This is a genomic window from Paenibacillus sp. J31P190, assembly GCF_059692075.1.
Genome location: NZ_JCAUAS010000018.1, coordinates 56,552 through 113,253 on the forward strand (window position 1 = coordinate 56,552; position 56,702 = coordinate 113,253).

60 protein-coding genes and 1 other annotated feature (2 of these 61 running past the window's edge) are annotated in these 56,702 nt (G+C 46.0%); of the genes, 32 read left to right on the forward strand and 28 right to left on the reverse strand.

What is annotated here, in order from left to right; translation table 11 throughout:
* Positions 1 to 841 carry the 5' portion of a M23 family metallopeptidase gene (locus tag AC58U0_RS26125; protein ID WP_497381821.1) on the reverse strand. Its footprint begins 209 nt before the window's first position, so 841 of the gene's 1,050 nt are visible here — the first part of the coding sequence; it begins with the start codon at positions 839 to 841; the stop codon falls past the left edge of the window.
* 116 nt (positions 842 to 957) lie between these two features.
* Between AC58U0_RS26125 and larC2 the strand changes: the two genes are divergently transcribed.
* Positions 958 to 1,446 carry a nickel pincer cofactor biosynthesis protein LarC2 gene (gene larC2 / locus AC58U0_RS26130; protein WP_497381822.1) on the forward strand — a complete coding sequence of 163 codons (489 nt, stop codon included), beginning with the start codon at positions 958 to 960 and terminating at the stop codon, positions 1,444 to 1,446.
* 49 nt (positions 1,447 to 1,495) lie between these two features.
* Here larC2 and larC read toward each other — a convergent pair whose 3' ends face one another.
* From larC to larE, 3 genes are read right to left on the reverse strand one after another with little or no spacing between them, the layout of a single operon-like run.
* Positions 1,496 to 2,350, reverse strand: a complete 855-nt coding sequence (gene larC, locus AC58U0_RS26135) for a nickel pincer cofactor biosynthesis protein LarC (protein ID WP_497381823.1) — start codon at positions 2,348 to 2,350, stop codon at positions 1,496 to 1,498.
* A gap of 9 nt (positions 2,351 to 2,359) precedes the next feature.
* Positions 2,360 to 3,136 carry a nickel pincer cofactor biosynthesis protein LarB gene (gene larB, locus AC58U0_RS26140; RefSeq protein ID WP_057307614.1) on the reverse strand — a complete coding sequence of 259 codons (777 nt, stop codon included), beginning with the start codon at positions 3,134 to 3,136 and terminating at the stop codon, positions 2,360 to 2,362.
* A complete protein-coding gene (gene larE / locus AC58U0_RS26145) occupies positions 3,133 to 3,981 on the reverse strand; it encodes an ATP-dependent sacrificial sulfur transferase LarE (RefSeq protein WP_036632720.1) in 849 nt (282 codons plus the stop codon). The genes larB and larE overlap by 4 nt, the downstream gene beginning before the upstream one ends.
* A 155-nt stretch (positions 3,982 to 4,136) precedes the next feature.
* On the opposite strand from larE, the gene lipA reads away from it, so the two are divergent.
* Entirely contained in the window at positions 4,137 to 5,012 is an 876-nt protein-coding gene (lipA, locus tag AC58U0_RS26150) for a lipoyl synthase (RefSeq protein ID WP_057307613.1), read from the forward strand.
* Between the two features lie 40 nt (positions 5,013 to 5,052).
* Positions 5,053 to 5,370: a YutD family protein gene (locus tag AC58U0_RS26155; protein WP_036632718.1), complete on the forward strand. Its 318-nt coding sequence runs from the start codon at positions 5,053 to 5,055 to the stop codon at positions 5,368 to 5,370.
* Positions 5,371 to 5,432: 62 nt separating this feature from the next.
* Here AC58U0_RS26155 and AC58U0_RS26160 read toward each other — a convergent pair whose 3' ends face one another.
* The 4 genes from AC58U0_RS26160 to ylbJ form a co-directional block, all read right to left on the reverse strand.
* A complete protein-coding gene (locus AC58U0_RS26160) occupies positions 5,433 to 6,245 on the reverse strand; it encodes an NAD kinase (RefSeq protein WP_497381824.1) in 813 nt (270 codons plus the stop codon).
* Between the two features lie 87 nt (positions 6,246 to 6,332).
* A complete protein-coding gene (locus AC58U0_RS26165) occupies positions 6,333 to 7,007 on the reverse strand; it encodes a flagellar brake protein (RefSeq protein WP_497381825.1) in 675 nt (224 codons plus the stop codon).
* Between the two features lie 127 nt (positions 7,008 to 7,134).
* Complete coding sequence (glgP, locus tag AC58U0_RS26170) at positions 7,135 to 9,735, reverse strand: alpha-glucan family phosphorylase (protein ID WP_497381826.1); 2,601 nt, start codon at positions 9,733 to 9,735, stop codon at positions 7,135 to 7,137.
* A 1-nt stretch (position 9,736) separates the two neighbouring features.
* A complete protein-coding gene (gene ylbJ / locus AC58U0_RS26175) occupies positions 9,737 to 10,975 on the reverse strand; it encodes a sporulation integral membrane protein YlbJ (RefSeq protein WP_497381827.1) in 1,239 nt (412 codons plus the stop codon).
* Between the two features lie 280 nt (positions 10,976 to 11,255).
* Between ylbJ and AC58U0_RS26180 the strand changes: the two genes are divergently transcribed.
* The gene (locus tag AC58U0_RS26180) at positions 11,256 to 11,648 is read left to right on the forward strand and encodes a globin domain-containing protein (RefSeq protein ID WP_057307608.1); all 393 of its coding nucleotides are present in this window, start codon (positions 11,256 to 11,258) and stop codon (positions 11,646 to 11,648) included.
* Positions 11,649 to 11,692: 44 nt separating this feature from the next.
* The gene (locus AC58U0_RS26185; protein ID WP_497381828.1) at positions 11,693 to 12,394 is read left to right on the forward strand and encodes a DUF2225 domain-containing protein; all 702 of its coding nucleotides are present in this window, start codon (positions 11,693 to 11,695) and stop codon (positions 12,392 to 12,394) included.
* A 66-nt stretch (positions 12,395 to 12,460) separates the two neighbouring features.
* On the opposite strand, the gene AC58U0_RS26190 is transcribed toward AC58U0_RS26185, so the two are convergent.
* The 3 genes from AC58U0_RS26190 to AC58U0_RS26200 are packed head-to-tail and all read right to left on the reverse strand — an operon-like array spanning position 12,461 to position 14,012.
* Complete coding sequence (locus AC58U0_RS26190) at positions 12,461 to 13,573, reverse strand: diguanylate cyclase domain-containing protein (protein ID WP_497381829.1); 1,113 nt, start codon at positions 13,571 to 13,573, stop codon at positions 12,461 to 12,463.
* 37 nt (positions 13,574 to 13,610) lie between these two features.
* Positions 13,611 to 13,844, reverse strand: coding sequence for a hypothetical protein (locus AC58U0_RS26195; protein ID WP_497381830.1), 234 nt, complete (start codon positions 13,842 to 13,844; stop codon positions 13,611 to 13,613).
* Between the two features lie 3 nt (positions 13,845 to 13,847).
* Positions 13,848 to 14,012: a YycC family protein gene (locus tag AC58U0_RS26200; protein ID WP_307552906.1), complete on the reverse strand. Its 165-nt coding sequence runs from the start codon at positions 14,010 to 14,012 to the stop codon at positions 13,848 to 13,850.
* 156 nt (positions 14,013 to 14,168) lie between these two features.
* Here AC58U0_RS26200 and AC58U0_RS26205 point away from each other — a divergent pair, with 156 nt between their 5' ends.
* Positions 14,169 to 15,977, forward strand: coding sequence for a M3 family oligoendopeptidase (locus AC58U0_RS26205; RefSeq protein ID WP_497381831.1), 1,809 nt, complete (start codon positions 14,169 to 14,171; stop codon positions 15,975 to 15,977).
* A gap of 54 nt (positions 15,978 to 16,031) precedes the next feature.
* Here the strand turns inward: AC58U0_RS26205 and AC58U0_RS26210 are convergent, their stop codons facing one another.
* Entirely contained in the window at positions 16,032 to 17,291 is a 1,260-nt protein-coding gene (locus tag AC58U0_RS26210) for a methyl-accepting chemotaxis protein (protein WP_171640946.1), read from the reverse strand.
* A 283-nt stretch (positions 17,292 to 17,574) separates the two neighbouring features.
* Here AC58U0_RS26210 and AC58U0_RS26215 point away from each other — a divergent pair, with 283 nt between their 5' ends.
* Positions 17,575 to 17,943, forward strand: coding sequence for an O-methyltransferase (locus AC58U0_RS26215; protein ID WP_497381832.1), 369 nt, complete (start codon positions 17,575 to 17,577; stop codon positions 17,941 to 17,943).
* 54 nt (positions 17,944 to 17,997) lie between these two features.
* Here the strand turns inward: AC58U0_RS26215 and AC58U0_RS26220 are convergent, their stop codons facing one another.
* Genes AC58U0_RS26220 through AC58U0_RS26230 form a run of 3 tightly spaced genes read right to left on the reverse strand, consistent with a single transcriptional unit; the run spans position 17,998 to position 20,927 of the window.
* The gene (locus tag AC58U0_RS26220) at positions 17,998 to 18,816 is read right to left on the reverse strand and encodes an ABC transporter ATP-binding protein (RefSeq protein ID WP_497381833.1); all 819 of its coding nucleotides are present in this window, start codon (positions 18,814 to 18,816) and stop codon (positions 17,998 to 18,000) included.
* A gap of 33 nt (positions 18,817 to 18,849) precedes the next feature.
* Positions 18,850 to 19,899, reverse strand: a complete 1,050-nt coding sequence (locus AC58U0_RS26225; protein ID WP_497381834.1) for a FecCD family ABC transporter permease — start codon at positions 19,897 to 19,899, stop codon at positions 18,850 to 18,852.
* Positions 19,896 to 20,927 carry a FecCD family ABC transporter permease gene (locus AC58U0_RS26230; RefSeq protein ID WP_497381835.1) on the reverse strand — a complete coding sequence of 344 codons (1,032 nt, stop codon included), beginning with the start codon at positions 20,925 to 20,927 and terminating at the stop codon, positions 19,896 to 19,898. The genes AC58U0_RS26225 and AC58U0_RS26230 overlap by 4 nt, the downstream gene beginning before the upstream one ends.
* A 179-nt stretch (positions 20,928 to 21,106) precedes the next feature.
* On the opposite strand from AC58U0_RS26230, the gene AC58U0_RS26235 reads away from it, so the two are divergent.
* The 6 genes from AC58U0_RS26235 to AC58U0_RS26260 all read left to right on the forward strand — a co-directional run bounded on the left by AC58U0_RS26235 (position 21,107) and on the right by AC58U0_RS26260 (position 27,420).
* Positions 21,107 to 22,105, forward strand: coding sequence for an ABC transporter substrate-binding protein (locus AC58U0_RS26235; RefSeq protein WP_497381836.1), 999 nt, complete (start codon positions 21,107 to 21,109; stop codon positions 22,103 to 22,105).
* Between the two features lie 184 nt (positions 22,106 to 22,289).
* Entirely contained in the window at positions 22,290 to 22,967 is a 678-nt protein-coding gene (locus tag AC58U0_RS26240; RefSeq protein WP_497381837.1) for a FadR/GntR family transcriptional regulator, read from the forward strand.
* Between the two features lie 119 nt (positions 22,968 to 23,086).
* Positions 23,087 to 24,442, forward strand: a complete 1,356-nt coding sequence (locus AC58U0_RS26245) for an ABC transporter substrate-binding protein (protein ID WP_497381838.1) — start codon at positions 23,087 to 23,089, stop codon at positions 24,440 to 24,442.
* A gap of 69 nt (positions 24,443 to 24,511) precedes the next feature.
* Positions 24,512 to 25,393, forward strand: a complete 882-nt coding sequence (locus AC58U0_RS26250; RefSeq protein WP_497381839.1) for a carbohydrate ABC transporter permease — start codon at positions 24,512 to 24,514, stop codon at positions 25,391 to 25,393.
* 2 nt (positions 25,394 to 25,395) lie between these two features.
* Complete coding sequence (locus tag AC58U0_RS26255; RefSeq protein WP_171640962.1) at positions 25,396 to 26,229, forward strand: carbohydrate ABC transporter permease; 834 nt, start codon at positions 25,396 to 25,398, stop codon at positions 26,227 to 26,229.
* 30 nt (positions 26,230 to 26,259) lie between these two features.
* Positions 26,260 to 27,420 carry a trans-sulfuration enzyme family protein gene (locus tag AC58U0_RS26260; RefSeq protein WP_497381840.1) on the forward strand — a complete coding sequence of 387 codons (1,161 nt, stop codon included), beginning with the start codon at positions 26,260 to 26,262 and terminating at the stop codon, positions 27,418 to 27,420.
* A 622-nt stretch (positions 27,421 to 28,042) separates the two neighbouring features.
* Here the strand turns inward: AC58U0_RS26260 and AC58U0_RS26265 are convergent.
* Entirely contained in the window at positions 28,043 to 28,282 is a 240-nt protein-coding gene (locus AC58U0_RS26265) for an alpha/beta-type small acid-soluble spore protein (RefSeq protein ID WP_029194830.1), read from the reverse strand.
* A gap of 159 nt (positions 28,283 to 28,441) precedes the next feature.
* Here AC58U0_RS26265 and AC58U0_RS26270 point away from each other — a divergent pair, with 159 nt between their 5' ends.
* The 6 genes from AC58U0_RS26270 to ilvD all read left to right on the forward strand — a co-directional run bounded on the left by AC58U0_RS26270 (position 28,442) and on the right by ilvD (position 35,209).
* On the forward strand, positions 28,442 to 28,939 hold the full coding sequence (locus tag AC58U0_RS26270) for a hypothetical protein (RefSeq protein WP_497381841.1): 498 nt from the start codon (positions 28,442 to 28,444) through the stop codon (positions 28,937 to 28,939).
* Position 28,940: 1 nt separating this feature from the next.
* A complete protein-coding gene (rnhA, locus tag AC58U0_RS26275) occupies positions 28,941 to 29,588 on the forward strand; it encodes a ribonuclease H (RefSeq protein WP_497381842.1) in 648 nt (215 codons plus the stop codon).
* Between the two features lie 154 nt (positions 29,589 to 29,742).
* Positions 29,743 to 30,837 carry a sugar ABC transporter substrate-binding protein gene (locus tag AC58U0_RS26280; protein WP_497381843.1) on the forward strand — a complete coding sequence of 365 codons (1,095 nt, stop codon included), beginning with the start codon at positions 29,743 to 29,745 and terminating at the stop codon, positions 30,835 to 30,837.
* Positions 30,838 to 30,906: 69 nt separating this feature from the next.
* A complete protein-coding gene (locus AC58U0_RS26285) occupies positions 30,907 to 32,415 on the forward strand; it encodes a sugar ABC transporter ATP-binding protein (RefSeq protein ID WP_497381903.1) in 1,509 nt (502 codons plus the stop codon).
* A 1-nt stretch (position 32,416) separates the two neighbouring features.
* Positions 32,417 to 33,403 (forward strand): ABC transporter permease, encoded by a 987-nt coding sequence (locus tag AC58U0_RS26290; RefSeq protein WP_497381844.1) that lies wholly within the window; start codon positions 32,417 to 32,419, stop codon positions 33,401 to 33,403.
* 120 nt (positions 33,404 to 33,523) lie between these two features.
* Positions 33,524 to 35,209 carry a dihydroxy-acid dehydratase gene (gene ilvD, locus AC58U0_RS26295; protein ID WP_307447496.1) on the forward strand — a complete coding sequence of 562 codons (1,686 nt, stop codon included), beginning with the start codon at positions 33,524 to 33,526 and terminating at the stop codon, positions 35,207 to 35,209.
* 223 nt (positions 35,210 to 35,432) lie between these two features.
* Here ilvD and AC58U0_RS26300 read toward each other — a convergent pair whose 3' ends face one another.
* On the reverse strand, positions 35,433 to 36,563 hold the full coding sequence (locus AC58U0_RS26300) for a permease (protein ID WP_497381845.1): 1,131 nt from the start codon (positions 36,561 to 36,563) through the stop codon (positions 35,433 to 35,435).
* 158 nt (positions 36,564 to 36,721) lie between these two features.
* Positions 36,722 to 36,987: a binding site (T-box leader), on the forward strand.
* A 66-nt stretch (positions 36,988 to 37,053) separates the two neighbouring features.
* Here AC58U0_RS26300 and trpS point away from each other — a divergent pair.
* Positions 37,054 to 38,037 carry a tryptophan--tRNA ligase gene (gene trpS, locus AC58U0_RS26305; RefSeq protein WP_057307594.1) on the forward strand — a complete coding sequence of 328 codons (984 nt, stop codon included), beginning with the start codon at positions 37,054 to 37,056 and terminating at the stop codon, positions 38,035 to 38,037.
* A 76-nt stretch (positions 38,038 to 38,113) separates the two neighbouring features.
* Here trpS and AC58U0_RS26310 read toward each other — a convergent pair whose 3' ends face one another.
* Positions 38,114 to 38,296 (reverse strand): DUF5325 family protein, encoded by a 183-nt coding sequence (locus tag AC58U0_RS26310; protein WP_497381846.1) that lies wholly within the window; start codon positions 38,294 to 38,296, stop codon positions 38,114 to 38,116.
* A gap of 153 nt (positions 38,297 to 38,449) precedes the next feature.
* Here AC58U0_RS26310 and AC58U0_RS26315 point away from each other — a divergent pair, with 153 nt between their 5' ends.
* The gene (locus AC58U0_RS26315) at positions 38,450 to 38,677 is read left to right on the forward strand and encodes an alpha/beta-type small acid-soluble spore protein (protein ID WP_056829533.1); all 228 of its coding nucleotides are present in this window, start codon (positions 38,450 to 38,452) and stop codon (positions 38,675 to 38,677) included.
* A gap of 130 nt (positions 38,678 to 38,807) precedes the next feature.
* Here AC58U0_RS26315 and AC58U0_RS26320 read toward each other — a convergent pair whose 3' ends face one another.
* A complete protein-coding gene (locus tag AC58U0_RS26320) occupies positions 38,808 to 39,791 on the reverse strand; it encodes a metal-dependent hydrolase (protein WP_497381847.1) in 984 nt (327 codons plus the stop codon).
* 253 nt (positions 39,792 to 40,044) lie between these two features.
* Between AC58U0_RS26320 and AC58U0_RS26325 the strand changes: the two genes are divergently transcribed.
* The gene (locus AC58U0_RS26325; RefSeq protein WP_497381848.1) at positions 40,045 to 40,341 is read left to right on the forward strand and encodes a hypothetical protein; all 297 of its coding nucleotides are present in this window, start codon (positions 40,045 to 40,047) and stop codon (positions 40,339 to 40,341) included.
* Positions 40,342 to 40,397: 56 nt separating this feature from the next.
* On the opposite strand, the gene gerQ is transcribed toward AC58U0_RS26325, so the two are convergent.
* From gerQ to urtA, 7 genes are all read right to left on the reverse strand, one after another.
* Entirely contained in the window at positions 40,398 to 40,886 is a 489-nt protein-coding gene (gerQ, locus tag AC58U0_RS26330; RefSeq protein ID WP_497381849.1) for a spore coat protein GerQ, read from the reverse strand.
* A 167-nt stretch (positions 40,887 to 41,053) separates the two neighbouring features.
* Positions 41,054 to 41,740 (reverse strand): response regulator transcription factor, encoded by a 687-nt coding sequence (locus tag AC58U0_RS26335; protein WP_497381850.1) that lies wholly within the window; start codon positions 41,738 to 41,740, stop codon positions 41,054 to 41,056.
* 225 nt (positions 41,741 to 41,965) lie between these two features.
* Positions 41,966 to 42,661, reverse strand: coding sequence for an urea ABC transporter ATP-binding subunit UrtE (urtE, locus tag AC58U0_RS26340; RefSeq protein ID WP_497381851.1), 696 nt, complete (start codon positions 42,659 to 42,661; stop codon positions 41,966 to 41,968).
* The gene (gene urtD / locus AC58U0_RS26345; RefSeq protein WP_497381852.1) at positions 42,654 to 43,445 is read right to left on the reverse strand and encodes an urea ABC transporter ATP-binding protein UrtD; all 792 of its coding nucleotides are present in this window, start codon (positions 43,443 to 43,445) and stop codon (positions 42,654 to 42,656) included. The genes urtE and urtD overlap by 8 nt, the downstream gene beginning before the upstream one ends.
* A 49-nt stretch (positions 43,446 to 43,494) precedes the next feature.
* On the reverse strand, positions 43,495 to 44,571 hold the full coding sequence (urtC, locus tag AC58U0_RS26350) for an urea ABC transporter permease subunit UrtC (protein WP_497381853.1): 1,077 nt from the start codon (positions 44,569 to 44,571) through the stop codon (positions 43,495 to 43,497).
* A 21-nt stretch (positions 44,572 to 44,592) separates the two neighbouring features.
* Positions 44,593 to 45,498, reverse strand: coding sequence for an urea ABC transporter permease subunit UrtB (gene urtB / locus AC58U0_RS26355; RefSeq protein WP_497381854.1), 906 nt, complete (start codon positions 45,496 to 45,498; stop codon positions 44,593 to 44,595).
* A 174-nt stretch (positions 45,499 to 45,672) separates the two neighbouring features.
* Entirely contained in the window at positions 45,673 to 46,947 is a 1,275-nt protein-coding gene (urtA, locus tag AC58U0_RS26360) for an urea ABC transporter substrate-binding protein (RefSeq protein WP_047681507.1), read from the reverse strand.
* 283 nt (positions 46,948 to 47,230) lie between these two features.
* On the opposite strand from urtA, the gene AC58U0_RS26365 reads away from it, so the two are divergent.
* From AC58U0_RS26365 to AC58U0_RS26400, 8 genes are all read left to right on the forward strand, one after another.
* Positions 47,231 to 47,533 carry an urease subunit gamma gene (locus AC58U0_RS26365; RefSeq protein ID WP_029194808.1) on the forward strand — a complete coding sequence of 101 codons (303 nt, stop codon included), beginning with the start codon at positions 47,231 to 47,233 and terminating at the stop codon, positions 47,531 to 47,533.
* A gap of 30 nt (positions 47,534 to 47,563) precedes the next feature.
* Complete coding sequence (locus AC58U0_RS26370; protein ID WP_497381855.1) at positions 47,564 to 47,947, forward strand: urease subunit beta; 384 nt, start codon at positions 47,564 to 47,566, stop codon at positions 47,945 to 47,947.
* Between the two features lie 13 nt (positions 47,948 to 47,960).
* The gene (gene ureC / locus AC58U0_RS26375; protein ID WP_497381904.1) at positions 47,961 to 49,643 is read left to right on the forward strand and encodes an urease subunit alpha; all 1,683 of its coding nucleotides are present in this window, start codon (positions 47,961 to 47,963) and stop codon (positions 49,641 to 49,643) included.
* Between the two features lie 41 nt (positions 49,644 to 49,684).
* Positions 49,685 to 50,410 (forward strand): urease accessory protein UreF, encoded by a 726-nt coding sequence (locus tag AC58U0_RS26380; RefSeq protein ID WP_497381856.1) that lies wholly within the window; start codon positions 49,685 to 49,687, stop codon positions 50,408 to 50,410.
* Between the two features lie 55 nt (positions 50,411 to 50,465).
* Positions 50,466 to 51,125 (forward strand): urease accessory protein UreG, encoded by a 660-nt coding sequence (ureG, locus tag AC58U0_RS26385; protein ID WP_497381857.1) that lies wholly within the window; start codon positions 50,466 to 50,468, stop codon positions 51,123 to 51,125.
* Positions 51,118 to 51,972: an urease accessory protein UreD gene (locus AC58U0_RS26390; protein WP_497381858.1), complete on the forward strand. Its 855-nt coding sequence runs from the start codon at positions 51,118 to 51,120 to the stop codon at positions 51,970 to 51,972. The genes ureG and AC58U0_RS26390 overlap by 8 nt, the downstream gene beginning before the upstream one ends.
* 207 nt (positions 51,973 to 52,179) lie before the next feature.
* Complete coding sequence (gene cyoE, locus AC58U0_RS26395; protein WP_497381859.1) at positions 52,180 to 53,157, forward strand: heme o synthase; 978 nt, start codon at positions 52,180 to 52,182, stop codon at positions 53,155 to 53,157.
* 17 nt (positions 53,158 to 53,174) lie between these two features.
* Positions 53,175 to 53,807 (forward strand): SCO family protein, encoded by a 633-nt coding sequence (locus AC58U0_RS26400; protein ID WP_497381860.1) that lies wholly within the window; start codon positions 53,175 to 53,177, stop codon positions 53,805 to 53,807.
* A gap of 21 nt (positions 53,808 to 53,828) precedes the next feature.
* Here AC58U0_RS26400 and AC58U0_RS26405 read toward each other — a convergent pair whose 3' ends face one another.
* Both AC58U0_RS26405 and AC58U0_RS26410 read right to left on the reverse strand, forming a co-directional pair.
* Positions 53,829 to 54,182, reverse strand: coding sequence for a toprim domain-containing protein (locus tag AC58U0_RS26405; RefSeq protein WP_497381861.1), 354 nt, complete (start codon positions 54,180 to 54,182; stop codon positions 53,829 to 53,831).
* Positions 54,183 to 54,351: 169 nt separating this feature from the next.
* On the reverse strand, positions 54,352 to 55,518 hold the full coding sequence (locus tag AC58U0_RS26410; protein ID WP_497381862.1) for an MFS transporter: 1,167 nt from the start codon (positions 55,516 to 55,518) through the stop codon (positions 54,352 to 54,354).
* Positions 55,519 to 55,839: 321 nt separating this feature from the next.
* Here AC58U0_RS26410 and AC58U0_RS26415 point away from each other — a divergent pair, with 321 nt between their 5' ends.
* Positions 55,840 to 56,274: a hypothetical protein gene (locus AC58U0_RS26415; RefSeq protein ID WP_497381863.1), complete on the forward strand. Its 435-nt coding sequence runs from the start codon at positions 55,840 to 55,842 to the stop codon at positions 56,272 to 56,274.
* 40 nt (positions 56,275 to 56,314) lie between these two features.
* On the forward strand, positions 56,315 to 56,702 hold the 5' end (the start) of the coding sequence (locus tag AC58U0_RS26420; protein WP_497381864.1) for a transglutaminase domain-containing protein. It continues 761 nt past the right edge of the window; the window shows 388 of its 1,149 coding nt (coding positions 1–388); the start codon lies at positions 56,315 to 56,317; its stop codon lies off the right edge, out of view.

Below are 56,702 nucleotides of genomic sequence, written 5' to 3' on the forward strand. Positions count from 1 at the left end.
CTTTTTGAAAACCAGAGAGATGGGCGTAGTAGTGATAAATATTGTTCACATCTCGAATACCAATCCGCCAGCCTCCGTAGGGATTCCATCCTTTGATTTCCACAATGCCATAGCAAGTGCTTCGTACAGGAACACCATAACCCGCGAATAAATCTGTTCCTTCATGAGAACGATGCCCGCCCCATCCGCGACTGTCTCCCCATGTGCTGCGATAGGAGTAGTCTGTGTTCACTGGCAGTGGAAAAGCATGCTCACCAACATCAAGGGTACCTAGTGTGGCATAGATTGTAGCGAATTGTTTGATACGTTCAACACTGCGCGAGTTTTGATAATAATTCCATAAGTTGATTTGTAAATTTTCTTCTTGGTTGCCATTATTACTCATTAGTGTGGCCATAGCCGCCAGTACGTCTAAATCGTTGTTTCGATCTGCGATGCCGTCACCTGAACCATCTCGCCCGTAACCATGAAAGAAGGAGATGCTTCTAGGATTCGTATCTTGCTGGTCTGGATTCAATAAGCCCACCCAATCTGATTCAGGGAAGTAAATGCTGGTAATCCCTTGATGCACGGGCCTTTTTTTGGCGAAATTCATCGTTCTTTCGTACTGATCAACTGCGGCAAGGTATGCCCATGGAATGCCTGATAAGATGCTTGTTTTTTCAAAAAGCTCTTTCCGCTCAGCGTTCAAGTTCGGGTTAACCTTAGATGGAGCCGCGGTAAAGAATTGGTCAGATGCAGCGGCATGGGATTCAGCACTGCCTGAAAGAGTCACGGATTCGGTTGCTGATAGGAGGAGGCTAAGAACAAGAACCCGCGACCAATACGGTCTGCTTTTCATCTCTATCATCCTTCCTGAAATGTTAGTTCTTAGGATGTACTCTTCTATGAATGTTTATCCCTGCATCTTTCGTTGTTATCCGATTTTTGCTATGATGCCTGTAAGAGGTGAGGAACGTGGGTTTTAATCATAGGGATGAGCATGTGGACGATAGTATGCTGTTGATTCAGGCAAATTTGGATGATATGAATCCGGAGTGGGTTTCTTATATAATGGATAAGCTTTTTGAAGTAGGTGCGAATGATGTATTTGTAGTTCCGATAATTATGAAGAGAGGCAGACCAGGGATAATGCTGAATGTGCTGGTTGAAAATGAACGGCTTTCTCTTGTAGAGGAAGTTATTTTTAGCGAGACAACGACACTTGGCATCCGGTATATGCACGCGTCCTGCCATAGATTGGCTAGAGAATTCGAGCAAGTGCTAACACGATGGGGACTTTTAACGGTAAAAGTCGGTTATCATCAAGGGAAATTGGTACAATATGCGCCAGAGTTCAAAGAATGCGAACAAATCGCTAAGGAGCATCAAGTACCTTTGAAGCAAGTATACGAGGAAGTTAGGATGCAGTTTATACAGCAAAAACAAAAAAACGTCTCCTCCTGATTTGAAGGAAGAGGCGTTTTTGGATTTTACAAATAGGCTCCTTGGAGGCTCATGTATGGTGAGGGTGTGTATGTGAATGTTCATGTTGGTGGTGATGATGATCATCATGTGTATGTCCATGACCATGATCATGTGCAAGGTGCTCGTGGCTTACTTGCCATTTTCCAATATAAGGATCAACTTTACCGACTACGACACGAAGCACATTAGGTTGATTAGGTAAATCTCTTGTGCCTGCACCGTAACCGATGGTATCAACGATCATAGGAGGAAAGCTTTTGGAGAACTCGTCCACGATTCCGGAAATAATACCGGCACCAGTTGGCGTAGTCATCTCTAGGTTATAGTTGGTTGAAGCAATAGGTAATCCTCGCATCATTTCCAGTGTTGCTGGAGCGGGTACGGGATATATACCATGATCGATATGTATCGTTCCTGAACCTAGTGGTACTGGAGAGGCAAAGATGCGCTCGACTTGTAGGGAGTCAATGGCTAAGGCCACACCTACGATATCTACAATTGAATCTATGGCTCCGACTTCGTGGAAGTGCACTTTTTCAACGGGTATACCATGAATTTTGGCTTCAGCAATACCGATCTTTTCAAAGATAGCTAAGCTGAGAGCTGTTACACGCTCATTGAATCCTGCCTGTTGAATGACTTGTACGATTTCTGAGTAATGACGATGATGTTTCGGCGGATGCTGTGGGTCTAGAATGACATCTAGCTTTAAGGCGGAAATTCCGCGCTTAACAACGCGCTTCCATTCCAACATGTACGGCTCTAGCTTGATTTTGGTAAGCTCTTCTTCAATATAAGCTCGATCTGCTCCCGCATCTACTAAAGCACCAAGGGTCATATCGCCGCTGATCCCGGAGAAGCAGTCTAAATATAAAATGCGCATTGTAGGATCTCACGCTCGTTTCGACATATTTTTGTTAATGAGCCCTGCATAGTAGCCAGCTCCGAAGCCGTTGTCGATGTTCACTACTGAGATTCCTGGAGAGCAGCTATTTAGCATCGACAACAAGGGGGCGATACCTGCAAGATTCGCGCCATAACCGATGCTTGTCGGCACAGCCACGATCGGTTTGGCTACTAGCCCGCCGACGACGCTGGCGAGCGCGCCTTCCATGCCGGCAACGACCACAATCGCGTTTGCACCGCGAATGAGCTCTAGCCGGCGGAAGAGCCGGTGAATGCCGGCTACACCCACGTCGAATATACGTTCAACGTGGCTGCCTAGGCATTCTGCTGTAAGAGCCGCCTCCTCCGCCACGGGGAGGTCGGAGGTGCCTGCACACACGACGGCGATATAACCGTCGTGGACTTTAAGCATGGGCCGCTTGAACCAGGTCAGCGACCTCGCAGTTTCGTGGTAGGTGACACCTTCCACGGCAGCGGTAACATGGGCGGCTTTGGCCGCGTCTACGCGCGTAGCGAGCACGCGGTCGGTGTGCTCCATCAGCCGCCGGAAAATCGCCTCGATCTGCTCGGCGGTCTTGCCTTCCCCGAAAATGACCTCGGGGAAGCCCGTTCGCTTCTCGCGATCGATATCGAGCTGAGCAAATCCAAGATCAAGGTTAGCTGGGCCAGCGGCGCTGCCTTCCTTGATGATTTGCTTTTTGGCTTCTTCTACGTCCAGATCGCCCGCCTGGACGAGCTTTAAGATTTTCTCTAAGTCCATCATAGGGATGCTTCTTTCACCTTGTCTTTCGTCTCCTTAGACAGCACTTCGTTCATGCTGCCCGTGCGGTAACCTTGTAAATCGAGCGTCACGTAAGTGAAGCCGAGCTTGCTGAACTTTTCATAGATCGCATCCCGGTGTTCGACGACTTTATGAATCTCATCCGGCATAACCTCGATCCGGGCAATTTTCTCATGGTGACGTACGCGCACCTGATATAATCCAAGCTGGGACAAGAAGTATTCGCCTTCGTCGAGTTGATCGATTTTCCACTTCTCAATTTGCGTCCCATAAGGGATACGAGAAGACAAGCAAGCAAAAGACGGTTTATTCCAAGTACGCAGTCCTAGCTCTTTGGAAAGCTGTCTGATCTCGTCTTTGGTCATGCCGGACTCCTGCAAAGTACTACGGACGCCTTGCTCGTTCTTGGCTTGTAGACCCGGTCTGTAATCACCGAGATCGTCCATGTTCGAACCATCCAGAATATAGGGGTACCCTAACTCTTTGGCTAGTTGCTGCAAATGTGAATAAAGTCCCGTTTTGCAATGGTAACAGCGATCTGGATTGTTAGCGACGAAATTCGCATTCTCTAATTCCTTGACCTCTGTTTTGTACAGTGGGACACCGATTTGTTCTGCTAGTTCAACGGCGGCATCAAATTCCCGAGAAGGGAACGTTTCGGATGCTGCAGTGACGGCTAAGACTTGATCTCCGAGCTCCTGCTGCGCACGTTTGAGGACGAATGTACTGTCAACCCCTCCGGAGAAGGCGATTAATACTCGGCCCATACCTCTTAAAATTTCTCCAAGCTTGCGGTCTTTCTCTCGCGTTACTTCTTGTATGCTCATGTTTCTTCCCTCCCATACAGCCTTTACGTGACAGGTTAAGCTGTTTTGGCCATCTTGATAAGTGTATCACAACTGAGTGGCAAAGTGGATTGTTTTGTCAGTCATTCATGTTATAATAACAAGAACGAGAAACCAAATAAAAGGCGGGAAATATAGTGCCTACAAAGCCATTAGAGAGAAAACCAGACTGGTTAAAAATCAATCTCAAGACAGACGAGAATTTCAAAGAAATAAAGTCAATGATGCGTTCCAAGACGCTGCATACGGTTTGCGAAGAAGCCAAATGTCCAAACATTCATGAGTGCTGGGCGAATCGTACAGCCACTTTTATGATTTTGGGCGATATTTGTACCCGAGCATGCCGTTTCTGTGCAGTCAAGACAGGGCTGCCTACCGAGCTGGATCTGGAAGAGCCAGAACGTGTAGCGGATGCCGCTTTGCAAATGGGACTGCGGCACTGTGTCGTCACTTCCGTAGCGCGCGATGATTTGGCCGATGGCGGCGCGATGATATTCGCTGAGACCATCAAAGCGATTCGCCGCAAATTGCCAATGTGCACAGTCGAAGTGCTGATCCCCGATTTCTTAGGTCGGGAAGAGTCACTGGCCACGGTTCTAGAGGCTAAGCCTGATATCTTAAACCATAACATGGAGACTGTTGAACGCATGTCAGACCGCGTTCGCTCGAAGGCGAAATATCGCCGTTCTCTGGAACTGCTGGAGCGTTCGAAGCGTATCGCTCCAAACATCCCAACCAAATCCAGCGTTATGATTGGCGTTGGCGAGGAGTGGGACGAGCTGCTGCAAACGATGGAGGATTTACGCGCGGTTGGCTGCGACATTATGACGATTGGGCAGTACCTGCAGCCGTCTACAACGCATTTGGCTGTAGCCAAGTATTATACGCCTGAACAGTTTGCTATGCTCAAAGAAGAGGGCATGAAACGTGGCTTTAAGCACGTTGAGTCGGGACCATTGGTTCGCAGCTCGTACCATGCCCATGAACAGGTTCAAGCCGCATCGAACGTTTAAATTAACGAACGGATCATAGAAAGGAGAGCTTCCTACCATCATGATTCATATTGCAAATAAAACATACGAGCTCGTCACAGACCATAAAAATGGCTGGAATTTTGAAGTTTTTAAAGAACGTTTTAGCGAAGTGTTGGAGCGATACGACTATATTGTCGGCGATTGGGGTTACAGCCAGCTAAGGCTGAGAGGATTTTTTAAAGAAATCCATCCTAAAGCTACAAAAGAATCATCCATCGCGGCTCTTCAAGATTACTTGAATGAGTACTGCAACTTCGGCTGCGCTTATTTCATTATCGAAAAAGTGAATGGCGCAAAGCAGCAAGTGCCTTCTGAAGTGATTACAACTACTCCTTAATGTAGTTGAAACCAAAAGACGCCTCTCATTCTCCAACGGAGTGAGGGGCGTCTTCTTACTTTTTATTTCACTTCTAACCCAACAAAAGCTTCCCGAACCCTATTCCAGAAAGGAAATGGCCGGAACCTGGCAAACTTAACCTTCACGTTGGCTGCTACACGGCAGCGGATAGAAACAACGTCGTTTCGCTGCAAGTACAAGTGATCAAGTGATAAAAGCATATTCTGCTGCGCCTTGGGATAAATGTCACAGTGATGATGCTTCGGTAAAATCATAGAAGAGCCGAGTGTGCGGTAGACCCTATTGTTAATCGAAGCAATCTCAGCAATTTGAATGGCTTCGAGCGAAGGGTGAACCATTGCCCCGCCTAAGCTTTTGTTGTAAGCTGTACTGCCGGCAGGCGAGGAGATGCAAATTCCGTCACCGCGGAACATTTCGAACATTTCGTCGTTAACGTGAAGTCGCGCGACTAGCGATACTTCGATTCCTCGTATTGTAAATTCGTTGAGCGCCAGGTGCGTCTCGGAGCCCTTTTCTGTCGTAATTTCAATCTCAACGACGGGGTACTGTACAACACGCAGCTCCTCGGGTGTGGTGACACTAAATATCAATGAAGCTAGATGATCCAGCTCATCTGGTTTCCAATCTGCGAAGAAACCTAAGTGACCTGTATGGATACCAACGAAAGCGATGTGATCAAGCTGCTGCACATATTTATGAAAAGCTTGCAGCATCGTGCCATCTCCGCCAATAGAAAGGACAATGTCCGGATTTTCTTCATCCCTCGGCATGCCTTGCTGTGCGGCGAGTTGGTGGAACCGCTCTGTCAGCCCCTTGGAGATGTCATCGCCTCGTTCAATGACGTTGTATTTCAATTGGTTTCCTCCTAAGAGTTTTGCTTTAGCAAAACTTTCTTCGTAAGCATAAGCTGAGTTTTCGTAAGCAAACTTTGTTCGTAAGCATTAGCTTGTAATCGAGCAATATTTATCAATGTCCTGAAGTATCGATTCAGGTGTATGTCGGAATTCGGCGGCGACCCGATAAGAATCATTACTGAAATTCGTCACCCTAATGATCTCACCATAAGCCGTAATAGGATGGGGGTACCCAGGGAGAATGAAGCTGAATTCCAGAAATAAGGGAAAGAAGAGCCGATTCGTCGTAACGAAAGAAAGCCCGCTGGCACTAATATCAAGCAGTTGTCCGGAAAAAGCGACTCCCTTGCTTGCGGATATGCCGCGAATGCCAACAATACGCAGTGTGATCGGTGTTCGAAGGGAGAGCTTAGCTCGGCTGTACCTTCTGTTCTGATGATGATGAATTTCTTCGGGAATGGATAGCGAGAGGTAACATATCGTCTTCTTTAATTCAAGTTGAATTAAATCGACATAGGCGTAATATAAAATTCCACTGTCTTTAAAAGAAAACTCAATGAAAGAAATATGCTCTAATTTGTCGAATGGAAAAATTCCGGATAGCTCTAAACAAACGGTGAATGAAGCTTCACCTATTTTATCAACGGAGAAATTTTCTTCATAGCAAAAAGGCTGCCCATCTTTGCATTCTCCGACAATGATCAAATGACAATCTGTATTCGGTGCGATATATGCCAATTCCAGTGCCTTATTCCAATCCATAGCATCACCAAGTGGTTAGATTTGCATTCATGAACGCATGCACATACCGTAAGTTCTCTATTCATAATAATTTATAAAAGAAAATAAGAAAAGCCCCAAACGGGGCTTTATCTAGGAATTCACGTATTTACTGCCACGATAATGTACTGGTGACTACGGAGAGTTCAAAGGAATGTGCGAAGTTAGATGAGATGGGGCGCACGCGAATAGAGAAGTGAGGCCCATGAATGAGATGCGATGGAATGGTCGCTTTATAGTTCTGCATCTGTTCAATTAGTTCACCTATCGGCACCATTGGAATAATTTTTTGCTCCCATGTTTCGCCATTTTCCTCGTAATAAATGACTTCTACTGCCGTATCTTGCGGCCAAATGGGGCCGAAGTGAACTTGTGTCGTAATTTCCTTCGTTGATGGTTTTATTTCGTTTAACGGCACTTCCGTTGATAATTTGGCAGAGCGGTCATCGATGCCAATGATTTTCACATGATACCAGTTTGAACGGATGAACTGTTTGTAATCGGCAACCTTCGTTGCAACATCATAGTGATTAGAAACAAAGAGACGGGCTCGCTGCGCTGTCGGCAAATAGGTGAGCTCTGTGTAGTCTTGCACCATGCGATGCGTGTTATAGACCGGGCTCAGCGATTGGATAGAACGCTTCATGCGGCTGATCCATTGATGCGGGAGTGCTCCTTGATTGTAGTACAGCGGAATAATTTCTTTCTCTAAAATGTGATAGATGGCTTGCGTATTTTCTTTCTCTTGTGCAGCCCAGTCCGCTGCTCCTGTGGAACCGATAGCCCAGCCGTTCGCTCCGTTGTAGCCTTCCTCCCACCAGCCGTCGAGTACACTAAAATTAAGTACCCCGTTCATGGCGGCCTTCTGACCGCTCGTTCCACTGGCCTCAAGAGGTCTACGGGGGTTATTTAACCAGACGTCTACGCCTTGTACGAGGTAACGTGCCATATTCATGTCATAGTTTTCGAGAATAACGATTTTCCCGACGAACTCTTTCATTTGCGAGACGCGATAAATTTCACGGATAAGCTCTTGACCTGGGTAATCGGCAGGGTGAGCCTTGCCAGCAAAAATAAATTGTACGGGTCGCTCGGGATCATTGATGATCTTCTTAAGCCGGTACAAATCATTAAAAATGAGATTAGCTCGCTTATAGGTCGCAAACCTTCTGGCGAATCCGATGGTTAATGCCTTGGGATTTAAATATTGTCTGACTTCCTCGATCCGCTCTTCAGATTCTCCGTTGCGTTTTCGCTGCTCGAGCAAATTTCGCCTGGCGTAACGAACTAAATTTTCTTTCAGTTGTTGGTGCACTTTCCAGATAGATTCGTCTGGAATGACCTCGATCTGCGCCCACTGATGCTTATTGGCTTGCTCTTCCCGCCATGAACCGGGCAGGAAACGATCAAGCAGTTCTTTCCATTGCGGCGCTGTCCATGTATCCATGTGTACACCATTTGTAATGGAGCTAATGGGAACTTCGCTTGCATCGATGTGACCGTGAAATTCTTTGAACATTTCTCGGGATACTTGACCGTGCAGCTTACTGACCCCATTGCGCAGTCCGGCTGTATTCATGGCCAAATGGGTCATATTGAATTGGCCCGTATGGTGATCGAGCCCTAGAGCTACGATGTCCTGTTTGTGCCGTGACAGCTCACTCAGGAGAGGTCCGAGATAGTGTTCCACCATCTCGATGGAGAATGTGTCATGCCCCGCAGGTACGGGCGTATGGGTCGTAAATACAGTGGCTGAGCGAACGGTTTCAACCGCCACATGAAAGGGAAGACCTAGATGCAGAAGCTCCTTCAGTCGCTCCAACGTGAGGAAAGCTGCATGCCCTTCGTTGATATGGTACACGTTAGGGTAGATGTTAAGCAGCCGAAGTGCCTTAACACCTCCAATGCCAAGAACCATTTCCTGAGCAATCCGGGTATCTTGATTGCCCCCATACAACTGAGCGGTCAGCTCTTTGTCCGCTGCATTGTTAGCTTCGTGATCGGCATCCAGCAAATAGATTGAATTACGGCCGACACGCACACGCCAAATCTGTAGGGTGATGGCGCGACCAGGCATATCAATGGAAACAGCGAGCTGTTGGCCGTTTTGCTGCACAGGTTCGATTGGAAGCTTGGTGAAGTCATAGGGGTATAATTCACTTTGCTGACCACCGGAGGCATCGATTTTCTGCGTGAAATAGCCTTTTTTATAAAGCAGTCCAACACCGATCAAAGGGATACCCAAATCACTGGCAGATTTCGTATGGTCACCAGCTAAGATTCCCAGTCCTCCTGAATAAATCGGCAAAGATTCATGAAAGCCGAACTCTGCGGAGAAGTAAGCAATTTGTACATAACCTTGATCCGGATGCTTCTCTTGAAACCAAGTGGTGCCATTCATATAAGCGTCGAACTTGGCAATTACTTGTTGATAACTTGCTACAAAATCTTGGTTACCGCTGAGGGCCTCGATCTGTGAATTGTCCAACAGGTGAAGTAAAAGAACAGGATTGTGGCCGCATTGATCCCATTTTACAGGATCCATTTGTGCAAAAAGCTGCAAGGCGTCATGGTTCCAACTGAACCATAAGTTGAATGATAACTCATTCAAACGCTCAATCGCAGGAGGCAAATGTTTCGCTTCTTGGGGGAAGGCTACTTGCATATCTGGATGTTCTCTCCCTTTATGATCATGATCGTGATTACCCATATTATCTTGTTCCACCAACCTTTTCATACACGAGTTTAAGTAAGGAATATGCAGCAAAGAGTCCGGCAATGACAGAAAAAGCACCAAGGAAGACCGTTCCGCTAATTGGCAGCATTAACCTGAGATAGCTGAGAACAGGAGAAGCCGAATCATATTGAGGTAAGAAAACAGATTTTGGTTCTCGGAAAATTTGCATAGGCTCCCAAAAAACGAGAACAATAGCAGCGGAGAGCAAGGCATGGATGAAGCGTGCGATGACAAATGGCAAGTAACGCAGATTCGTATGACTTAATAGGCTAATAATTTGAGCATGAACGGACATGCCGCCCCATGACAAAATAAAAGCGCCGATAGCTACTTTGTTGGAGAGAGCTAGCGACGCGGGAGCATTCCCGGCAGCCTTCGCCCCGAGCGTAACCTCAAACAAACCATTCATAACAGCTTGTGATAACTCATGGGGGAGTCCTGCGATTTCCAGGACGGAGGATATAAGCAGGTAAATGGCATTCATGACCTTAGCTGCTGTTAAGACTTCTAAAACAACAGAGAAGAAAACAACTAATCCACCTACTACGAAAATCAAGCTGAGCGACTGTAGGATGGATTGACTCAGTAGTGTGCCTATGGATCTGCCATCGTTGGTTCGAGCGCTGTGCATCGCTTCAAATGCACGTTTCCAGACCCAGCCCTTGCTCTTGGGTTCCTGCTCTGTAGGCAAGCTCTTTCTGCCGTGAAATCGCATCATTAAACCTATAAGCACGGAGCCTCCATAATGAGCAATAGCCAAGATCATAGCCAAAGAAGGATCGTGGAAGAAGCCTATTGAAACGGCTCCGATTAAGAAAATCGGATCGGAGCTTGTTGTGAACGCAACGAGTCGCTCACCTTCCTCCCGGTTGACAAGCTTCTGCTCCCACAGCTGGGAGGTCAACTTAGCTCCGACCGGATAACCGGCAGCGAAGCCCATAGCCATTACGAAGCCGCCAATGCCAGGGATACGGAAGACGGGACGCATCATCGGATCGAGCAGTGTCCCGAAGAAATGAACGATACCGAAGCCAAGCATAATTTCGGATATGACGAAGAAAGGGAAAAGTGCTGGGAAGAGCACATCCCACCAAATGGAAACGCCGCGTAAGGCAGCTTGAAGGCCGTCATGAGGGAACGCAAATAAGCATAGAATAATGGCAACAACAACAAAAGCCATAAGTAACGCAGCCGTGAAATTTCGTTTCTTCATGAGATTGGATACCTCCTCCTACTCAACTATATGAACAGGATGGGACATACATGCCGTCCCAAAATACTTAGACTTTGGTACTGTTCACAGCCTGGTTTTATGGTAAAATAGAACTAGTAAAGTCTTATATCCTAGGCAGCGGGAGTGATTCAAATGACAGGTGTCATTGCTGGTTTGGTTGTATGTATGTTCGTATTTGTCATTCGGGAAACGCTCATGCATGCAGGGGATGAGGATTTAGAAAATTATTAAAGTAATACGAATAGCGAGGTTTACCCTAATGTCAGAAAGTAATCGCAGCACGTTGTACGAATTGATGGGGGGAGCGGAGACGGTACGCAGACTCGTGGAAGCCTTTTATCCAAAAGTTCAGCAAAATCCACTACTCTCGCCTCTGTTCCCTTCGGATATTGGACCCGTTATAGATAAACAGTTCATGTTTTTAAGTCAGTTTTTTGGTGGTCCAACTTTGTATTCAGATGCGCATGGACATCCGATGATGAGAGCAAGACATATGGCATTTCCTATTACAGTAGAACGTGCAGATGCATGGTTAAGCTGTATGTCGGAAGCAATGATTGAAGTAGGACTACCGCCTGATTTACGGGATTTTTTACTGGAACGGCTGAAAGGCTCTGCCTATCATTTTATTAACACATCAGAAGAAGAATAGTTCTTCTTTCCTACATACAATATAGTGAAGGCGGGGTTTCAAGGATGGTCGAACCTTTATATGATATTTCAGTGAAATGCACATATTGCGAGAATTCCTACAAAACGATGAAGGTTCGCCCAAGCTTCAAGAAAGCTAGCAAAACGGATACAGATTTCTGTGTTCATTATAAAGACATCAACCCCGACTTTTATGTCGTGAGGGTCTGTCCGTTTTGCGGATATGCACATACGGAAAACTTTTCGGATAAATGGAAACCGGCGCAGAGGGAAGTCTTTTACGAGAGAGTGGCTCAAAACTGGTCCATGCGCAATTATTGCGGAGAAAGAACTTGGGAAGATACGCTTCTGAGTTACAAGTTGGCCCTTCTTAGTGCACAGATTAGAGAAGAGAAATCGCGTGTTGTTGCAGGGCTTCTCCACCATTTGGCATGGTTGTATCGTTCCAAAGGAGATTGGGAGCAGGAGGAGCGTTTCCTAACGTTTGCCTTGGACGCATATGTCAGTGTGTATGAAACAGAAGGTATGGATCTCAATAATGCACGACTCATGTACTTAATAGGAGAGCTGAATCGCAGATTAAGCCGCTTCAATGAGGCGGTAAAATGGTTTTCCCGCATTATTAATGACCGCAAGATTATGGATGCTGGTATGATTAGAGCAAGTCGTGAACAATGGATAGCAACCCGTGAGGATATGCTTGCCATTCGTATGGAGCTCCCAGACGAAATGAAACAAGCTACATAGTGAATATTGCCGATAAATCAAATGAACGCTTATCCATTCTGGGAGTTGACTTCTGCCCTTGAATGATTAAGCGTTCATTTTTTGTTCGGTTATTTTTAGTTGCACATGTTTGAAAAGGGTAGAACGGTTTTTGCCCCGATGCTTGGATTCATAAAGCGCATGATCCGCTTCAGAGATGATTCGTTTCAGTTCCACCTGAGGCTCTTCCGCGGTTGAAATTCCTATTGAGATTGTAATTGGTGCAGAATCCGTAAGGTTCTTATGGTGGAACGTATCAGCGACAATGGTACAAAGCAGATCTGCATATTTGCTAAGCCGCAGGGGATCAATCTCTGAGCTGAGAAGAATAAATTCTTCCCCCCCGTATCTGGCCAAATAATCTTGTACATGGATATGGTGTCGGAGAACATTGCTGATCTCACGGAGCAGCTGATCACCTTCCAAATGTCCAAACTGATCATTGTATTGCTTGAAATTATCTAAATCAATCATCATGATGGAGATTCTTCGTTTGCGAAGCGCATTGCTGGCTATCGGCATAAAGCTGCGCAGATTCGGCAGTTTGGTTAATCCGTCTTGATTGGCTTGCAGCTCTAACTGGCGCTGCAGCCGCCAACTTTTATTCTCATCATTGACCATGACGATAATGATGATGAAAGTAGCTGATATGATGGCTAACATAAATAACTGATCTAGGGCGTATGGCCATGATAAATTGCTCTCTATAAGCTCTTGTATGAGTAGGCGAAGGAGAAAGACGAATGAGCATATTTGGAGCCCATGACGAATAGGAATGTCCAAAAAACCGCTGCGGTATTCTTTGTTGTGAAACAAGGAGCTAATCAGTGCTGGGGCTAATAGTTCTTGTGCGATGATGAACCATTCATGGCTTTCTTGCGTGAAGAGGGTAAATCCCGAAGGTATTACGGTCGATAGCAGTGCAACAGGCAGTCCATAACGCAAACCGGCCATAAAGATGGGCACCGAACGTAAATCAACCAAGCCAAATAGCTCTGGTAGGGGTACCAGCATCATGATGATGCTGGCTAGTCCAGTGAGCAATGGTGCAAGCAACTGCTCATAAGAATCAATAAGCATCTTGCTGCGAACTTTCATTGCCATGTAATTTAACGTAACTAACGTACATGCGCTTGTCAAAGGAACGAGGTACTCATTCATAGGGACTCTTTCTACTCCTTGCGCTTGAAGCTACGAATCATTTGCGTATTGCGGTGTCCGCCAATAAATAATCGCGATCGGTGTCAACGAGCGTCAGCTTATTATGGCAGCAAGGAAACACAAGCAGCTTTTTTTTACCTTCGTGAATAGATGTCAGTTCGTGGATTTTGAGCGGCAGCAGCACATTGGGGCTATGGCAAAAGGGACACTCAGCCACATAAATGTCCTTCATAATAATGTCATAAGGCCAAGTGTTAGCGAAAGGGATCAAAGCTTACTTCGATTCAGGATCGCTATTTTCTGGAGAGGAAGCTTTAGCGAGCTCCGCTAATTTTTGCAGTAAAATATGTTGTGGCATATGCATGAGATGTTCTAAAGGCACCTTAAGTTGTTCAGCTAGCTTAACGGCCGTTTCTGGAGAAATTTGTAACGGTTTCATAATTGAAAATCACCCATCCTGTTCCGAATATATAGTGTGGGAACTATCTATAATTGAATCATACTTTTTACCTATAAGCAATGAGTAAGATGAGTATTATTGGCGATCAGCCGGCGTTTATGATTTAATAAAAGATGGAAAGGAAAGGTGATAGCTTTGCTTAATTTACCTCTTAATCAAACATGGAATTTAGAAACCTTTTTTCCTGGGGGAAGCGAATCTGCAGCATTCGCAGCTCATCTGAAGGAGCTTCAAGCATCGATTGCAGCTTTTCAAGAACAAGTACGAAATACCCCTTCACCACAACAGGCAGAAGATACAGATTCGCTAGTGAAGCTGATCGAATTGTTTCAGCATAATTTGAAGCATATCCATGAGGCGGATTCTTTCGTAGGCTGCTTGTTAGCGGATAATCAGAAGGATAAGAAAGCGCCTGTACTTAGCGGACAGGTCAAAAGCTTGTTTGCAGAGCATCTGTCATCGCTCACCCATTTTGATCAAGTTCTGACGGGGATCCCAGACGATGTATGGTCAGCTCTACTGCAAAAAGAGCCGTTCAAAGCCATAGCTTTTCCGCTCCATGAGCGACGTGCCTTGGCCCAAGAGAAGTTGCCGCCTGAACAGGAAGCCTTAATTAATGATTTGGCCGTAGATGGCTATCATGGGTGGGGAGATCTGTATAATACGACCGTTGGTCAATTCCGCATGCCTGTAGAGGTTGACGGTAAACAGGTAGAGCTATCCGCCGGTCAAGCGTTTAATAAACTGCATACAGAGAATCGTGAAGAACGACTGGATCTATTTGAAAAATGGGAACAAGCATGGACGGACAAAGAGGAATATTGTGCCGAAGCATTAAACCATTTGGCGGGCTTCCGTCTTCAGGTTTATAAATACAGAGGTTGGAAAAATATACATAAAGAGCCGCTTGCTATCAATCGTATGGAAGAGAAAACGCTGAATGTCATGTGGGACGTGATTGACCGCAACAAGGATATTTTCGTTGCCTATTTGAACCGTAAAGCGAAACTGTTAGGTGTTGAAAAGTTGGCTTGGGTTGATGTGGATGCACCACTGGGCGATTCCTCGAAGAAAATTTCTTATGACGAAGGCGCTACTCTGATTGTCGATCAATTCAAACGGTTCAGTCCGAAGCTGGCGGCCTTTTCGGAAGAAGCTTTTGAGAAGCGCTGGATCGAAGCTGAGGATCGAGCAGGGAAGCGGCCTGGGGGCTTCTGTACATCTTTCCCGATTGCGGGTGAGACGCGTATCTTCATGACTTACGGCGGAACGCTAAACAATGTTTCTACATTAGCTCATGAGCTAGGTCACGGCTACCATCAGCATGTCATGACAGATATGCCTGCGCTAGCGCAGGAGTACGCGATGAACGTAGCCGAGACAGCCTCTACCTTCGCTGAAATGATTGTAGCGGACGCAGTTGTGAAGAGTGCCTCTACAGATGAAGAACGTATCATTTTACTCGAGGATAAAATTCAACGGGCGATCGCTTTCTTCATGAACATCCATGCGAGATTCATCTTCGAAACGAACTTTTACGAAGCACGCAGTCAAGGTTTAGTTAGCGTTGAGCGTTTGAATGAGCTCATGGTGGATGCGCAGAAGCTTGCTTACAAAGATGCTTTAAGCAGTTATCACCCGCATTTCTGGGCAGCTAAGCTGCATTTCTACGCGACGGATGTACCTTTCTATAATTTCCCTTACACGTTCGGCTACCTGTTTAGTGCAGGTATTTATGCGAGAGCCGTGCAGGAAGGCGCAGCCTTTGAAGAAAAATACATCTCTTTGCTTAGAGACACAGGCAGCATGAACGTGGAGGAGCTTGCTCAGAAGCATCTCGGCGTTGATCTGACAGAGCCGGATTTCTGGCAAAGCGCAGTCGATATGGCAGCTCAAGATGTGAAGCAATTCATGGAACTGACAGAAGCTAAAGTCAAAGTGTAAACAAAAAGGCTTTCCCATGATCAAAGTGGGAAAGCCTTTTTTGTGCGAATAAACTTATAATTTGAAAATCTGAATTGTCTGTTGTAACTGTGTGACTACACGCGTCATCTCTTCTGCTTGCGTCACGATTCCTTGTACCGTAGCAATCTGCTCATTCATAGAAGCGGAAACTTCTTGTGTACCAGCCGCGGATTCCTCCGTGATCGCCGATATGTTCTCCATCGCCGCAGCAATTTGTTCGGAGCTTGTCAGCATTTGCTCGCTTTCTTCTGCGAAGCGGGTAATTTCTTCCGAAATAAAACCTACGCTTCCAACGATCTCAGCGAAAACAATTTCGGTTTGCTCGATTAACACGGTTTGTTTCTTCACGACATCTTCGTTCACTTGAATGCTGCGAATGGCTTCTTGTATGCCTTGCTCGATGCTTTTCACGAAACCAAATACTTCACGTGTAAGAGAGGTTGACTCTTCAGCTAGCTTGCGCACTTCCTGAGCGACGACTGCAAAGCCCCGGCCATGTTCGCCAGCTCTAGCAGCTTCGATGGAAGCGTTAAGGGATAAGAGGTTTGTTTGCTCAGCAATCTCGGAAATGGAACGAGTAACGCTGCTGATGCCTTCAGCTTGACGAGCCAGCATGTCGATCGTATCGGACACCTGCTGTGTAACTTCTACATTTCGTTTCATACCGATGCCTTGGCTTTCAACGGACGTGCGTCCTTTCTCTACAAGGGTCATCATCTGATCCGAGCGATCTTTCATTTCTTTCGCAGACCCGGCATAATTGACGATTCTCACTTCAATATCTTTGGAGGTGATCGAAACACCAGAAACTTCTTCTGAAATTTGCCCGGCACCTGAGGCCAGCTCATGGGCCGAAATGCTCACTTGTTCTAGGACAGTACGGAAGCTTTCATTTTTAACATAAATATCGCGGCTTGTTTGAAAAACCTGCTTCGAAATTGTTCCTGTATCGCGAAGAATTTCGCGGAGTTTATCTATCATTTTGTTAAAAGATTGGCCAAGCTGTCCAAGGGTATCATCTGAGGTTACGGTTACTTTTTGAGAGAAGTCCCCTTTGGAAATGTTGAGCGCTATTCGGGATAAATCAGCAATGGGTTCCGTTAGCTGATTCTCGAACCATCGAATGAACGGGTAGCTTCCTCCAAGAATAATAAGTAGGAATATGATACCAAGTAAGCGATTCCAATCTGAGGCAAATGTAACAATCAGCATAAAGATTGAGTTCAAACCAATAAGTGCATAACAACCAAGTTGTAGTTTCTTTCTGAACGATAAGGATGATACTTTATCCAATCCGACCGACTCCTCTGCGAAATTTGTTTATTTGTGTTGGAATCCATGATGTGTGTTTGCAAATTATAACATTGAATCTGGAAATATTCTACATCATTTCGACAAATATCGTTCGTTTCTTACATGTAAAATGGGATTTACATTAACATTACATAAAAAATAGTAAGAATTGTGTGAATAATGTAAATTTACTGTTGAATTATGTAAATGGTGTGAGTATAATAGGTCTACAGTCGCATAAATTACATAATAAGTAAAAAATTAAAACTTAAGGAGGAAAGTAATGAATTTGGATCAAATACCACTCGCTAGACAAATCGATTTGGTGTTTAGAAAGATCAAAGAAGAATTATCGCATGTGAATTCTGGTACCGTGTTTGTGCACATTCGCAACAACGAAATTGGTAAATTCGGTATTAAGCACCTTCCGTTTGAAAGTAAGGACGGCGTATTGCCTGCAACCACGACCAAAGGTTTGACAGAGCTGCAGTATCAATCCTTTCGGCAGATGGCCATTGAATCATTGAAACGGAAGAAAAGCTGGACACATGGTGAAATTTTGTTCGATTTTACAATTAGGCAAAACATGGTGTCTGCAAGTATTATGTTCGAAAGTAATTATAATATGGCTAATTTTGCAAGAACGATTTAGCACTTATACCTTTTAATTGTAAACAACCCCAGTCAATAGAGACCGGGGTTGTTCTTATTTATGGGGAAGAATGCGACCCTTTCCGTAAGGGATACACATGGGTGTACGGAAGATGGGATCAGGCGCAACGCTGCATTTCATATCGAACACATCTAGAAGCAGCTGCTCGTTCACGATGTCTTCTGGCTTACCCTCTGCATAAACAGAACTATCCTTAATGGCGACGATATGATGGGCATAACGGCAAGCCAGATTGATATCATGCAGTACCATCACGATCGTGCGTTGTTCGTTCTCATTTAGCTCGAAGAGCAAGTCCAGTACCTCAATCTGATGGGTTAAGTCCAGATAGGTAGTGGGCTCATCAAGGAGCAGTGTAGGGGTGTCCTGCGCCAGTGTCATGGCGATCCAAGCTCTTTGGCGCTGCCCGCCAGATAAGGAATCCACACTGCGATCCGCGTATGTGAGCATATTCGTAAGCTGGAGGGCCTGCATGACTTTGCTCTCATCTTCTGATGACCACTGCTGCAGCCAACTTTGATAGGGGTAGCGTCCTTGCTTCACAAGCTGACGTACGGTAAGCCCTTCGGGCGCGGAAGGTCCTTGTGGGAGGATGGCCATTCGCCGAGCTACCTCTTTGGTTGAGAGTTTGGCGATTTCCGTGCTATCCAGTAGGATTGCACCTGATTTCGGCTTCAGCAGTCTAGCAAGTGAGCGTAGAAGTGTTGATTTCCCACAGCCATTACTGCCAATAAATACGGTGATTTTGCCTTTAGGTATTTGTAAATTCAAGCTGTGAAAGATGGTCGTCTCTCCGTATGTTAACTGTAGCGATTGTGCTTCCAGTGCTTTTTCTTTTTCCAGGGTGGGCATGGGTCTATTCTCCTTTAAGTAAAACCGCTGTTGTTAACCGCGATTTCTACTGCGATATAGCACATAGATGAAGATAGGGGCGCCGATAGCTGCCGTGAAAACACCTGCCGGAATATCGAGCGGTTTGAACAAGAAGCGTCCTGCTAAATCAGCTAACAGCAGAAGCAGGGAACCTGTCAATGCGGACACAGGGATAAGCGCGCCGAAGCTTGGACCTACGAGCTTGCGGGAAATGTGCGGAGCCATAAGACCAATGAAATTGATCGCACCTCCGAAGGCGACTGCAGCCCCTGACAGTGCAACGCTAAGGATGATCAGAAGGAAGCGTTGACGCCCAACGCTGCTTCCAACACTACGGGCGATATCTTCACCCAAGGACTGTATGGTAATGTGACGCGCATACAAGAAGATGATGGGAATTAACAGTGAGACCCATGGTAAGAGCGGGTAAACCGCTTTTTTCCAGGAAACTCCGTAAATACTGCCAGTCATAAAGGTTAGAGATTGATTAGCCAGAATAATCGGTCCGGAAAGCAGCATGAGATAGGACAGTGCGCTCATCGCAGCAGTAAGTCCCGTCCCAATCAGGACAAGCCGCAGAGGCGTGATCCCATTTTTCCATGAGAGTGAATAGACCAGTAAGGTAGCGGCGAAAGCGCCAATAATAGCGGCAACTGGCAGCCAGTGAATACTGATTTTATCTGAGAAAAAAAAGAAAAAAGAAACAGCCCCAAGCGTAGCTCCACCCGTTGTGCCAATCGTGTCCGGTGAGGTTAGTGGATTTCGTACAATGCCTTGCAGGATGGCTCCAGCTACACCAAGCGATGCACCAATTAAGACGGCAACAATGACTCTAGGTAGACGTAAAGTCCTGACGATCATCATATTTGGATCAGTCCCGTAACCAAAGACAGCACGAACGACTTCGGCAGGTTTGATATAAATGCTTCCTATTCCTGTACTCAGAATCATCACGATAATGACGGCAAGGAGCAGAAAAAGAGTAACAATCAGAGATTTCTTACTGATCAGATAAGAGAAGCCTTTGTTTCGTATGGTGACATATCGATGGGAATGACTCATTTCAGAAGTCCCCCTTTGCGAGCGATGTAAATGAAGAAGGGTACTCCGAGAATGGCTGTAGCTACACCGACATGAACTTCTTTAGGCATAACAATGAAACGAGCTATAATGTCAGCTCCAACTAAAAGAATGCCGCCTAGAACCGCACAATAAGGAATGACCCAGCGATAGTCGATTCCGACAAGAAAGCGAACGATATGCGGAATGATAATCCCTACGAAAACAATCGGACCGGCTACAGCTACAGAGCCTCCGGCAAGAATGACAATCACAACTGCGGCAATGAATTTCACGTATACGGTGCGTTGTCCAAGCCCTTTGGCTACATCATCCCCCATAGATAATATGTTGATGTGCGGCGATAAGAATATAGCGCCAATCCAAGCGATTAGGATATAAGGGTAAACGGATTGGAGCATGGCCATTGTCCGTCCTTCGACGGATCCGACAAGCCAGTATAAGACCTGGTCAAAGGCTTTACCGTTTCCAAGCAAAATACCTTGGGTTAACGAAGCGAAAAATGCTGTCATTGCTGAGCCTGCTAGCGTAATTTTCATAGGAGTTAAGCCGTCGCGGCCTAAGGAACCGAGTCCATAGACAAGGGCAGAGCTGAATGCAGCACCGACAAATGCAATCCATGTAAACTGAGTAAGGCTGGAAACATTAAAAAATCCAACGGATAACACGATGGCAAAGGCAGCGCCTGAATTAATGCCGAACATACTTGGGGAAGCCAGCGGATTCCGTGTAATAGCTTGCATAAGCGCGCCTGCAACGGCCAAGCTTCCTCCAACGAGGGCAGCTATCAAGGCTCTTGGGATGCGTACGGTTTGGATGATGATAGCCTCGTTTGTTGGTTGGGCTGCTTGCGCAAAGGAAGTCACAATTTGATCCCATGAATACGTATGTAGTCCGAACATGACGCTGCTGAGCATCATTGCAGTCAACAAGCAGCAAGCTGCGAATAATCCAATACTTTTATAGAAATGGTGGAGACGTTCTTTGCTTGAATAACTTGAATGGTTCATGAATGAGTGCCTGCTTCCTTAAATGCTGCTTCATTTATTTTAATGAGTCTGACTAGCGAAGTCAACGAATATGATAATCATTATCAATATAGATTGACAGGCTGGTGATAAATTAGTAATATGTGATAGATAATGATAATCGTTATCATCAATTGACTGCGTGGAGGGAACTCATTTATATGTTTGGAAAAAGAAATCGGCAACAAGGAAGAGCTTGGGCTCTTATTGCACTTATGTTTATTTTGTCCGTTGTTTTGACGGCTTGTGGTGATAAGCCAGGTTCACAGCCTTCGGCATCTGCAGCAGCTCAAGAAACAGCGAAGGCGGATAGTCCTCGAACCATTAAACATGCCATGGGAGAAACAGCCGTACCAGCGAATCCAAAGCGTGTTGTCATTTTGACTAACGAAGGAACGGAAGCGCTTCTTGCTTTAGGCATAAAACCGGTAGGTGCGGTTGAATCTTATTATGGAAACCCATGGTTTGATCATATTAAAGCTGATATGCAGGGTGTAACGACAGTTGGCGGTGAATCACAGCCGAATTTGGAATTGATCGCATCGCTTAAACCCGATTTGATCATTGGCAATAAGATGCGTCATGAGAAAGTCTACGATCAATTAAAAGCCATTGCTCCAACGGTCTATTCGGAGACGCTGCGCGGTGAGTGGAAAAGTAATTTCCTTTTATACGCTGATACACTAAATAAAAAAGCCGAAGGCGATAAAGTCATCGCAGCTTTCGATAAACGCATTGAGGATTTCAAAAGCAAAGCAGGCGATAAGCTGAAAGAGAAAGTGGCTGTCGTCCGTTTTATGGGTGTCAAAACCAGATACTATTACGGCAATATGTTCACGGGTGTTATTTTTAAACAAATCGGTATCGTTCGCTCGGATGCTAAAAGTGATGAGAAATCGTTTGAAGACATTACCAAGGAGCGTCTAACGGAGCTTGATGCTGCGGATAAAGTGTTTTATTTTACTTATGAGACCGGAGACGGCAAAGGGACTAAGCAAGAGCAGGAATGGATGAATGACCCGCTCTGGAAGAATCTAAAAGTAGTTAAAGAGAATAAGTTAATCAAAGTGAATGATGCGACTTGGAATACAGCTGGCGGTGTCAAGGCGGCTAACATCATGCTGGATGATTTGTATAACCTATATCAAGTGAAGCCTTAAAACGAAGGGACTGCTTATTATGAGCAGTCCTTATTTTTTTGAGAATAGGGGTTAAGGCGATGTAGCTCACCTTATTTAGGATAGTTAGCTGTGGATTTTTGCTAGGCTTGACAAGTTCATAGAATTCATACTATGATTCACCTGTCTGATAGGTACACAGGTTCGAAGATAAGGGGAAAAATTGATGCCGAAAATTCAGAAATACAATGTTCATGAACTAGTAGCACAAGAAATTCAACGATATATTGAGCAAAATGCTTTGAAAGAGGGAGACAAACTGCCTTCCGCCGGAGAACTAACCGCGATGTTTGGTGTTGGCCGTTCGTCCTTGCGGGAAGCTCTGCGTTATTTGGAAGCTGTTGATATTGTTCGCGTAGAGAACGGCAAGGGGATTTTTGTGCGCGATGTCGATACGTTTCGTTTCACCGGCAAAGTGAAGGTGGAGAACGAGAAGAAGTTCTTACTTTCCATTCTTGATGTGCGTCGCGCACTCGAGGGCAAAGCGGTGGAGCTATCCGCACGGAATATCAATGTTAATCAATTGAAAGAGTTGGAGAAAATTTTACAAGAGTATAAAAGGCTGAAAGAAAACGAGAAAGATACCTCGCAAATCGACCTTGCTTTTCACCAACACATTATTAAATCTTCAGGTAATCCGATCTTGGAAAGCGTCATTAACTCCATGAGCGGCCTTTATCAAAAGTTTTTCAACGATCCGCTTGGAGAGAAGCGTTTATTTGACGAGACTTATCCTTTCCATCATACGATTTACGAGGGAATTTCCCAGCATGACCCAGAACGAGCGACAAGCGAGTTTCATCAAATGATGGATTGCATCGAGAAACTGATCAAAACCTATTAAAAAAAATGTCGATTTTTTTACTTGACGGAGAAAGCGGTATCAATTATGATCAACCTATCAGACAGGATGACTGGATGATACATCATAAACGAATCGCAACCGAGGAGGGGTATCTTCTTATGTGGGGAAAACAAATGCGTAAAGTATGGCCAACAGTAGTTGCATCTACGATGCTAATGGGGTTGCTCGCAGCTTGCGGCAGCAATACGGACACTGCAAAAAGTGATGCGAAAGGCAATAGTGATCAAGCGGGTGCCGGAGCAGGTTCTGGGAAAGTGGTTACCGTTCATATGATCGAGAGCTTGACGAGCCCGAAACGGACCGATATTCTCAAAGCGATGATTTCCCAATTCGAGAAAGAGAATCCGACAATTAAGGTCGATCTCATTTCGCCTCCGTTCGATCAAGCGGATAATAAGATCAGAACTATGCTTGCAGCTAAACAAGAACTAGACGTTCTAGAAGTAAGAGATCTGAACATCGCGGAGTATGTAAACAACGGGTACATTGATCCGCTCGATACTTACACGGGTACTTGGAAAGACTTCGGTACAGTAACAGCAGTGGCCAAGTCGATTGCAACGAATAACAATAAACTTTATTTCATTCCGAATGGTTTGTACCAGCGTCAATTGTTCTACCGCAAAGACTGGTTCGAGGAGAAAGGTTTGAAACCGCCGGTTTCCTACCAAGAACTATATGAAACGGGCAAGAAGCTAACTGATCCTGCTAAAAACCGGTACGGTTTCTCGTTCCGAGGCGGTATGGGGTCTGCAGGCATCACCGACCAGATGGTACTCGCTTATAACGGGGATCAGGTGAATTTGGAGGATGCCCAGTTCTTAAAGAGCGGCAATACGATTTACTCTTCACCAGAAGCTAAGGAAGCCATTGAATTGTATATGAAAATTTATAAAGAAGCTTCCCCTTCGGATGCTGTTAACTGGGGCTTCCAAGAGCAAGTGCAAGCGTTCACCTCTGGTGTAACCGGCATGCTGCTGCAAGATCCGGACGTCATTCAAACCATTCAGGAGAAAATGAAGCCTGAGCAATGGGCAACAGCACCGATGCCAACAGGACCAAGCGGCAAGGCTCTCATTCAAGCAGGTGGAGCTGGCTGGGGTATCGCATCCCAATCTAAGAACAAAGAAGCGGCCTTCAAGTTGATCGCCTTCTTGTCTAATCCTGAGCAGAATACCGAGTTTGGTAAAAAGTACGGCTTAGTTCCGATTCACACCACAGCTGCAAACGACGAGTATTTCAAAACAGGCCCTTACAAAACGCTGCTGGATATGTCCAACAAGCCGGACGTATTCATGAACTACAAGCCGCCGTTCCAATATCCGGGTACGGGTCAATGGAATCAAGCGAGCATGGAATCTGGCCAAGCGTATTTGCTCGGTAAGTTCACTGTCGTCGACGTTCTGAAGAAATGGGACGCCTATTGGATGGATCAAAAGTCGAAGAAAAAATAGCGTTTAACCTTCGTAATGGGTGGCGATTCGCTGCCCATTACCATTTTTCTATATGAGGTGGTGCATCTAATGAAGAGTCGGCAGCCGTTCATCTTATTTGGTTTGCTCCCCGCTCTATTACTGGTCCTTGTTTTCACATATTATCCGTTCCTAAAGGGCGGCATTATGGCGTTTCAAGAATACAAGCTGTTCGATCTTAGAAATGTTCATTTTGTCGGTCTGCAAAATTTTCAGGATGCATTCAAGGATCCGAAGTTCCTGACTGCCTTGCAGAATAGTGCGTACTGGGTGGTTTTTTCCTTAGTATTTCAATTTCTCATCGGGCTGACGCTTGCGCTATTAATGAACAAAAAATTCCGGGGTAGAGGGATATACCAAGGTTTAGTGTTTTACTCTTGGGCGCTTTCGGGGTTTCTGATCGGGATGATTTGGAAGTGGATGTTCAATTCACAAATCGGTGTCATTAACGATCTTTTGCTCAAGACCGGTCTGATCGAAACGCGAATCGGATTCTTGTCGGATCCCAAATGGGCGATGATTTCCGTCATTATCGCGAACGTATGGTACGGCATCGCTTTTTTCGCAATTATGCTGCTCGCAGCACTTCAATCTGTGCCTTCCGAGCTGTACGAAGCGGCCGAGATGGATGGAGCGAGCGAGACGCGCAAGCTGCTTAGCGTTACGCTGCCTTATATTTTACCGACGATCATTACGACTACGCTCCTTCGGGTTATCTGGATCTTTAACGATCCAACAATCATCTACGGCATGACGAACGGTGGACCAGCAGGAAGTACACATATTTTATCGTCATTAATGCTGGATAAAATCATTTACGCCGGGGATTACGGCGCGGCATCCGCAATCGGGGTTGTCATGATTGTGCTTCTATTGCTTTACACGTTGTTTTACTTATCCGTAACCAAATCTGAAAAGATGGGGGATTTCTAACCATGAAGACGCGCTTACAATTCATAGGTCCATTCAAGGTGTTTTTTCTAGCGCTTCATCTAGTGATCATGGTGTTCCCGCTATATTGGATTTTGATTACTTCATTAAAACCCCAGAACGAAATTTTCACATATCCGCTTAAATATTGGCCAACGAATATTACGTTCGACAATTATATCAACATTTTTAAAATATCGAAGTTTCATGTCTACATCGGTAATAGCTTGTTGGTAGCTATCTCATCAGCACTAATTGTTATTGTGATTTCGGTCTTGAGCGCTTATGTCCTTGCCCGTTTTCAATTTCGCGGACATCGGCAAATTATGTTGGCATTCTTCGCGACACAGATGCTGCCAGGTTTCATTTCACTCGGACCCCTGTATCTGATGATGACGCAATTGGATTTAATAAATTCCAGAATCGCTCTCGTACTCATGTACACGGTTGGGTTAATACCATTCTCGACTATTATTTTACGAGGCTTCTTTCAACGCATACCTGCCAGTCTAGAAGAGGCGGCGATGATTGACGGTTGCTCGCGGCTTGTTGCCCTAATCCGGATCATTGTGCCAATCATGATGCCAGGGATCGCATCGACTTTTATTTTCGCATTCGTGCAGAACTGGAACGAGTTGTTTATGGCGGTCATGTTCATCGATCACGACGCATTGAAAACGATGCCTGTGGCTTTGAATTCACTTATTCTCAAATATGACGTCGATTGGGGCGCTATGTCGGCAGGCACCGTCTTGTCCGTCATTCCAACCGTCTTTCTGTTCGCGTTCGCGCAGCGTTTTATCGTAGAAGGCCTCACGCAAGGCGCAGTGAAAGGCTAGCAGTAAATATCGGATCGGAGAGAAACAACTATGAATAAAGATCATTCGGGGGATTCGCTTTACACCAAAGCGGCGCATGACCCGTACGATACTCGACACCATGGGGCGATTAACGTCCCCGTTTATCAAAACAGTTTATTCGCCTTCGAAACTCACGAGCAATTCGATCTGGCTATGCAAAATGTATTAGGACATCACGTCTATTCGCGTGGCAATAATCCGACCGTTCGCAATCTCGAGGAGAGGCTTGCCGAAATGGAAGGCGGCGAGGATGCGAAGTGCTTCGCTTCGGGAATGGCCGCCATCACAGCGGCAGTTCTGTCTATTGTTCAGCAAGGCGATCATATTGTTTGCGTGAACCATGCATACGGTCCGACACGCGAGTTTCTCGGATCATACCTGGTCAAGTTCGGTATAGAGACGACTTTCGTTGACGGGACTTCACTCAACAACTGGGAAGAGGCCATCAAGCCAAATACGAAGTTGATGTACCTGGAAAGTCCGACGACGATGACATTCGAGCTTCAAGACTTGCGTGCGTGTGCTGGGCTTGCCGTGAGCAGGGGGATCAAGACGATCATCGATAGCACTTGGGCTACACCATGTCACCTATTACCGATCTCGTTAGGTATTGATCTGGTTGTCCATTCTATAACAAAATATATATCCGGACATAGTGATTGTTTGGGCGGGGTTGTCATCGGTTCTAAAAATCTCATGAATCGACTTAGTAACTCAGAGTATATGCTGTTCGGCGGGATCATGACGCCACAAACTGCGGCGCTAGTTATGCGTGGATTGCGGACGCTTCCGCTTAGAATGGAACGCCATCAGCGCAGTGGAATGCTCGTAGCCGAGCATATTAGCAACCAACCTTACGCTGCCCACGTTCATCATCCAGGTCTCTCTACACATCCGCAGCATGAATTGGCGCTTCAGCAGCTAATTGGGTTCAGCAGCTTATTCTCGTTCGAATCGTTAGAACCGTTAGAGAAGCTGAAGGCTTGGGCAACGAAGCTCCAATATTTCAAGATTGGCGTTAGTTGGGGCGGATTTGAAAGTCTAGTGAATGTAAACGTGGTGCGGAGCGGAGATACCGAGCGGCACATTGTCCGCCTTTACGTGGGCCTTGAGGATCCGCAAGATCTGATTCGGGATATAGACGATGCGGCTGCGGCTACCTTACTATGAATATCATCCCCCGAGGGGATAAGCTCGGAGGAACCGTATGCGACAACTCGCCATACGGATCTATAAGAGGCCTATGCACTTGTGCATAGGTCTTGTTTATGTTGTGTTAGGCACACTTGAGGTTGCCGGGTGAATGAATACTCTTTTAAACAGATGTTGTAAAAAGTGCAACAATAGCTGTCTATATCTCGCCTTTTTCCCTTCGTTGTTGCAAAATGTACAACAATTGGGTCCTATATAAGCGATTTCGCAGCAATTGGGCTAGAAATGTTGTACGAACTACAACTTCAAGGTGCAACATAGCCTTTAGGCGTGTGAATTGTTGTAGGAAATGCAACATTTATATGCGAAATAGCCCAATCTCCCCTAACAAAGCTTCCCAAAGACACTAGAATCAATTTTTGGAGGCATTCCTACCATTGGTTAGCGAGCATAGTGCATGAATCGAGTGGGCAAGCCGCATAAGCAAGCAGAAGCATTACATCTCTTGGGCGAAGCTTGCTTCTCGCACAATGACGGCGGAAGCCGATTATTTTTATCCTTTAGCATAAAAGAAGGGCTTCTTCCAAGTAGGTTGCTACTTAAAGAAAGCCCTTTTAAAACGTAAGTATAGGGGAAACTGTTATCTACTGAATTTACCGGCAGCGCCGCCAGCAAGTTGCTGTTCAGCAATTTGCACGAGACGACGAGTGATGTTACCACCGATTGCTCCTGTATCACGAGAAGCCATGTAGCCATAGTAGCCGTCTTGAGGAATTTGGATGCCCAATTCTTGAGCAACTTCATATTTCAATTGGTCTAGAGCTTGTGTAGCTTGTGGAACAACTAGTTGGTTGCTGCTACGAGATTGTCCTGATGCCATCTGATATCACCTCCAGTAATGGTAGTATAATCTTTTTTAGGAATTATACTCATAACCTAAACTGGAAATTTTCACCACATTAAAAACCTTAAAAGCAGGAATGCACAGTCTTTGCTATAATGAGAAAACCGAATAAATGGGAGAGCGGAGGCAGGAGTTATGTTTGATATATCCATAAAGGGCTGGTCCCTAGATAAGGATTTACAAATTATTCAGGCAGATGTCCTTATGGCGGTGGACGATAGTATCATTATTGAAGAGCCTCTCTGTGTAGATGTGGGGCTTCCGGCGTTCTTGCACAGTGCCCTGCATGATACCGCGCCGAATCGGTTTGCGCCAGCGGATCAATGGGAGCGAATGCCGTTCTTTGTATGCGGCTGCGGAGATCCGGAGTGTAGAGGTTTTTCGTTCGTTGTCCGTCATCTGGCGGATGATCAAGTGGAACTCGTATCCGTTGAGGAGCGCTCGAACGGAACGTATCGCGAGCTTGAAACGCATATGATCCCTAGCTTGGAGTACAGTAAGAAGGTTTTGGCGGTAGGCGAAGCGTATCTTGAGTTTATTAAAGGTTTGGACTATCGGCCTTATTTCGGTGATACAGTGAAAGTGGTCGAGGATCTTGTACATCAAATAAATCAACAATTACGGAGTGAATAAGATGGCGGCAGTGAAATATTATGTTGTTTGGGTGGGACATCAACCAGGGATCTACCGAACGTGGGCGGATTGTCAGGCTCAGACTAAAGGTTATCCGCAAGCTAGATTTAAATCGTATGAATCGGAGCTGGAAGCGCGTCAAGCGCTGGAGAAGGGGTGGCAGAAGTCGCTGAATTTCTCTGGAAATGGGGGGGCAGCAGCGACTGCAAAGGGGAAGTCCGCTACCCCTGAGACAGCTCCAGAAGTTGATTATAACAGTATCTCTGTCGATGTTGGCTGTTCCGGGAATCCAGGAATTGTAGAATACAAAGGCGTCGACACGAAGACGGGTGAGATTATTTTCTATCAAGGCCCTATTTCTAAAGGGACGAATAATTTAGGTGAGTTTCTTGCTATCGTTCATGGACTCGCTTACTTGCAGAAGCAAGGAAGTGATAAAACCATTTATACCGATTCAGTTACAGCTTTGAGCTGGATACGTAAAAAGGAGGTTTCCACCAATCTAGTTAGGGATGCTTCCACAGAAGAAATTTGGACATTAGTTGATCGAGCGTTGAAATGGCTCAAAACGAACACCTATTCCAATAAAATTATGAAGTGGGATACGCGGAAATGGGGAGAAATCAAGGCTGATTTTGGAAGGAAATAAAAAAAGTCGAAATGTAAGAGAAAATATCTTCAAATGTATTGACGGGAAATCCTCCCAATGCTAATATACAGTAATTCCTATTAAATTACTCGGCATAATGTTTTGGTAGAGTTAATAGGAAATAGAGTCAAGCATTAGATCGGGAGGGTAACTCATGAAAAGAACGAAATTAGGCGGTTTATTCATCATTTTGGCTTTAGTAGGAAGCTTGCTTGCAGCCTGCGGACAAACAGAGAACAGCAGCGCGACGGCAACACCTGCAGCAAGTGCGAAGGCAACTGACGCAGCTAAAGCAGCAGATTTAAGCGGAAAGAAAATTGCACTCGTGATGCAATTCAATACAGGTACATTTTCATCTCAGTATGTAGAAGGCGTGAAGGAACAAGTAGAGAAGCTTGGCGGTAAGGTAACGGTATTCGTTGCTGATACGGATCTGGCGAAAATGTCATCCAATCTGGATGCAGCGATCAATCAGAAATTCGATGGTATTCTCATCGATCATGGAACAGCTGAAGCATTGGAAGCAGGTGTGAAGAAAGCACTTGAAAAGAAAATCCCAGTCGTAAGTTTCGATTCGATCCTTTCTGTTCCGGGTGTTACGTCCTTAGAGCAAGGCGATCAGAAGATGGCTGAAGCTACGCTAGAGCAGCTTGCGAAGGATGCCGGCGGTAAAGGGAACATCGTGAAAGTATGGGTAGCCGGCTTTGCACCGATGGAACGCAGACAACTCGCTTACCAAGCTTTCCAAAAGAAATATCCAGACATTAAAGAAGTCGCTGCTTTCGGTACAGCCAAAGATCCTGCGTTAGATACACAAACGCAAATGGAAGCGATTCTGAAGAAATACCCAAACAAAGGTGATATCACAGCGGTATGGACAGCTTGGGATGAGTTTGCGAAAGGCGCGTCCCGTGCCATTCAACAAGCAGGTCGTACAGAAATTAAAGTATACGGGATTGACTTGAGCGATGAAGACTTGCAATTGCTGCAAGATCCAAAAAGTCCATGGGTAGCATCAGCTGCGGTAGATCCGAAGGATATCGGTCGCGTGCAAGTGCGTTACCTGTATCAAAAGCTGCATGGTGATCAAACGCCTGAGAAAGTGGTACTGGAGCCTGTTTATGTATCCAGAGACCAACTGCCAAAGGACAAGCAAGTAAATACAACACAGCTTAGCGAATACGTCAAAGGCTGGGGCGGAAGCCAGCAAGGCTATACCGACTGGTTAAAAGCTGCAGAAAAAAAATAGTGTTGTCCAATGCGGTCCCATCGTCATTATGCGATGGGACTTTCAGATTAAGATGAGAGGTGAATGATGATGTCGGTAAACAACGGATCTTTGCTGCATATGAGAGGCATCTCCAAATCGTTCCCCGGCGTGAAGGCGCTTCAGGAGGTTGATTTTGACCTGCAAACCAAAGAAATTCATGCCTTGCTCGGGGCTAACGGTGCTGGCAAGAGCACCTTGATGAAGATTTTATCCGGCGCTTATACCCATGATACGGGGCAAATTTCGATAAACGGCCAGTCTCTCCATATACAGACGCCTAAGGAAGCTATGAACCAAGGTATCTATTGCGTCTATCAAGAAGTTGATACAGCCTTGGTGGCTGGGCTTACGGTGACCGAAAATGTCATGATGGATAAAATGGTTCAAGGTGGTGCCTGGGTCAGCTGGAGAAAGCTGCATCGGGAGGCTGAAGGGATTCTAGCCAAGATCGGGGCAGCGTTCTCTGTCCGCAGCAAGGTGGACGAGCTGAGCATCTCCCAGAAGCAGCTAGTTCTTATCGCAAGAGCGATGGCTCATAAGGCCAAGATCATCATTTTCGACGAGCCGACAGCCCCGCTTAGTCTGGAGGAGTCAGAGCGGCTGTTCCAGATCATGGACAGCCTCAAGCGCGAAGGGGTGGGGATTATCTTCATCTCCCACCGCTTGCAGGAAGTGTTCCGTGTCGCTGACCGGATCACGATCATGCGCGACGGCCGCCACGTGCTCACGCAGGCGGCCGCAGACATGGACATCGCCGGGGTCATTGAGGCGATGCTGGGCAAGACCTTCACCGAGGAGTTCCCCAAAGCCGATGTTCCAATCGGCGATACCCTCCTCGAGGTGAAAGGGCTGCGCCGCGGCACCAAGGTGCGCGGCGTCAGCTTTGCCCTCCGCCGAGGTGAAATTCTCGGCGTCGTCGGGTTGGTCGGCGCCGGCAAGACGGAGCTGAGCCGGCTGATCTTCGGCGCCGACGCCGCGGACGGCGGCGAGGTGTGGCTCGCCGGGCGCAAGCTCGCGCTGCGCCAGCCGGAGGATGCCGTGCGCGCCGGCATCGCGCTCGTGCCCGAGGAGCGCCGCAAGCAGGGCGTCCTCGTGGAGGAGACCGTGAAGCACAATTTGTCGCTTCCGATATTGCGCAAGCTGAGCTCGCTCGGCTTTGTGCAGCGCGGCGCAGAGAGTGTGCACGCGGTGAAGATGGTGGAGCAGCTGGGCGTGCAGCCCGGCGATCCGAATCGCGTGGTGAAGCATCTGAGCGGCGGCAACCAGCAGAAGGTGGCCGTGGGCAAATGGCTGCCGACGAATGCCGATGTCTATATGTTTGATGAGCCGACCAAAGGGGTCGATGTTGGCGCGAAAAGCGATATTTTTCGCTTGATCGGTCAATTGGCGTCGGAAGGTAAAGGCATTATTTATTTATCCTGCGAGCTGAATGAAATTATAGGAATTGCCGATCGCATTTTAGTAATGAGCTATGGTTCTGTGGTGAAGGAGCTCTCCCGCGCGGAAGCGACGCAGGATCTCATTTTAACGTATGCGAGTGCGGGGGAGGCTGAATAGCATGAAGGAAAGAAGTTTGGATTTTACGTTTAAATACGGCGCTTTGTTCATCATTGCGTTGGTGGTTATCGTCTTTTCGTTCATTAATGAAAATTTTATGACTTATGACAATATCGCGGATATCCTAAGGTCAATATCGATTGTAATGTTTGTCGCTATTGGGGTCACGTTATCCCAAATTGTGGACGGATTTGATTTATCCGTAGGTTCTACGGTTTCGTTATCAACAGTGGCTGCGGCTGCTTTGATGGTTTGGTACCAACAGCCACTCATTTTGGTTATTATTGTTCCACTTGTTATAGGAGCTGTCATCGGTCTCATAAATTCATGGCTCATCGTAAAAATTCGCATTCCTGATTTACTTGCTACTTTAGCGGTAATGTACATCATCGGTGGCGTGCAAAAAACGTATACGAAAGGCTTTTCCATCTATAATAATATGAGATTCCAAGACGGCACGGTGGCCAAAGGAAAGTTTACGCCGGAATTTCTCTGGATCGGTCAAGGTAAGCTCCTTGGTGTACCTGTGCCTGTTATTCTTATGATTGTGGCTGTTATCGCCGTGCATGTCTTTCTGACATACACCCGCTGGGGGCGCCAGCTTTACATTACGGGAGGCAATCGGGAGGCAGCACGTCTCTCCGGGATTTCCGTTAATAAAATCCGCTTAGCGGCCTATGTGCTGTCAGGTATTTTCGCAGCGTTCGGAGGTATTCTGTATGCTTCACGTGTCGGTTCCGGACAGATTGATGCGGGTGCTCCGCTTCTGATGGAAGCTGTTGCCTCGGTGTTCGTCGGGTATTCCGTGCTTGGTGCAGGGAAGCCTAATGTTATAGGGACTTTCTTTGGCGCTGTATTGATTGGCGTATTGCTCAATGGACTCACCATGTTGAATGTGCCTTATTTCGGATTTGATATTGTCAAAGGCGGAGTACTTGTGCTAGCATTGGCTATTACTTTCGTCCATTTGAATCGACGCAAAGCCTAAAGCGGATTGGTTGGTGCTACATTGACGCGTTATCACACTAAAGGCGGAAATATTACGAGAAGTGTGGTATGATAGATTCATTGTTTTCTCAAACGAAATAAAATCTAGGAGGAATTGAGAATGGCTCATCCAAAACAGCGCAGCGATATGATTAAAAAAGGATTCGACCGTGCTCCGCATCGCAGTTTGCTGCGTGCAGCCGGCGTTAAAGAGGAAGATTTCGGCAAGCCGTTTATTGCGGTTTGTAACTCTTATATAGACATTATTCCTGGACATGTTCATTTGCAAGAGTTCGGTAAACTAGTGAAGGAAGCGATCCGTGAAGCAGGCGGTGTTCCTTTCGAGTTCAACACCATTGGTGTTGACGATGGTATTGCGATGGGGCATATTGGTATGCGTTATTCCTTGCCAAGCCGTGAGATTATTGCTGATTCCTTGGAAACCGTTGTTAATGCTCACTGGTTCGATGGTCTTATCTGTATTCCTAACTGTGATAAAATTACACCGGGTATGATCATGGGTGCCCTCCGCGTTAACATCCCTACGATGTTAGTTAGTGGCGGTCCGATGAAAGCCGGTAAAGATAAAAACGGTAAATCCATTTCCCTATCCTCCGTTTTCGAAGGCGTGGGTGCTTTCCAAGCTGGTAAATTAGATGAAGCAGGCCTAGAAGAGTTAGAGCAATACGGTTGTCCGACATGCGGATCATGTTCCGGTATGTTTACAGCGAACTCCATGAACTGTTTGGCTGAAGGCCTTGGTCTGGCTATGCCGGGTAACGGTACAATTCTGGCTGTTGCCGAAGAGCGTAAGCAATTCGTGAAAGATTGTGCGAAACAATTGATGGTCCTGATTGAAAAAGACATCAAGCCTCGTGATATCGTTACGATCGAAGCGATCGATAACGCATTTGCTCTTGATATGGCTATGGGTGGTTCCACGAACACGGTTCTTCACACATTGGCTATCGCGGCAGAAGCGGGTATCGAGTACCCAATTTCACGCATTAACGAAGTGGCAGAACGTGTACCTCACTTAGCAAAAATCGCCCCAGCTTCCGATTATCACATTGAAGATGTACATCTGGCTGGCGGTGTGAGTGCAATTATTAACGAGCTGCTCAAAAAGCCGGGTGCATTTGACGGTGACCGCATGACTGTAACTGCTAAAACGTTGCGTGAAAATGTGGCGGGCTGTGAAATTTTGAACCATGAAGTGCTTCGTCCAATTACGAACCCGCACAGCGAAAGAGGCGGACTAGCTGTACTGTTCGGTAACCTCGCACCTGAAGGCAGTATCGTTAAGGTCGGCGCGGTTGATAAATCCGTTGGCGGACGTCACGTTGGTCCAGCGATTTGCTTCAACTCGCAAGATGAAGCTTTGTACGGTATTGCGAACGGTCATGTTAAAGAAGGCCATGTCGTTGTTATTCGTTACGAAGGTCCGAAGGGTGGACCTGGTATGCCGGAAATGCTGGCTCCTACTTCCCAAATCGTTGGTATGGGTCTTGGCGCGAAGGTTGCATTGATTACTGATGGACGTTTCTCCGGGGCATCCCGCGGGATCTCGATCGGTCATATCTCGCCGGAAGCAGCTGAGGGCGGACCTTTAGCTTTCGTACATGATGGCGACATCATTGATGTGGACATGGACGGCCGTAAAATCGAACTGCAAATCAGCGATGAAGAATTCGCGAAACGCCGCGAGAGCTGGACAGAGTTCCAACCAAAAATCCAAACTGGATATTTGGCGCGTTATACGAAAATGGTGACAAATGCTAGTGCAGGCGCCATTCTGAAGTTTTAATTATTGATGTATTCAAAAAAGGGAGTCTCGCGATTGAAGATGCGAGCTCCCTTTTTATATGTTTTGGGTTTGGGGCAGCGAGCTCTCACTGAAAGCGCGGTTTTCGCGCTTAATTGTTTGGGTGCTCCAGATTAAGCGCGTTTTCCGCGCTTATTTATTTGAGGCTTATGCTGTTGATTGATTAATTGGTTGAGAATCCTATATGCTGGTTCCAAATCTCCTTTTAAGCTAAAAAGAAATGCATAATGAGCAACGATCCCGCCAATACCGTAACCGCGACGACGATGGAGAGCGTCAGCACGAAACGGGCTCTAAAGATGGAGAGCATCATCAGCGTGCTTTTCACGTCGATCATAGGGCCGAATACAAGGAAAGCCAGTAAGGAGCCTGGAGAGAAGGAATTGGCGAAGGAGGCAGCCACGAAAGCATCTGTTGTGGAGCACAGGGAGAGCAGGTAGGCAAAGCCCATCATGAATACATGTGAAATGAAAGGTCCCTGACCGATCTCAGATAAGCTGTCTTGGGCAACAAAGGTTTGGATAAGAGCGGTCAGGAAAGCGCCCAGCATCAAGTATTTACTCATTTCGAACAGCTCGGTCGTACCGTGACTGAACATAACCATCATGCGACCACCGTCGTGCGAGTGGTTGTGACCGTGGTGATGATCATGATGATGTCCATGATCATGATGGTTATGATTATGGCCATGGTGGTTATCATGGTCGTGGTCGTGAGTGTGAATGTGGTCGGCGTGATGTCCAGGGTTGGAACCCCCGTGGTGGTGCAGCGTATTTGCCTGAAATTCGATAGGATGACGCAAAGGACTGCCTTTCAGGAAACGTGTCAGCAGCAATCCTACGATGAGTGCAACGCCAAATGTAAGCCCCATTCGCGAATAGGCCATCGAAGTCTCGCCTCGGAAAGCCATGAACGTCGAGGCGAAGACGATAGGATTCAGAATCGGACCGACTAGAATGAAGATGACGGCTATGTACACTGGCATTCCTTTCCGCATGAGCCGACGAACGAAAGGAATCATTCCGCATTCACAGAGCGGGAACATGATGCCGAGTACGCAGGCAAATAAGATGCCTCCTAGCGGGTGCCGCGGCGTCATGCGTCTGATGAACGCTTCAGGAATAAAGTTTTCAACGACTGTGGATAGAAGAACGCCCAGTAACATAAAAGGCAAAGCGTCGAGAAAAATACTCATGAAGGCTGTAAAGACGTGCTTGAATTCATAAATGACCAAACCCATAGGAGGTAGCTCTCGCGTTGTCGCGATTAAGATGAGGAGAAACGCGCAAATCACGGTGGAGATAGGAAGGCTCCAGCGGTATAGAGTCGATGGCAATTCGTTGACACCCCTTTGTCCGTTGATGCGTCCCCGAAGGACGCGAAGTTATTTTACCCATGGAAAGGCTAGTATGATCTATCCTATGTACATGCAGGTTCAGATAGGACAACGTCCTTGATTGACAATGGATTGTAAGGGTGTATAATAATATAAAATCAATCGCGATGATAGGAACAAGTAAGTTTGTCTTTCGTTTCTCAGAGAGCCGGTGGTTGGTGTGAACCGGTGAAACAAGCAAACCGAATGGATCCTTGAGCATGAGGCTGAACACAGTATGCAGGTTGCCGGAACCTAGGCCGGAGAACATCCTCATCTGTCCAAGTATGCCAAACGGCAGCTCCCCGTTATCAGAGCCTGAAGGTCTTATTGAACAATTGTTCACGGACAAATTAGGGTGGTACCACGGTCTCTCGTCCCTTGCGGGGAGAGGCCTTTTTGTTGTTTTTTTTAGACCATACGAAGTTAAGAATTCTGGAGGGATTATCCAATGAAACGAGTATTATCCGGTATGCAATCCAGCGGACAGCTGACGATTGGCAATTATATTGGCGCACTTCGCAATTATGTGAAGCTGCAGCATTTGCATCGCTGTTATTTTATGGTTGTTGATATGCACGCTATCACGGTTCCTCAGGATCCGGCAGCGCTGAAGGAGCAAACAGAGTCCATAGCTTCACTTTATATTGCTGCGGGACTAGATCCTAGTAAAGCATCCATTTTCCTACAGTCCCATGTTCATGCGCACGCTGAGCTCGGCTGGATTATGACGACGCTGACGCATATGGGAGAACTTGAGCGTATGACACAGTTCAAGGACAAGTCTGAAGGCAAGGATTCCGTTGGTGCTGGCCTATTTACGTATCCATCTTTGATGGCTGCTGATATTTTGCTGTACAATGCCGACTTAATTCCGGTTGGAGACGATCAGAAGCAGCATTTGGAGTTGACGCGCGATTTGGCGAACCGCTTCAATAACCGTTTTGGTGAAATGTTCGTCATGCCGCAGCCTTATATGCCTGAGATTGGTGCGAGAATCATGTCTTTGGATGATGCATCCAAAAAGATGAGCAAAAGCAGTCCGAATGCAGGTAGTTACATCGCCATGCTGGATGAGCCGGATGTGATCCGTAAGAAGCTGAGCCGTGCGGTCACTGATTCAGGCCGTGAAGTGAAATATGATCCGCAAAACAAGCCTGAGGTAAGTAATTTGATGTCCATTTACTCACACTTTGCTGAGATGAGTTTAGTTGAGATTGAAGCCAAATACGATGGGCAAGGCTATGGTCCTTTCAAAAAGGATCTAGCTGAACACCTCGTGGCTGTTCTCGAGCCGATCCAACAACGCTATCGTGAAATTCGCAGCTCAGGCGAAATTTTCGACATTTTGAAAAAGGGTGCACAGGAAGCAGCTGAAGTGGCTGATCAAACCCTGCTCGAAGTGAAGAAGCGGATGGGCTTCGTCGTTATATAAAAAACAAAAAAGAGCTCGAACAGCTAATATAGCTGTTGGGGCTCTTTCTCTTTTGACGCAGTTGTTGATTCCGTCGTTAAGACCGCGTATTTTTTTTGCGAATCTTCGCTTTAACTGCAAATCCATATCCGATAAAGCCTAAGGAGATGATGGAACAGGCAAAGACCATCCAAGGCTGCCTGAGGGCAATGAATAAGCTGATGGAGGCAAGCAGCAGGGTGCCAACAAAAGCGAAAAGAAGAGCGAGTGGTTTGCTCATGAATGTGACCTACTTTCTTGAAGATTGAACAGTGTCTTCTTATTTTAAACTTTTTTGATCGCTGTGCATATAAATTCATTTCCTCCACATACTATCTTTGCAAGCTTGCAAATACATCAAAGATTATAGCTGACTGAAAGGAGTCTGATCCTTATGGCGCAAAATCGTAGCAGTAACACATTGGTAGTTCCACAAGCCAACCAAGCTTTAGATCAATTGAAATATGAGGTAGCTCAAGAGCTGGGCATCCAAATTCCTCAAGATGGTTACATGGGTTATATGGCTACTCGCGATGCTGGTGCAATCGGGGGTAACATTACTCGTCGCTTGGTGCAAATTGCTGAGCAAACGCTAGCAGGACAATCTGGCTTCCGCAGCTAGAAAGCCTGACTTCGTTCATAGCTTTCCCGTTTTATGTAACAATAAAGCCCAGGGGCTTAAAAACCTCTGGGTTTTTTGTTTGTCTTTTTTTAAATGAAAAAAAGACGCGTTTGGTTAACGCGCCTTTTTTCTAATAAAGATCCACTTTTAGCTTTTTTTCAAGCCTAGTGTCACTTACCCAGCCGACATAAGAATCGAGTGTTTGGAAATTGTGATCCATCCGGACAACACCTACGAAAGGATACTGCTTGCGGTGACGATAACGCACATCAGCCCATCTTACTTCGTACCCCCAACGATGTTCTTTCACTTCAGCACATGTGAAGGATGAGAAGTAGAGTAAGGCTTGGATGTCTTCGTGACTTTTGGACACCTCGATGGCTGGATGGTCTTCACATTTGACAGTGTCGATCCACCTAAGCTTCGAATTCTTCAGCTCACCCAACTGAAAGGTACCGTCTGTTCTTCGTTTCACTACGTTCCACACATAGAGGTTGAATGTTACAATTAGTGTGTATTTATCCCCAGGCATATGAGTGGGGTCTTTGCGATAAAGCCCTTTTTCTACGATATAATGGTCGAGAGAGCGCCAGATATAATATAGAGCGATAACCCCGTACAAAGTCGGGAATACCAGCTTTGGACTAGCGACATGGAAAGACCACATGAAAATAGCAGCGATGTGGCTTGAGAAGATAAAGGGATCAAAGATGTGTATAATGTTCCATGACACCCACTTTTCAGAGAATGGCCGGAACGCTTGTGTACCGTATGTGTTGAAACAATCTGTGAAGACGTGAAAACAAACGGCGATTCCTACCCACATACCAAGGTGCAGCAGAGGGATTCCATGGAAGAAAAGAGCGAGAGCTCCAGTGATCAGCAGCGTCCATAAAAGTAAAGCTGGCAAAGAGTGAGAACGACCACGGTGATTTCGAATGTAAGTGGCGTTCCCCTTAAAACGAAGCAGCCCGTCCACATCCGGAATCTGCGAGCCAATAACAGTTCCTATGAAGACTGCAGTAGTTGCCGCTGTGTCCGCAGAAACGCTTGGGTCAATTTGTGACAGTCCCGCTAACCCTAAACCAATTACGAGATGAGTGCCTGTGTCCAAATGGGTTTCCTCCTAAGAATTTTCCGTAGAAAATTTTCTTCGTAAGCATGGGCTGAGTTTTCCATAGAATAACTTACTTCAGTTGAAAAGAAAGTATAAGTATTATACTTTTGCTACGCATCAACCACCTTGATAAACGCGCTCGTTCTTATAAGACGAGGGAATCATTTATCCTTGTAAGCATGGTCATTTTTCCGTCTTTTTATTAGTTTACCATTTTGGAGCAAAAAATAAATCAGAGGGAGATCTAAAAATGTCCAAAGTTTTTGTAGAGTATGCCATAAAACCCGCTTTTCGGGCGTCTTTTCTCATCTATATGCAGGAATGGCAGCGGAGGGAAGGGCGATTTGAACTGCTGGAGGGAACGGATCAGGAAGGGCTTTTTGTGGAAATTTGGAAGGAAGTTACCTATGAGGAGTATCTCTCGTTGAAACAAGAACGTTTGCATGGAACCGAGCATGCTTCACACCAAGCCGTATGGGAAGAGTGGATTGAAGGCGGCCTGCGCAAACTGCATATGTGGCATTTCACAGAAGTGACTTCTTCATGACAAAAAAAGCCGCTGCTCTTACGAAAGAGCAAGCGGCTTTATATGTGATCTAACTTTTATCTCTGGGGGCCGGCTCCGCCCGCGTATGGATACATGTACTGGAGTTCCTCGTCGAATGTAATGTAGTCTAGATTCACCATGAGCAATAAGTATCGCATACCGGTAGCTGGATCGCTGATAATAATATGATCGCGGCCAGCTGCCTCCAGTTTGCCTTTGAAAATTTTGGCATTCCATTGCGAGTTATTTTCGTATGTCATGTAGATTGTAGCCATTTTACCAAGGTTCAAACGGAGAATATTTTCGATATAAGATTCTTCCATGGGGAGAAGACCTGGTACATTTACACCGGTTTGGAGACCGCCAGTAGGTGGAAATTGCGCTCCGGTCGGTGGAAAAGCAGTTCCAGCAGGTGGAAATCCAGCTCCGCTTGGTGCAGGTTTATTCGTACCCGTTATTGGAACGGGATATGCCGGATAAGGATATCCGTAAGGGGCTTGCGAGGTCATGCCTTGGTTTCCGATTCTGTAAGGGCTATTCAACATGTTGGTATTTCCTCCTTGAGCTTTCCTTGAGAAAGCTTTCTTCATAATTGAAACTTGAAACAAATTCTTAGTTCGTGTCATTATCCATAATCATCATATTGTGCATCTGCCTATTTGGTGACTGGTTTTTGCTGAATTACCCAAACAAAAAAAGCCCCAATGGGAGCTCACGTAAGTAGAAATTTATAACCGACACCCCAAACCGTTTTAATATATTTCGGTTCTTTGGGATCAGCTTCTATTTTTTTGCGAAGGTTTGCGATATGTACATCGATTGCTCGTTCAGTTACATAGGAATCGAAACCGCGAACCCGGTTCAAAAGCTCCTCCCGGCTGTATACTCGTCCTTGATTCTGCCAAAAAAGTTTCATAATTTCAAATTCAGAGAAAGTGGTCTCTATTAGTTTGCTATGTACAAAAAGGCAGCGTTTCTCTAGATCCAGTTGAACGACTTGCTCGGTCGTACCGGTAGATTGAACTAGCGGAGGAAAAGCATGTGAACGTCGCAGTAAAGCTTGTATTCTTGCCGATAATTCCCTCATTGAGAATGGTTTGCATAGGTAATCATCAGCGCCAGTCTGCAGGCCTTTGACGCGATCGGAGACCTCATTTTTGGCGGATACCATAAGAATGGGGATGGTTGACGAATTTCGGAAGTCCGTGCATAGTTGAATTCCGTCAACATCTGGCAGCATAATATCAAGCACGATGACATCAGGTTCGAAATCTCGGAATAACACGACACCTTGACGGCCATTTTCCGCACGCATGACTTGATAGCCTTCTTCGTACAGATAAATCGACATCATTTCACCAATGCTTAAATCATCTTCAATAATTAAAATCTTAGACATAAACGTTCCCCCTCCTTTTCCTTCCAAAGGTTCGGTGCTCGATATGCCGGACGCAACATTCGATCCTATATATCCATGTTATCATTATACATTTTGTGACGTCCAGTTTAACTTCATAATTAGTTCCTTCGTATGAAAAAAAAGAAGCTGGACGGTACTTGACGCCTAATTTCATAGGTCAAGTAATCCAGCTTCCTTCTATAATGTGAGTCCATGTAAGGAGAATCATACCGTTAAATGCTTTCGGACTTGTTCTTCGCTCAAATGCTCGGCATGACCTTCGGCGGCTATTGTCCCTCGGTCCAATACATAATAGTAATCAGCGATGCCTGTAGCGAACTCTAAGCTTTGTTCGACCAGTAATACAGCAATTTCTCGATTACGTTTGATTGATTCAATGATGGCTTCAATTTCCATGACGATAGAAGGTTGGATACCCTCCATCGGTTCATCCAGCAGCAGCAGCTTGGGGCCTGGGGCTAAGGCACGGGCTATCGCTAATTGCTGCTGCTGCCCGCCGCTGAGGTCGCCGCCTTTGCGGTGAAGCATCTGACGAAGCACGGGGAAGGTGTCGAAAAGAGAATCAGGGAGCTTTTTTCTTCCATCTGTTGCAGCTTCAAGCCCAAGCAGCAGGTTTTCCTCGACCGTAAGCTGTGGGAAAATCTCGCGGCCTTGCGGCACGTAGCCGATCCCTAATTTAGCCCGTCGATCTGGTGGGAATGACGTTATATGCCGTTCATTATAGTGGATCGTGCCGGACTTCGGCTGAATGAGTCCCATAATACTCTTCATGAGTGTGGATTTCCCTACACCGTTGCGGCCCATTAGACAAACGATTTGCCCAGGTTTTACTTGAAGGTTCACATGGCGTACAACCATGCTCTCACCATAACCGGCTTCTATCTTCTGAAGGTTAAGCACCTCGTTCCACTCTCCTTCCTAGATAAACCTCAGCAACCTTATCGTCATTCTGAATATCCTGCATCGTGCCTTCCCGAAGCACAGTGCCTTCATGAAGTACCGTGACCGTTCTAGCGAACTTACGAACAAACTCCATATCGTGTTCAACTACGATGATCGTCTGATTAGCCGCTATTTCGTGCAGCAGCTCACCTGTTTTCTCAGTTTCGCTATCTGTCATGCCAGCGGCAGGTTCGTCCAGCAGCAGTAGATCGGGCTCCTGCATGAGCAGCATCCCGATTTCAAGCCACTGTTTCTCGCCGTGAGAGAGTGATCCTGCTCTCTCTTTGACTTTGCTTTGCAGGCCAATCATCTCGAGTCGGAGATGCAAACGTTCTCGCTGTTCACTCGTCGTCTTGGTCCACAGTGCGCTAAGGAGGCCGCGCTGCTGTTTCATAGAAAGAGCCAAATTTTCAAAAACGGTTAATGTTGAGAAGACGGAAGGTGCTTGGAATTTACGTCCAATGCCGAGCTGTGCAATTTGGTGTTCTTGGTGCTTGGTAAGATCAATTGATTCTTTGAAATAAACTTGACCTTGTGAAGGCTTCACTTTCCCGCAGATGACATCCAAGAGCGTTGTTTTACCTGCTCCGTTCGGCCCAATGAGAAACCGAAGCTCGCCATATTGCAGGGAAAAGTCCAGATTGCGTAAGGCTTTAAATCCGTCAAAGCTCACTTCAAGCCCTTTAACGCTAAGGATTTTCTCGCCGGTTACAGGTTGTTGTTTCGCTAATTGTCCTAGCATTGGGATGTTCCCCCTTCAAATTTCATAACAATAAGGATGAGGTGTATGGTTAGCTTGCTTCTTGCGATGAAGAAATCGGCTTAGGAAGCACGGGTTTTTTCCAATTGGAGGTGTAGTGTGCAATTGTACCAACGATACCTTTGGGTAGGAGCAGTACTACAATAATGAACATGGCACCTAGCATAATAGGCCACCAAGCGGGGTAAGCCTCGCTAAACGTTGTTTTGGCTGCGTTGGTGATTAACGCTCCAAGAACGGCGCCTCCGATCGTTGAGCGCCCCCCGATTGCCACCCAAAGAACCATTTCAATAGAAGGGACAATGCCCATTTGTGCGGGTGAGATAATACCTTCCTGAAGGACGAAGAGAACACCGGCAAGTCCGGCTAATCCTGCTGAAGCGCAGTAAATGAATACTTTAAAGGTGACTGGATTGTAGCCAATAAAGCGAACCCGATTTTCCCCATCACGAATAGCTGTGAGGATGTTCCCCATGCGACTGGTAACGAGCAGGCTGCATAGGATAAGAACAACAATAACAATAGCTAAAGTGAGATAGAAAAATAATAATTTCGTAGATTGTGATTGCAGGTTTAAGCCAAGAAAAGTGGTGAAATTGGTTAGTCCGTTAGTTCCACCTGTATAGCCTTGTTGACCAACAAATAACGTGACGGTAATAATGACTAGTGCTTGAGATAATATGGAGAAGAAAGCACCTTTAATGCGATTGCGGAAGGTAAAGTATCCTAAAATGAATGCGACGATCATTGGAACGATGAGGGCGAGAAGAAATGCAACGCCTGCGTTATGGAAAGGAACCCAAAACCAGGGTAATTTCTCAACACCGCTCCATGACATGAAATCGGGCAGCTGATCTGGCGTCGCGGCGAGCTTAAGATGCATGGCCATACAATAAGCGCCAAGTCCAAAGTAGACGCCATGGCCGAGGCTAAGAATCCCGGTATATCCCCAAATGAGATCAATTCCCATGGCAATGATGGCATAAGCGAGAAACTTGCCAAGAAGGGAAAGACGGAAGTCTGACATGAACAGAGGAGCCAATGCGATAGCAATCAAAAAAACGGAATAGACGATCAATTTAAGCTTGGATTGTCCCGTTAAGAGCATGGAAGATGCCACATCCTTTCTTCAATCTAAGGATCTTGAACGGATCGTCACAAGTCCCATCGGTTTCCATTGCAAGAAGGCGATTATGAGCGTAAAGACAAGTACTTTACCAAGCGTAGCACTAGTTGTGTATTCCAAAGCTGTATTGAAAACCCCAATACCTAATGCTCCTGCAACGGTTCCAATCAGTTTGCCGATTCCACCAAGTACAACAACCATGAAAGCATCCACAATATAGTAAGTGCCTATGGTTGGTCCAATAGGTCCAAGCAGCGTTAAGGCGCATCCGGCAATTCCTGCCATAGCGGAGCCGAAAGCGAAGGACTGAGCATCTACTCTCCGTGTGGAAATACCGAGACAAGCAGCCATTTCGCGATTTTGCATAACAGCTCTCATTCGTCTTCCTCCGGCTGAGTGGTACAAATACAAATAAATCACCAAGATACATAGCGCAACCAATGCAATTATAAAGAGGCGCTTGTAGGGGAGAATGAGGTCGGCCGACAGATGAAGTCCGCCTTCCAACCATTGGGGTGCTTTAACAGCCACATTAGGAGCACCGAAGATGGTGCGCGCAAGCTGCTGCAAGGCAAGGCTTACTCCCCATGTAGCAAGCAGGCTGTCTAGCGGTCTGCCGTACATGAATCGAATGAGAAAAACTTCGAGCAGCCAACCGACAAAGAAGGCTACCGCAAACGCAACACCTAACGATACGATGAAATACCATCCGAAAGCGGAAGCCGGTAGAAACTTCTGGAACCACTGCTGGACTAAATAAGCCATGTAGGCGCCAATCATGATGAATTCGCCATGTGCCATATTCATAACATTCATCAAGCCGAATGTAATCGCAAGACCGATGGCGATTAACAGCAGAATGGAGCTAAGGCTTAGACCGTTAAATAATTGAAGAAGCAGCAGACTCATGACAATCCCTCCCAGTGAACCCCAAGTAAACAAAATAAACGTCTACCCGTCCTTCTCGGACGGGGGCGTTTATCCTGAAATATAGCCGACTTATCGTGTGAAACATATAAATTCGTATATTTTGGTGAAAATCCAGGACTGTCGTTAGGCAGTCCTGGCTCCAATAACTAATTTTTATTTTTTCGTTACTTCTCCGCCCCAAGGGTATGTTTTGAGGAACGGATCTGGTTTGAGTGGTTGGCCGGAGTTCCAAATTTCTTTGATTTGGCCATCAGCCGTAATTTGACCGATACGTGCCGTTTTGGAAATATGCTGGTTCTCTCCATCAATAACCACTTTACCTTCAGGTGCGTTAAACTCGATACCTTTGGCAGCAGCTTTCACTTTCTCTACCTCAAAGGATCCTGCTTTCTTAACCGCTGCAGCCCATAAATAAACGGCTGTGTAACCAGCTTCGATCGGATCATCCGTTACGCGGTCTTTGCCGTATTTAGCTTTATAAGCTTCAACGAATTTTTTATTCTCAGGCGTATCTGTTGTCTGGTAGTAATTCCAGGCTGTATAGTGTCCATCCAGGACAGATGCTCCAATACCGCGAACCTCTTCCTCAGCGATACTTACGGACATTGTTGTTAGATCCTTGGATGAAATGCCTGCATCTTTCAATTGCTTGAAGAAGGCTACGTTACTGTCGCCGTTCAGCGTATTGAAAATAACATCTGGCTTCTCTTTTTTGATTTTACTAATGATTGTATTGTAGTCTGTGTGTCCAAGTGGTGTGTATTCTTCGGCAACTAGCGATCCGCCTTCAGCTTTCAACTGCTCTTTAATAATTTTGTTGGCTGTTCTTGGGAATACATAGTCGGAGCCGAGAAGGTAGAATTTCTTGCCTTTGTTTTGCAGAAGCCAAGTTACTGCTGGAATAATTTGTTGGTTCGTTGTTGCGCCAATGTAGAAGATATTAGGTGATGATTCCACGCCTTCATACTGTACCGGATACCACAGTAAACCTTTGTTTTGTTCGACGACCGGAAGCACGGCTTTGCGGCTGGCCGATGTCCAGCAGCCAAAGATCGTTACGACGCTGTCTTTTTGCAGTAACTTCTTCGTTTTCTCTGCAAAAGTCGGCCAATCGGATGCACCGTCTTCAATCACGGGCTTGATTTTTTTACCTAAGAGTCCCCCAGCTGCATTAATTTCGTCAATCGCCATAAGTTCAGCATCTCTTACAGATACTTCGCTAATGGACATGGTGCCTGTGAGTGAGTGAAGAATCCCAACAGGTACTGTTTCATCCTTCGTTTCCGCTTTAGCTTCTGCGGCTTTGGTAGCCATAGGTGTAGTTGTCGTGGATGTAGTTGGCTCCGTCTTTGCACAGCCAGCCATGACCATCATCAAAGCCATACTCAAAGCGACTGTGAGCTTACCTTTGTTTCGTATCTCTCTCATTCACGTCCCACTCCCTTTGTTTACAAGATTTGGATTACAAGGCTTATGATAAAGTGCGAAACAAGTTAGTGTCAATATACATGACATATATAAAGGTTTTTTTGTTAATGGTGCACAAAAATTAGGTATTCCTTTGTGAAAATCACATAAAATACGAAAAAAGACTTCAGAAATTGTTGTTTTGATGTCATTAAATCTAACATTAATGATTTACAATCGTGGAATACACGAATATAATAAGGATAAAGGATTACCATTATTCGGATTTTAATGAGGTGAAGATGTGCATTTAACGGAGAGAGAAAAAGAAAAGCTGCTCATTACTGTGGCTGCTGATCTTGCACGCCGAAGACTTGCCAGAGGCTTGAAGCTGAATTATCCCGAAAGCATAGCGCTGCTAACATCCGAGATTATGGAAGGAGCAAGGGATGGATTGACCGTTGCACAATTGATGGCATTCGGCACAACGATTCTGAGAGCGGAGCAAGTTATGGAAGGTGTACCTCAAATGATTCATGAGGTTCAGGTAGAGGCTACGTTTCCTGATGGTACAAAATTAGTTACCGTACACGAACCAATAACCTAACTATAATGAATAATCGAAAGGGGCGAGAAGATGGTTCCAGGGGAATATCGAACAGTCAAGGGATATATTGAAATGAATATAGGAAGACAAACGATTGATCTTATCGTTACGAACACAGGAGATCGTCCCGTTCAGGTGGGTTCGCATTTTCATTTTTTTGAAGTGAACAGAGCTTTGGACTTCACAAGAGAACAAGCCTACGGCATGCGATTGGACATTCCCGCTGGAACAGCTGTCCGTTTTGAGCCGGGGGAACAGAAACCTATTCAGCTCGTTGAACTTGGCGGAGCCAAACTTTCTTATGGACTAAATAATTTAAGTAAAGGCTTAGCAGCTAAGGGGAATATGTCAAGTGCTGCGAGAGAAAGATGGCAAGCATGGGAGGGAAAGCTCGGTGAATCGAATAGATCGTAAAAGTTATGCGCTGATGTTCGGGCCTACAACGGGAGATGCCATTCGTTTGGCTGATACCGAGCTTTGGGCGCAAATCGAACATGATTACACCGTCTACGGTGATGAATGTAAATTTGGCGGCGGCAAGGTCATTCGCGACGGGATGGGGCAATCCAGCGGTGCTACCCGCGATCAAGGTGTTCTGGATACCCTGATTACGAATGCTGTCATAATTGATCACTGGGGTATTGTCAAAGGTGATATCGGCATCAAGGATGGTCATATCGTGGGTATCGGTAAAGCGGGGAACCCGGACATCATGGATGGCGTGCATCCCAATATGATCGTGGGCGCAAGCACGGAAGTCATTGCGGGTGAAGGTAAAATAGTAACCACGGGCGGGATCGATGCTCACATTCATTTTATTTGTCCCCAGCAAATTGAAACGGCCCTTTCCTCTGGCGTGACGACGATGATTGGTGGAGGAACAGGGCCTGCTACAGGGACGAATGCCACAACTTGTACGCCAGGAGCATGGCACATGCAGCGTATGCTGGAGGCAGCTGAAGCTTTTCCCATGAACTTGGGTTTTACGGGCAAAGGTAATGCTTCTTTTCTAGCTCCGTTGACGGAACAAATTGAAGCGGGAGCTATTGGTTTGAAGCTTCATGAAGATTGGGGAACGACGCCGGCAGCAATTGACACTTGTCTCGAAGCAGCGGACCACTATGATGTTCAAGTAGCTATTCATACCGATACATTAAATGAAGCGGGATTTCTCGAGGATACGCTCGCAGCCATTAAGGGTCGTACGATTCATACGTATCATACGGAAGGAGCAGGCGGGGGGCACGCGCCGGATATTATCCGTGCGGCTGCTGAGCTTAACGTACTGCCGTCTTCGACAAACCCGACACGTCCGTATACGATCAACACGATTGAAGAGCATTTGGATATGCTCATGGTGTGTCATCATTTGGACAGCCGTATTCCCGAGGATGTTGCTTTCGCGGATTCTCGAATTCGCCCGGAAACGATTGCTGCGGAAGATATCCTTCATGATTTAGGTGTCTTCAGCATGCTAAGCTCAGATTCCCAAGCAATGGGGCGGGTTGGCGAGGTCATTATTCGTACATGGCAAACGGCCGATAAGATGAAGAAACAGCGTGGGCCGCTGGCTCCCGATACAGAAGAAGGCGACAATTTCCGGATTAAACGTTATATCGCGAAGTATACGATTAATCCAGCGATTACGCATGGGATTTCGCACCTTGTCGGTTCCATTGAGCCTGGAAAGTTCGCAGATCTTGTCATCTGGAGCCCGATGTTCTTCGGGGTTAAGCCGGATCTTGTGCTCAAAGGCGGCAGCATTGCTTATGCGCAAATGGGAGATCCGAACGCATCAATTCCAACGCCGCAGCCTGTATTTGGGCGTCCGATGTTTGCTGCTTTTGGTAAAGCTTTGACGCAGAGCTCGATTACCTTCGTCTCTCAAGCAGCTTATAATCGCGGCATCGCTGAGAAATTAGGGCTCCATAAGCGTGTTGAGCCTGTGAAAGGGTGTCGCCATATATCGAAGAAAGACATGATTCATAATAACGGTACACCTTCAATAGAGGTAAACCCAGAGACCTATGAAGTGAAAGTTGATGGGGAAGCCATTACTTGTGAACCGGCGACCGAGCTGCCAATGGCGCAGTTATATTTCTTATTTTAAAAGAGTGGGAAGTCCCCGATCGAGGTGACGACATAAAAGCGATGACAACAAAGACAACGACATTCATGGAAGAGATGACGCCGAGGTTTCACTGGCTAGCTTATCAACAGCTTCTAGATTCAGCATTGCCTATTGGCGGATTCTCACATTCCTTTGGTTTGGAAACGCTCGTTCAGCAAGAGCGATTAACAACGATTGAAGAGCTCGAAGCTTATATTCGCACGATGCTCGCTAATAGCTGGGTAACGTCAGATGCGATGGTAATCAAAGCTGCTTATACCCATATTCCAAGAGAGGAATGGGATCAGCTTTGGGAGATCGATCACATGCTGTATGTGCAGCGTGTATCGAGTGAAGCGAGGAGCGGCGTTCAAAAGATGGGCCGCAGGCTTCTTCAGTTATCACGCTCAATGTATCCCGAGCTGAACTGGCTGCCTTTGGACGAAGCTGTGAAAGCCGGCCGCTGCAGCTCCAATCATCCGATTGTCCATGGATGGGTGAGCTATCACCTCGGTGTGCCCGTACATCAAGCGGCGGAAGGCTATCTTTACAGCTGTATCATGACCTGCATCAACAGTGCGCTCAGACTCATGTCCATGGGGCAAACTCAAGGACAAATTCTTCTTGCGAAACTGCTTCCTTTGACCGGAAGCGAGTGGCAGCGTGTAGCGCATTTGGATCCCTTGGATGCGTACACAAATTCACCAGCCGCAGATCTGGCCATGATGCAGCACGAAACGCTGTATTCGCGTTTATTCATGTCTTAATGTTGCAACTCGTAAAGGCAATTATGCCCTAATCATCATTTTAGGAGGAATGACTATGTGTCAAGGTCAAGGTCACCATCACCACCAATGGGAAAAACCAGCGGTGGATCGGAGTCGTCCCATGCGTATTGGTATCGGCGGGCCTGTTGGTTCTGGTAAAACAGCGCTAGTGGAGCGTCTGGCTCGGAAACTCAACAACCGCTACAGTATTGCGGTGATTACGAATGATATCTACACAAAGGAAGATGCCCGAATTTTGATTAGCTCCGAGGCACTGCCCGAGGACCGCATTATTGGGGTAGAAACAGGCGGATGCCCGCATACGGCGATTCGCGAGGATGCTTCGATGAATTTCGAAGCTATAGAAGAGCTGGAGAAGCGATTCGATAATCTCGATATTATTTTCATCGAGAGCGGCGGCGATAACTTGGCAGCAGCGTTCAGCCCAGAGCTAGTGGATCGCTTCATCTATATTATCGATGTCGCCCAAGGGGAGAAAATACCGCGCAAAGGCGGACCTGGCATTATGCGTTCCGATATGCTCATAATCAACAAAATCGATCTAGCCCCTTATGTAGGCGCCAGCCTGGAAGTGATGGATTCGGATACGAAGAAGATGCGCGGCGACCGTCCGTATATTTTCTCAAACCTGATGGGCGGCACAGGGCTTAACGATATTGTCACATGGGTGGAACAGGAGTTCAGCCATGCCTAGCGTGACCGGGGAGATTAAGGCGGAATTTGCAGTACGCAGCGGCTTGACGCAGCTCGTCCACAAATACCACGCCTCCCCGCTCAAAATCGCCAAAACGTTCCGTTACGAGAACGAAACGCTTATCCAGGACGCCCATCCTGCGGATCAATTGGGCGTCTATATGATGGACTGCTCCCCAGGACTCATGTCGGGGGATCATTATGAAATCAACGTGCGCCTTGGGGAGGGCGCACGTGTTTTTCTAACGAACCAATCGTTCACGAAGGTTCATCCGTCTGAGGTTGGTCACGGAAGCACGCAGCGTCAGACGCTGCAATTGGAAGCTGACGCGCTGCTGGAATTCATCCCAGAGCCCTTAATGCTCTATAAGGATGCAAGCCTAGTCGCAGAAATGGATGTTCATTTATCACCAGGGTCAGCCTTGATTTTCTCGGACGTATGTTGCCCGGGACGAACGCAGCGTGGCGAAATATTTCAGTACTCCCGTTATATGAATCGTATGAAAGTTTGGTATGGCAAGGAATTGATTTTTTATCAGAATCAAAGAATTGAACCGCAATCTATGCAGCTATCAGCGCCAGGTTGCTGGGAGCGGGAAACACATCTCGGCAATCTATACATTTTCTCGGATCGACTTAAACAGCTGCATCTCGAGAAAGTACTGGAGAGTCTTGAAAAGCTTGAGGGTATAGAGGTCCGCATTGGAGCCAGTCTTACTTATAAATACGGTTTAATCGTCACCGTAATGGGAAGACATGCTTGGGAATTACAGCTGGCTTTGACGAAGGCATGGCATGATATTCGCCGCAGCTTATTTGCATTAATGCCACTCTTGGTTAATAAATAATAGGACTAAACATGGAAGGGGGCCCTTGGGGGCTCCTTTTTACATAGAAATCGAATGTTCCGATCATTTTCCACGCATACTGGAAGGAGAATCGACAATATGATGACAACTGACTGCACTTCATTGTCAAACGATGTAAGGGTTGGTATGATGAGAATGTTCATTATTCAGTTTGCTCGGAAATTCGACATAGAGGAGGACGTTTACGTGGAAAATCAAGTTAGCTACGAAAGCGTTTCGAACGGTTCGTCACAAGGGACCATTGGGACAGAATCCATAGAAGCAAGCAATATGCAAGCATCGGCTGATCCGGTGACCTTGAAAGATTTCTATCGCTTGGTTAAGCCAGGCATTATTTATTCCAATTTAATGACAGCTTTTGCTGGCTACTGGGTTGCTGCCCGTTGGGATGTAAGCTGGGTACACCTGATTATGACCATGCTAGGAACAGCTCTGGTAATGGCAGGAGGTACGGTACTCAACAATTATTTGGACCGTGAAATGGATGCAAAGATGGAGCGGACGCAAAATAGAGCTCTTCCAAGCGGGAGAATGAGTGCGAATGTCGTTCTATGGTACGGTATTATTTTAGGGACTATCGGTCTGGGAGTCCTATATTTTGGAGCGGAATCGCCTCTTGCAACGTTGATCGGACTGATTGGATTGTTCTTGTATGTTTGGCTTTATACCGCATGGTTTAAGAGAACTTCGGTTTGGAGTACATTCGTTGGGGCATTCTCTGGCGCTACACCTCCCGTTATTGGGTACTGTGCTGTCAGTGGTACGGTTGATCTAGGTGCTATTCTCCTTTTTGCTTTCTTATTCCTCTGGCAGCCTCCGCATTTCTGGGCTCTTGGGATTCGCCGTATGGAAGAATATCGCGCTGCAGGATTCCCGCTTTTACCCGTCGTGAAGGGGACTTACGTGACCAAGATCAGTATGGTGCGTTATGTGGTTTTACTTGTTCCTGTAACTGTGATGTTAACGGCTTACGGATATGTAGGTTACATGTTTTTATTCGCATCAACCATCTTAGGATTGATTTGGGCTTTCATGAGTATTAAAGGCTTTAAGGCAACAGGTGAGGCTGAAGTGGTATGGGCTAAGCGTATGTTCCTGTTCTCACTATTGTATTTAACTCTCTTATCGTTCCTCATGGTCATTGATACCGTGAAAATTAGTTAGAATTGAGGGCTGACGTAATGAGTACGTTTTTAGGAAAAAATTGGTTTAAGCTAGCGCTGGGCGCTATTTTAATCGCCATGATTGCATCATTTGCCTATAAATTATGGGCTAACAGCAGTGAACCGGACCAACGTTTAACAGCAATGAAACAAGCTCCTTCGTTTCAACTGCAGGACTTAGATGGCAAAACTGTTACCTCGCAAGATATGGATGGTAAGGTTAGACTTGTCTACTTCTTTTATTCCTTTTGCCCGGATGTTTGTATGCCGACGACATTCTTGCTTTCTCAGGTTCAGGAATCCTTGAAGAAAAAAGACTTACTGGGTACTAAAGCTGAAATTGTATCCATAACAGTCGATCCAAAGCGAGATACACCGGAAGTGCTTAAAGAATTCGGTAACCGATTTGAATCGAAGCCAGTTCCGGGCGGGTGGACATTCCTCCGTGGTGAGGAATCGAAGATTCACAAGCTTGCTGAAGATTTTGGCATTATGGTGATTAAAGAGAAAGATGGTAATTTCTCGCATTCCAATGCTATTTTGCTGGTTGATCCAAAAGGAAAACTCCGAAATTATTATGATGCAAGCAATCCAGAGTTGGATGTTGATCATATTGTCAAAGATGTCGTGACCTTATCTAAAGGAAAGTAAGTCAATCCTTCATCGTATTAACTATTCAAAAGCAGGGTCTGGAGCGGGGTATTTGATATACTCATCCAGCCCTGCTTTTTCTAATTGCTGAATGAGGTATTCCTCAGGTGTTCCTTCCACGCCAGCATACCCTCTGCGTGTATAGATTTGTTCTGCATCTGGAAACGTTTCTCGCAATAGAAATCGGATCTTTTTGCCGGAAGCGTCATTATCCGTAAATAAGAAAACAGGATGGTCTCCGGCTTTTTTTCTCAGTTCTTCTAAGGTTAATGAGCTGGGGGTACCGAATGTACAGAGGATCATGACACTTTCATCAACGACGCGTTTTAACCGGCTTTTGTCATTTTTACCTTCTACAATAATTACAATCGACATGGGATTTCCTCGCTTTAGGTTTTTTTGTAGTATAACCCGTTTTCGAAAGTGATCCAAGAATTTCATTCGACGATTAGACAAATATGATGGTGTCATTTCCCGGGAAATGACAGGGATTGACAGCGCAAAAAACGGCTTGATAAGCTCAAGCCGCCATTTTATCGGGAATTTACGTCGTGATCGGCGTTTTAAATGTCCGCAGCGGTAAGAGGGAAAGCGCCAGCATTAAGATGAAGAACGCGATGAAGTAAGAGGAAATGTGGTCGCGAAGCTGTCCGGCCATCATTGGACCGATAAAAGCACCGACGGAGTAGGAGATGGAAAGTAGGGAAAAGACGCGTCCATATCGATTGCTGCTTGTTATACCGGCAAGAAGAGCAGCGAGAGCGGGATAAATGACACCTTTCGCCATTCCGATTAGGAAAAGGGAGACGGTGAGCGGTATCGGCCATTGAATGGCTAAACCGAAGAAAACGATCGCAAGCGATATACTTCCACAGACCGTTCGGATGAACGGAGGAATCTTATTTAAGAACCAGAAGCTGATGCTTAACAGGGCGCCTAAGCTGATTAAAGTGAAAAAAACGCCGGACGTTAAAATAGAGTCTCTGGCCGACTGCATAAGTGGAAGCTCAAAGAAAAGAATGCCTTGTGAGCAGGAGAGTGCCATTGGAATGAGAAAGAATAACCATGGAATCGTTACGCTGGCGGGTACATCTGATTCATCACTCAGCATGCCATGACCATGGTGATCTAAGATGGGGGATTTGCTCCCAGTTTGGGCTAAGAGCTGCTGTTCTTTCACACCGAAGATGGCAAGTATGCCTGTGATAATAAGAATCCAACCTAAGACGGAGAAAGCTGTTGTAAAACCGATTTTGGCAACTAATACAGCGCCTGCCGCTGGAGATACCACGGAAGCTAGGGTATGTATGAGACCGTTGCCAGCCATCAGTTTACTTTGATGGATGCGATCCTTAGCTATGCGTGCAAGCAACGATAAGCAGGCAGGAGATAAGAAGGCGAGTACGAATCCGCTAATCGAACGAATGTATAGCAAGTGCCAAGGATCTTTCACATTGGATTGAAAAAGTAAGATGATCCCTGCTACAATCAGGCTAAAGACAATAAAGATTTTACTTCCGTATTTGTCTACGCCATAGCCAGCGATAAGATTCCCAGGCAAGTGTGTGATCGAGTATACGCCCATAATTAGCCCTATAAATGAAGGAGCTGCTCCTAAAGATAAGGCGAAGGGAGAAAGAATCGGGTACTGTGCGTGTAAATCAAAAAAAGCAACAAACATAAATAAGTACAACCAAATAGCCGTTCGCATGTTCTCACCACCTCAATCTTTTAGACTTGTCTCTTCTTAAGATGTACGCCGCTCGTCCCATAGATATGACCTTTCCATATAAATGACACAATTCTGTTTTTAGGAGGCTTTATGGATGCATATGTGATTGTTTTACTCGCTTGCGTGGCTATTTTCCTGGTTTTTCGGTTGAGACAGTCTTTTCGAAAGACGAGAAGTAGAATCGATAAAACAGAGGAGATCGAACGTAAGTTAGCCCTGTTAAGGAAAAAAAGAGATGAAGATTAAGGATTCCCTGTAGTATGATAGGAAGGGACTTTTGGATAAATAGGAGGGGTTAGTTTGGATCAGTGGATTTCCTTTGCGCAGGATCGTTGGTACTTAATTGTGGCCGCTATTATTGTGCTTTTTATCGTGATCGGTATTGTGAAAACTGTGGTGAAATGGATTCTGGTCATTGCGATTGTTGGGGCTCTTGTCGTTTATGGAGCGAGCTATAAGGATAAAATAAAGGATATTGGGGCAAGCGTGGTCTCGCAAGTTGGCGATGAAATCAAAGATAAGGCTGTCAGTACGTTGACCTCGGAAGCCAAAGATGCCCAATTTAAAGCGAATCCCGATGGTTCCTTCCTCATTACGACGAAGAGCTTGAAGGTGGAAGGCAAAGCTGGGACGGATGAAGTACAAGTCACCTTCCTTGGTAAAACGTTTAAGATGAACGCGAATGCAGCCGTTAATGCTTTCATCGAGCAAGCAAAGAAAAACGCGAAGCAGTAAGTAATATAATATGATTATTAAAATAGGATGGTGAGAAATCATGACGGATATGACGTGGTTACAATCAACTTCGATAAATTTAATATCCATCGTGATCGTTCTCACATTTGCAGGCTCTGTCGTTCAAGGATTTTTCCGGGGAGGTTCAGGTTCTGCCAAACATCTTCTGTCTATGCTCGTGGAGGCGGTTATCGTCATCCTGTCCATGTTTATCGCATGGAAAGGGGTCCAGTGGGTATCGCCAATGATTCAAACCTGGCTGAAAGGACAGAATTTACAAATTCCATCCGTAGAGATAAGCATGCTTAAACAAACTTATTATACCGTCATGACGAGTATCCGTGATTTCCCGCTGCTGCGTTTCGGTGTACTGTTTTTACTTGGCTATATGATCGTGAAGCAATTGCTGAACCTATTGGTTGATCCTT

Excerpts from the sequence above, each read along its gene's own strand:
- AC58U0_RS26290 (WP_497381844.1), top strand. The coding sequence starts at position 32,417 with ATGAAGGAAAGAAGTTTGGATTTTACGTTTAAATACGGCGCTTTGTTC.
- AC58U0_RS26165 (WP_497381825.1), bottom strand. The coding sequence starts at position 7,007 with ATGGATTGGAATAAGGCACTGGAATTGGCATATATCGCACCGAATACA.
- ureC (WP_497381904.1), top strand. The coding sequence starts at position 47,961 with ATGTTCGGGCCTACAACGGGAGATGCCATTCGTTTGGCTGATACCGAG.
- ureG (WP_497381857.1), top strand. The coding sequence starts at position 50,466 with ATGTGTCAAGGTCAAGGTCACCATCACCACCAATGGGAAAAACCAGCG.
- AC58U0_RS26180 (WP_057307608.1), top strand. The coding sequence starts at position 11,256 with ATGTCAGAAAGTAATCGCAGCACGTTGTACGAATTGATGGGGGGAGCG.
- ylbJ (WP_497381827.1), bottom strand. The coding sequence starts at position 10,975 with ATGAAGAAACGAAATTTCACGGCTGCGTTACTTATGGCTTTTGTTGTT.
- AC58U0_RS26240 (WP_497381837.1), top strand. The coding sequence starts at position 22,290 with ATGCCGAAAATTCAGAAATACAATGTTCATGAACTAGTAGCACAAGAA.
- rnhA (WP_497381842.1), top strand. The coding sequence starts at position 28,941 with ATGGCGGCAGTGAAATATTATGTTGTTTGGGTGGGACATCAACCAGGG.
- AC58U0_RS26155 (WP_036632718.1), top strand. The coding sequence starts at position 5,053 with ATGATTCATATTGCAAATAAAACATACGAGCTCGTCACAGACCATAAA.
- AC58U0_RS26190 (WP_497381829.1), bottom strand. The coding sequence starts at position 13,573 with ATGAATGAGTACCTCGTTCCTTTGACAAGCGCATGTACGTTAGTTACG.
- AC58U0_RS26260 (WP_497381840.1), top strand. The coding sequence starts at position 26,260 with ATGAATAAAGATCATTCGGGGGATTCGCTTTACACCAAAGCGGCGCAT.
- AC58U0_RS26285 (WP_497381903.1), top strand. The coding sequence starts at position 30,907 with ATGTCGGTAAACAACGGATCTTTGCTGCATATGAGAGGCATCTCCAAA.
- larB (WP_057307614.1), bottom strand. The coding sequence starts at position 3,136 with ATGATGGACTTAGAGAAAATCTTAAAGCTCGTCCAGGCGGGCGATCTG.
- trpS (WP_057307594.1), top strand. The coding sequence starts at position 37,054 with ATGAAACGAGTATTATCCGGTATGCAATCCAGCGGACAGCTGACGATT.
- AC58U0_RS26390 (WP_497381858.1), top strand. The coding sequence starts at position 51,118 with ATGCCTAGCGTGACCGGGGAGATTAAGGCGGAATTTGCAGTACGCAGC.
- AC58U0_RS26280 (WP_497381843.1), top strand. The coding sequence starts at position 29,743 with ATGAAAAGAACGAAATTAGGCGGTTTATTCATCATTTTGGCTTTAGTA.
- larC (WP_497381823.1), bottom strand. The coding sequence starts at position 2,350 with ATGCGCATTTTATATTTAGACTGCTTCTCCGGGATCAGCGGCGATATG.
- AC58U0_RS26335 (WP_497381850.1), bottom strand. The coding sequence starts at position 41,740 with ATGTCTAAGATTTTAATTATTGAAGATGATTTAAGCATTGGTGAAATG.
- AC58U0_RS26200 (WP_307552906.1), bottom strand. The coding sequence starts at position 14,012 with ATGAAACCGTTACAAATTTCTCCAGAAACGGCCGTTAAGCTAGCTGAA.
- AC58U0_RS26315 (WP_056829533.1), top strand. The coding sequence starts at position 38,450 with ATGGCGCAAAATCGTAGCAGTAACACATTGGTAGTTCCACAAGCCAAC.
- urtA (WP_047681507.1), bottom strand. The coding sequence starts at position 46,947 with ATGAGAGAGATACGAAACAAAGGTAAGCTCACAGTCGCTTTGAGTATG.
- AC58U0_RS26185 (WP_497381828.1), top strand. The coding sequence starts at position 11,693 with ATGGTCGAACCTTTATATGATATTTCAGTGAAATGCACATATTGCGAG.
- AC58U0_RS26405 (WP_497381861.1), bottom strand. The coding sequence starts at position 54,182 with ATGTCGATTGTAATTATTGTAGAAGGTAAAAATGACAAAAGCCGGTTA.
- AC58U0_RS26380 (WP_497381856.1), top strand. The coding sequence starts at position 49,685 with ATGACAACAAAGACAACGACATTCATGGAAGAGATGACGCCGAGGTTT.
- AC58U0_RS26265 (WP_029194830.1), bottom strand. The coding sequence starts at position 28,282 with ATGGCATCAGGACAATCTCGTAGCAGCAACCAACTAGTTGTTCCACAA.
- AC58U0_RS26325 (WP_497381848.1), top strand. The coding sequence starts at position 40,045 with ATGTCCAAAGTTTTTGTAGAGTATGCCATAAAACCCGCTTTTCGGGCG.
- urtD (WP_497381852.1), bottom strand. The coding sequence starts at position 43,445 with ATGCTAGGACAATTAGCGAAACAACAACCTGTAACCGGCGAGAAAATC.
- gerQ (WP_497381849.1), bottom strand. The coding sequence starts at position 40,886 with ATGTTGAATAGCCCTTACAGAATCGGAAACCAAGGCATGACCTCGCAA.
- AC58U0_RS26230 (WP_497381835.1), bottom strand. The coding sequence starts at position 20,927 with ATGAACCATTCAAGTTATTCAAGCAAAGAACGTCTCCACCATTTCTAT.
- urtC (WP_497381853.1), bottom strand. The coding sequence starts at position 44,571 with ATGCTCTTAACGGGACAATCCAAGCTTAAATTGATCGTCTATTCCGTT.
- AC58U0_RS26250 (WP_497381839.1), top strand. The coding sequence starts at position 24,512 with ATGAAGAGTCGGCAGCCGTTCATCTTATTTGGTTTGCTCCCCGCTCTA.
- AC58U0_RS26220 (WP_497381833.1), bottom strand. The coding sequence starts at position 18,816 with ATGCCCACCCTGGAAAAAGAAAAAGCACTGGAAGCACAATCGCTACAG.
- larE (WP_036632720.1), bottom strand. The coding sequence starts at position 3,981 with ATGAGCATACAAGAAGTAACGCGAGAGAAAGACCGCAAGCTTGGAGAA.
- ilvD (WP_307447496.1), top strand. The coding sequence starts at position 33,524 with ATGGCTCATCCAAAACAGCGCAGCGATATGATTAAAAAAGGATTCGAC.
- urtB (WP_497381854.1), bottom strand. The coding sequence starts at position 45,498 with ATGAGTCTGCTGCTTCTTCAATTATTTAACGGTCTAAGCCTTAGCTCC.
- AC58U0_RS26245 (WP_497381838.1), top strand. The coding sequence starts at position 23,087 with ATGTGGGGAAAACAAATGCGTAAAGTATGGCCAACAGTAGTTGCATCT.
- AC58U0_RS26215 (WP_497381832.1), top strand. The coding sequence starts at position 17,575 with ATGAATTTGGATCAAATACCACTCGCTAGACAAATCGATTTGGTGTTT.
- AC58U0_RS26310 (WP_497381846.1), bottom strand. The coding sequence starts at position 38,296 with ATGAGCAAACCACTCGCTCTTCTTTTCGCTTTTGTTGGCACCCTGCTG.
- AC58U0_RS26235 (WP_497381836.1), top strand. The coding sequence starts at position 21,107 with ATGTTTGGAAAAAGAAATCGGCAACAAGGAAGAGCTTGGGCTCTTATT.
- AC58U0_RS26225 (WP_497381834.1), bottom strand. The coding sequence starts at position 19,899 with ATGAGTCATTCCCATCGATATGTCACCATACGAAACAAAGGCTTCTCT.
- AC58U0_RS26400 (WP_497381860.1), top strand. The coding sequence starts at position 53,175 with ATGAGTACGTTTTTAGGAAAAAATTGGTTTAAGCTAGCGCTGGGCGCT.
- AC58U0_RS26255 (WP_171640962.1), top strand. The coding sequence starts at position 25,396 with ATGAAGACGCGCTTACAATTCATAGGTCCATTCAAGGTGTTTTTTCTA.
- glgP (WP_497381826.1), bottom strand. The coding sequence starts at position 9,735 with ATGGGTAATCACGATCATGATCATAAAGGGAGAGAACATCCAGATATG.
- AC58U0_RS26270 (WP_497381841.1), top strand. The coding sequence starts at position 28,442 with ATGTTTGATATATCCATAAAGGGCTGGTCCCTAGATAAGGATTTACAA.
- AC58U0_RS26410 (WP_497381862.1), bottom strand. The coding sequence starts at position 55,518 with ATGCGAACGGCTATTTGGTTGTACTTATTTATGTTTGTTGCTTTTTTT.
- AC58U0_RS26370 (WP_497381855.1), top strand. The coding sequence starts at position 47,564 with ATGGTTCCAGGGGAATATCGAACAGTCAAGGGATATATTGAAATGAAT.